Raw genomic sequence first — 41670 nt, 5'->3', positions numbered from 1 at the left:
CTTTCGCCATCTAGCGGCGCGGCTTCATTAAGCCAGAAGCTTAATTCTCCCTTCTTACATGATTACGTCATTCCCCTTATGAACCTGACTGAACTCAAGCAAAAGCCGATTACCGATCTTTTGGAAATGGCCGAACAAATGGGCATCGAGAACATGGCCCGTTCGCGCAAACAGGACGTGATTTTCTCCCTGCTGAAAAAGCATGCGAAAAGCGGCGAAGAGATCTCGGGTGACGGCGTGCTGGAGATTCTCCAGGATGGCTTCGGTTTCCTGCGTTCTGCTGATGCGTCCTACCTGGCCGGCCCTGACGATATCTACGTTTCGCCTAGCCAGATCCGCCGCTTCAACCTGCGTACCGGCGATACCATCGTTGGCAAGATCCGCCCGCCGAAGGAAGGGGAGCGCTACTTCGCCCTGTTGAAGGTCGATACCATCAACTTCGACCGGCCGGAAAACGCCAAGAACAAGATCCTGTTCGAAAACCTGACGCCGCTGTTCCCCAACAAGCGCCTGAAGATGGAGGCTGGCAACGGCTCCACCGAAGACCTGACCGGCCGTGTCATCGACCTGTGCGCCCCGATCGGCAAGGGCCAGCGTGGCCTGATCGTCGCCCCGCCCAAGGCGGGCAAGACCATCATGCTGCAGAACATCGCAGCCAACATCACCCGTAACAACCCTGAGTGCCACCTGATCGTTCTGCTGATCGACGAGCGCCCGGAAGAAGTGACCGAGATGCAGCGTACCGTACGCGGCGAAGTGGTTGCCTCTACCTTCGACGAGCCGCCAACCCGTCACGTGCAAGTGGCCGAAATGGTCATCGAGAAGGCCAAGCGCCTGGTCGAGCACAAGAAGGACGTGGTCATCCTGCTCGACTCCATCACCCGCCTGGCACGTGCCTACAACACGGTCATTCCAAGCTCGGGCAAAGTGCTGACCGGTGGTGTCGACGCCCACGCCCTGGAAAAGCCCAAGCGCTTCTTCGGTGCCGCCCGTAACATCGAGGAAGGCGGCTCGCTGACCATCATCGCCACCGCGCTGGTCGAAACCGGTTCGAAGATGGACGAGGTGATCTACGAGGAATTCAAGGGCACCGGCAACATGGAGCTGCCCCTGGACCGTCGTATCGCTGAAAAGCGTGTGTTCCCCGCCATCAACATCAACCGTTCGGGTACTCGCCGCGAAGAGCTGCTGACCGCCGACGACGAACTGCAACGCATGTGGATCCTGCGCAAGCTGTTGCACCCGATGGACGAGATCGCTGCCATCGAGTTCCTGGTCGACAAGCTCAAGCAGACCAAGACCAACGACGAGTTCTTCCTGTCGATGAAGCGCAAGTAAGCGTTTCAGGTCTGAATCGAACGGGGCCGCTTCGCAGCCCATCGCAGTCGGTCCGGTGCCCCGGACCGGCTGCGATGGGACGCGAAGCGGCCCTGATCAGTTTTGACCATTGCACGCTGAACGGCGCTACACTCTGAACCCCCGACCGATACGGCCAACACGAGGCTCATGCATGCAGTATCGCGACTTGCGCGACTTCATTCGTGGCCTGGAACAGCGCGGCGAGCTCAAGCGCATCCAGGTCCCGATCTCCCCAGTGCTGGAAATGACCGAGGTCTGCGATCGCACGCTGCGTGCCAAAGGCCCTGCGCTGTTGTTCGAAAAGCCGACCGGCTTCGACATTCCCGTATTGGGCAACCTGTTCGGTACGCCTGAACGGGTGGCCATGGGCATGGGTGCCGAGTCGGTCGATGAGCTGCGCGAGATCGGCAAGCTGCTGGCTTTTCTCAAAGAGCCTGAGCCTCCCAAAGGGCTCAAGGACGCCTGGTCCAAGCTGCCGATCTTCAAGAAAGTGGTGTCGATGGCGCCCAAGGTGGTCAAGGACGCCGTTTGCCAGGAAGTGGTGCTCGAAGGAGAGGACGTGGACCTTGGCGCATTGCCGATCCAGCATTGCTGGCCGGGCGATGTGGCACCGCTGATCACCTGGGGCCTGACCGTAACGCGCGGTCCGAACAAGGACCGCCAGAACCTGGGTATCTACCGGCAGCAGGTGATTGGTCGCAACAAAGTGATCATGCGATGGCTCAGCCACCGTGGTGGCGCCCTGGACTACCGTGAGTGGTGTGAAAAAAACCCTGGCCAGCCGTTCCCGGTGGCCGTGGCGTTGGGGGCAGACCCTGCCACTATCCTGGGTGCAGTGACCCCGGTTCCCGATACGCTTTCCGAATACGCCTTCGCGGGCCTGTTGCGGGGTAATCGCACCGAGCTGGTCAAGTGCCGCGGCAGCAATCTGCAGGTGCCGGCCACGGCCGAGATCATCCTCGAAGGGGTCATTCACCCAGGCGAGATGGCGCCTGAAGGCCCGTATGGGGACCATACCGGGTACTACAACGAAGTGGACAGTTTCCCGGTGTTCACCGTCGAGCGCATCACCCATCGGCAAAAGCCGATCTACCACAGCACCTACACCGGCCGGCCGCCGGATGAGCCGGCCATTCTCGGGGTGGCGCTGAACGAAGTGTTCGTGCCGATCCTGCAGAAGCAGTTCCCGGAAATCGTCGATTTCTACCTGCCACCGGAGGGGTGCTCCTACCGCATGGCGGTGGTGACCATGAAGAAGCAGTACCCAGGGCATGCCAAGCGCGTGATGCTGGGTGTGTGGTCGTTCCTGCGACAGTTCATGTACACCAAGTTCGTTATCGTGACCGACGACGACATCAACGCCCGCGACTGGAACGACGTGATCTGGGCCATCACCACACGCATGGACCCCAAGCGTGATACGGTGATGATCGACAACACGCCGATCGACTACCTGGATTTTGCCTCTCCGGTGTCGGGCCTGGGATCGAAAATGGGCCTGGATGCCACGCACAAGTGGCCGGGCGAAACTACACGCGAGTGGGGGCGAGTCATCGTCAAGGACGAAGCCGTCACCCGGCGTATCGATGAGCTGTGGGATCAGTTGGGAATAGATTGATGCAGGTAACGTTGCAGCCGTCCGGAGCAGTGCTGACGCTAGAGCCCGGGGAACGGATCCTGGAAGGTGCGCGTCGGCTGGGTTATGACTGCCCCAACAGCTGCCGTAATGGCAACTGCCATGTCTGCGCTGCATTGCTGGTCGAAGGCAGCGTGCGCCAGAACGGAGAAGTCCGGGACCATGGCGAATTGTTCACCTGCATCGCCGAGCCGCTCGAAGATTGCATCCTGCTGTGGGACGGCGTACTCGCCCTGGGCGAGCTGCCGGTGCGCAAGCTGACCTGCACGGTCAGTGAATGCCGTGAAGTGGGTGGCGACGTCTGGCGCGTGCGCCTGTTGGCCCCTGCGGGCAAGCCGCCGCGCTACCATGCCGGGCAGTATTTGATGATCGAACGCGAAGCGGGTAAGCCGGCCGCTTTTTCGCTGGCTTGCGCTCCCCATTCCGGACGCGAGCTTGAATTGCATGTACTGGCGCGCGAGCCCAGTGCCGTGCAGTTGATCGAGCAATTGCAGCGCGATCGCCTGGCTCGCATCGAAATGCCCTTTGGCGATACCCACCTGGCCGAACTGCCGGACGGGCCATTGGTGCTGATCGCCGCCGGTACCGGCATGGGCCAGATGCACAGCCTTGTGGAGCACTGCCGCGCTCAGGGCTTCAAGCACCCTGTTCACTTGTACTGGGGCGTACGACGCCCGGAAGACTTCTACCAGATCGAGCATTGGGATCAGTGGTTGAGTTTGCCTAACCTGTACCTGCACCAGGTGGTTAGCGACCTGTGCGGCTGGGAAGGCCGTTGCGGGATGCTGCACGAAGCGGTTTGCGAGGACATCCCCGACCTCAACAGCGTTCATGTGTACGCCAGTGGCTCGCCGAACATGATCTACGCAACGCTCGATGCACTGGTGGACGCTGGCATGGATGCGCACCGCATGCGTGCGGACGTGTTCGCCTACGCGCCTCGCGGCTGAGGAATTCCATCGCGGTGCGTGGCGCCCCTGTGGCTGCCCGCACCACCCCGTAAGCAGGTAACGCGCTGCACGGCCGGTCGTCGGCGCCTGACGTGAAAATCACTGCATGCACTTGTTCAGCCCCTTGCCCTGACTTAGCTTATACACCGCCTGGCGCGACTGCCGTGAATGACTTGCCTGAGGGTTCTGGTCAACGACGCAGTGACCAACGCATCAGGCTCGGTCACGTTACATGCTTTGTTAACAGGGAATCATAGCGGCAGCTTATGTCGGCGCTCGAACGGTCATCCTGGCAAGTCACATACCCCCCTTCGCTCGATTTTGGTCAGCAACTGACCCACGAGCAATTGCATCACTCCATGCAAGCCGCCATGTCCCGTCACCAGGGCGGGCCGGTGTGGCTGTTTGCCTATGGCTCTTTGATCTGGCGGCCCGAGTGCAGCGCGGTGGAGCGTCGACGTGCGCGGGTGCACGGTTACCACCGGGGCTTGTACCTGTGGTCGCACGAGCACCGTGGCACGCCCGAAACCCCAGGTTTGGTGTTTGGCCTGGATCGAGGCGGCTCGTGCAGCGGCTTTGCCTACAGGCTGGATGACGCGACACTCGATGCATCGCTGCGAGCCCTGTGGCAACGCGAAATGCCTTACCCGGCCTACCGCCCCCACTGGCTCAACTGCCGACTCGACGATGGCAGCAGGGTGCAGGCCCTGGGTTTCGTGTTGGAGCGGCACCTGCCTTGCTACGCGGGCAATCTGCCGGATAACGTGCTCAGCCACATACTGGCCAGCGCCAAAGGGCGTTATGGCACCACGCGCGATTACGTCGAGCAGACCCTTCATGCCCTGCGCAGCCACCATATGCCTGATCGCAACCTGGAAGCGCGCTTCAGGCGCTGTCACGATCTGCGCGAACGGTGATCACGCACGCGGCGGCACCACCACCAGCTTGCCGACCGCCTGGCGCTGGCCCAGCGTTTCGATGGCCGCACCCGCGTCGGCCAGGGCGTATGTCTGTGAAACGAGAGGCTTCAATTTGCCCTGCGCGTGCCAGGCAAACAGCTGCTTGAAGTTGGCCGCGTTATCCTCGGGTTGGCGCTGGGCAAACGCGCCCCAGAAGACGCCCAGTACCGCCGCCCCCTTGAGCAGCACAAGGTTGGCTGCCAATTGGGGAATGGTGCCGCTGGCAAAACCCACTACCAACAACCTACCGTTCCACGCCAGGCCCCTCACGGCGTGCTCGAACAGTTCGCCGCCTACCGGATCGTAAATCACATCCACACCTTTGCCATCGGTCAGGCGCTTGATGGCCTCGCGCAGGTTGTCCTGGCTGTAGTCGATCAGGTCATCGGCCCCGGCGGCACGGGCCACCGCGAGCTTTTGCGCACTGCTGGCAGCCGCGATGACCCGCGCCCCCATGGCCTTGCCGATCTCGACCGCCGCCAGGCCCACCCCGCCGGACGCGCCCAATACCAGCAAGGTCTCGCCGGTTTGCAATCGACCGCGCTGGTGCAAGGCGTGCATCGAGGTGCCGTAGGTCATGACGAATGCGGCGGCGGTAATGAAGTCCATGCCGGCTGGCACGGCCATTACGTTGGCGGCGGGCACTGCCACTTGCTCGGCAAAAGCACCCCAGCCGGTCAGTGCCATGACCCGGTCACCCACCTTGAAGCCGCCCACCTTGGCGCCGACGGCTGCGACCGTGCCCGCGGCCTCTCCACCCGGTGAGAAGGGCAAGGGCGGCTGAAACTGGTATTTACCTTCTATGATCAGGGTATCGGGAAAGTTGACCCCAGCCGCCTGCACGTTCAACAGCACTTCGTTGGGCTTGGGCGTTGGGCTGGGCACGTCTTCCAGGACCAGGTCGCGGGCCGGGCCCAGGTGCTTGCATAGCAGCGCTTTCATCGTGGCCTATTCCTTTGCGGGTAATGGCCGATAAGTGTAGGAGGGCCGCCAGTCGGGTCAACGAGCATGGCTTGTCCTGATGGGCCGGCATAAGCCCAGGCTTGGGTTTGAACGATGTGCTGGTTAAGCTGGCGCCACCTGAATAGAGGAGCGATTTCGTGAAAGCGTGGATATTGATGGTGTTGGCACTGGTGTTACCCGCCGCAGCCGTGGCCGAGGAGGGCAAGGAGGGTGCGCCCAAGGTGGCCTATATCACGCTGACGCCGCCGTTCGTGGGCAACTATGCGCTCGATGGTGGTCCGCGCTTGCGGGTGTTCAAGGCGGACGTCGCATTGCGAGTGACCGGGGATGAGGCCGCCAAGGCGGTACAGCACCATGAACCACTGATCCGCAACCAGCTCGTCGCACTGTTTACTCAACAGACCGTGGACAGCATGAGCAATGTGGAGGCCAAGGAGCATTTACGTCAGGAGGCCCTAAAGCAGGTTCAGCAGGTGATGGAGACCGAAGAGGGCAAGCCGATCGTCGAGGACCTGCTGTTCAACAACCTGATCGTCCAGTGAGCGGCTGACCTGGTTTTCGGTCAGCCACTCAAGGCTGGGGTTCAAGGGAATGCCGGAGCAGGGCAGGTGCCTCAAACCATCGCCAGGATGGCCGTCCACTGCTCGGCCGTGACCGGCATGACCGACAGGCGACTGCCTTTTTGTACCAGCGCCAGCTCGGCCAGGGCTGGTTGTTGTTTCAACCAGCCCAGCTCAAGTACGCGCGGCAGGGTCCGCACGTGGGCCACGTCTATCGCACTCCACGGGTTCTTGTCGGGCGTGGCCTTGGCATCGTGGTAAGGGCTTTGCGGGTCCAGCGCAGTGGGGTCCGGATAGGCTGCGCGGATGACCTTGGCAATGCCGGCGATGCCGGGTTGAGGGCAGCTGGAATGGTAGAAGAAGAACGTGTCCCCCTCGCTCATCGCACGCATAAAGTTGCGCGCCTGGTAATTGCGTACACCGTCCCAACGAGCTTCGCCAAGGTGAGCCAGGCCTTCAATCGACAGTTCGTCGGGCTCGGACTTCATCAGCCAATAGGCCATGTTGTTTGCTCCAGAAATGCTTTGAAATAACTCGTTCCATCAAACCGACGGCCGGTTGACGTCAACGTTTGCGTGGTGGCTCAGGTTGTCGGAGAATGCGCCCCGTTTGAGGTGCGATGCTCAGGTACTACCCAGAAGTCGCCGAGCACTGAACAGTTTGCCTGGGGGGCAATCGTCGATGAATCAACGTAAAAAGCCGGACCTGCTGTGGGTCCTGGTGTTCATCTTTGGCTTGGGTGTGGTTACCACCGGTTATGCGCAGGGGATCTGGGAGCGCAAGCTGGATAACGCCTACCAGATGCCATACGAAGCTGGTCAGGCGCAACGCTGACCCTTTCCGGCACCGCTTAGCGCGGTGCCACGTACCAGTGACGATCCGAGACCGTTCCCTGCAAAGGCACGTCCCAACTGGCCTGTGCTAGCCGCTCGACCTTCTGGCACTCATGCGCCAAGCCTAGCAGCCGTGGTTTTTTCCAGGTCTGCCGACGGGCCAGGTAAGCCAGGCTGCGATCATAGAAGCCACCGCCCATGCCCAGTCGCCCTCCCGCGTCGTCGAAGCCCACCAGGGGCAGCAAAATCAGGTCCAGTGCCCACACCGGGCGTTGACGCCTGCGGTCGGTGGCCGGCTCAGGGATTCGGAAACGGTTGGGCGTGAGCTTCTCGCCCTTCTCGAATCGCTGAAACACCATGCGGGTGCGTGGCCACGCATGCAGCACCGGCAAGTACGTGCGCTTGCCGCGACGCTGCGCCTCGCGCAGCAACAATGCAGGGTCGATTTCGCCGTCGTTGGGCAGGTACAAGGCGATATGCCTGGCCTTGCGAAAGAGTGGATGCTGTGCCAGCAGACGGTACAGGCCTGCAGCGGCCTGACGCTGCTGGGCGGGCGTGAGCGCCCGGCGCGCGTTGCGCAAGTGCCTGCGAAGTTGAGGGCGGGTGAGCGTCGCGGTGTCGGTCATGGCACGGGCGATCCGAGAAGTGCTGGCCATTGCTGTCGGCCAAAACGACTTGCCCGCCGAGTGGCGGGCAAAGGAATTCGGGCTCCCCGATAAGACCGCTATCGGTGTAGCCCTTGAACCCGAAAGTTCAAGGTGGAGATTGCAGGGGACATTAAGGCTTTCCGTCGAGCGGACATGCACACCTGCCCCAGCGTGCAACCCCCGTGGTTGTGCGTATCGGCTCAGGGACATAACCGACTGGCGCATCCACCAGGGAGTGGCGCCAGTATAACAACCTCAGTTTTTTTTGGTACCCGTCTCGTCGGACAGCGCCTGGTCGACCCGGTCCAGCAAATCGCGCACCTGCTCGCGCGTGGCCCCGCCGGCCGGAGCCGCGCTGCGGTCTTCCTGGCGATGGAGCATCTCGTGGGTAATGTTCAACGCCGCCATGACCGCGATGCGGTCGGCACCGATCACCTTGCCGCTGCTGCGAATCTCGCGCATCTTGCTGTCCAGGTAGTGAGCTGCACTGACCAGGTTGTTGCGCTCTTCGGGCGGGCAGATGATCGAGTATTCCTTGTCGAGGATCTGCACGGTGACGCTATTGCTTGAACTCATGAGTCTTGCTCCAGGGCCTTGAGACGCAAGATCATCGACTCGACCTTGCGCCTGGCGATCTCGTTCTTTTCGATGAGGTGGGCGCGCTCTTCGCGCCAGGACTTTTCCTGAGCTACTAGGAGTGCATTTTGCCGTTTAAGTTGCTCGACACGCTCGATCAGCAGCTCGAATCGGCTCATCAGGGCCTGCAGGTCGTTCTCTTGCGTGGGTTGCACTCGATTCGCTCCGTCATTGACTCATCTTGCGATGATGCCTCTCCCTGGGCCGTGACTGCCAGTGCCGATGGTCTTGGCGCGCCTGCCGGTGCTAGGATACAAGGCCTTCATTCTAGTCATTGCGCCCTCCGGCGCCTAGCAGCCCATGCCCAATACTCAATCGCCCTACGTTGCTTTCGCCATGTTGCTTTCCAGCAATGGCCACCCTGTCACACCCGCCGAACTGCACGGCCTGCTCATCGGCCGCAGCTGTGCGGGTGCCGGCTTCGATGCCGACGGCTGGCTGGCCGATGCGGCGCAGTTGCTGGAAACCGAACCGCAAGACGCTGTGCGCAATGCCCTGATCGGCCTGCAGGAAATGGTCAAGGGCGAGCTTACCAGCGACGACATGGCGATCGTGCTGCTGCTGCCGTCCGATGATGCTGCGCTGACCGATCGCGCCACCGCCCTGGGGCAGTGGTGCCAAGGCTTCATCACAGGCTTCGGCCTGAACGCCGGTGGCAAGGACCTGTCCATCGAGGCCAAGGAAGTGCTCCAGGACCTGGTGGCCATCTCCCAGGTGCAGGAAGCGCTGGAAGAATCCGAGGACGGCGAAAGCGACTACATGGAAGTGATGGAATACCTGCGCGTCGCGCCGTTGCTGCTGTTTTCCGAACTGGCCAAGCCCGCAGCGCCTGCGCCCAAGCCTTCTCTGCACTGAACGACGGGGTAGTCTGCCCATGAGCCGCATTCCCAAGGCCGAATATGCCCGCCGGCGCAAGGCGCTGATGGCGCAGATGGTTCCCAACAGCATTGCCATCCTGCCTGCCGCCGCCGTTGCCATCCGCAACCGTGATGTGGAGCACGTGTATCGCCAGGACAGCGACTTTCAATACCTCAGTGGTTTTCCCGAGCCCGAGGCGGTCATTGCGTTGATACCCGGCCGTGAGCATGGCGAATACGTGATGTTCTGCCGCGAGCGCAATCCTGAACGCGAGTTGTGGGACGGCTTGCGGGCCGGTCAGGAAGGTGCGGTGCGCGACTTCGGTGCTGACGACGCGTTTCCCATCGCCGACATTGACGAGATCCTGCCGGGCCTGATTGAAGGCCGCGAACGCGTCTACAGCGCCATGGGCAGCAATCCCGAGTTCGATCGCCGGCTGATGGACTGGATCAACGTGATCCGCTCCAAGGCCCGCCTCGGTGCGCAGCCCCCGAACGAATTCGTTGCCCTGGATCACCTGCTGCACGACATGCGCCTGTATAAATCGGCGGCGGAAGTGAAAGTGATGCGCACGGCCGCCGAGATATCTGCCAAAGCCCACGTACGGGCGATGCAGGCTTGCCGCCCGGGCCTTCATGAGTACAGCCTGGAAGCCGAACTCGATTACGCCTTCCGCCAGGGCGGGGCAAAAATGCCGGCGTACGGGTCGATCGTCGCCGCAGGGCGCAATGGTTGCATCCTGCACTACCAGCAGAACGACGCGCCGCTCAAGGAGGGCGACCTGGTCCTGATCGACGCGGGCTGCGAAATCGATTGCTATGCCAGTGACATCACCCGCACCTTCCCCGTCAGCGGGCGGTTTTCACCGGAGCAGAAGGCGATCTATGAGCTGGTTCTCAGCGCCCAGGCAGCGGCGTTTGCCGAAATCGCCCCGGGCAAGCACTGGAACCATGCCCATGAAGCCACCGTGCGGGTGATCACCGAAGGGCTGGTTGAGCTGGGTCTGCTCAAGGGCGACGTGCAGGCGTTGATCGAGAGCGAGGCGTACCGGGCGTTCTACATGCACCGTGCCGGCCATTGGCTGGGCATGGATGTGCATGACGTGGGCGATTACAAGGTGGGCGGTGAGTGGCGGGTGCTCGAGCCAGGCATGGCCTTGACTGTCGAGCCCGGCATCTACATAGCAGCCGACAATGAAAGCGTGGCCAAGAAATGGCGCGGCATCGGCATTCGGATCGAGGATGATGTGGTGGTCACCAGGCAAGGCTGTGAAATCCTGACATCGGGCGTTCCCCGCACCGTCGCCGAGATCGAGGCGTTGATGCACGACGCGCGTCAGGCCAGCCTATGACCCAGGTGAATCTCGCGATCATCGGCGGCGGGCTGGTTGGGGCCAGCTTGGCGCTGACCCTGCAGGCAGGGGCCAAGGCGCGTGGTTGGAAAATCATCCTCATTGAGCCCTTCGCCCCCGGCGACAGCTTCCAGCCTAGCTACGATGCGCGTTCTTCGGCGCTGTCGTTCGGGACCCGCCAGATCTACGATCGACTGGGCTTGTGGCCTGCCATCGAGCGGCGTGCCGAACCGATCGCCCAGATTCACGTGTCGGACCGGGGGCGCTTCGGTGCCACCCGCCTGGACGCGAGGGAAGAAGGCGTTCCGGCCTTGGGCTACGTGGTCGAGAATGCCTGGCTTGGGCAATGCCTGTGGCAGGGCCTGGACAGCGATGTGGTCAGTTGGCGCTGCCCGGCGGAAGTGACGTCGATGCAGGCTATCGAGGGCGGTTACCGCCTGCGCCTCAATGACGACACGCACATTGACTGCGACCTGGCGGTGCTGGCCGATGGTGGCCGCTCGGGCCTGCGTGAGCAACTGGGTATTCATGTCTGCCACACCCCTTACGAACAAAGCGCGTTGATCGCCAACATCACCCCCGGCGAGCCTCATCGTGGACAGGCCTTCGAACGCTTCACCGAAGCGGGTCCCATGGCTTTGCTGCCGTTACCGGAAAACCGCTGCGCGCTGGTCTGGACACGGCAGGGCATGGATGCGCAGCGCCTGGCTGACATGGATGAGCGCAGTTTCCTGCGTGAATTGCAGGGCATCTTCGGTTACCGCCTGGGCACCCTTCGGCAGGTAGGCGTACGGCATCTGTACCCGCTGTCGCTAATCGAGGCGCAGGAGCAGATCCGTCCCCACCTGGTCGTGCTCGGTAACGCTGCGCACAGCCTGCACCCCATCGCGGGGCAGGGATTCAACCTGTCACTGCGGGATGTGCAGTCCCTTGCCGAGGCGCTGCTTGCAGGGCCGCAACGGCCAGGTGACCTTGCGACCTTGCAGGCTTATGGCAAGCGCCAGCGCCTGGATCAAACGCTGACCATCGGGTTTTCCGATCAGGTGACGCGGCTGTTCGGTAGCGGCCAGCCTTTGCTCGCCGCAGGCCGTAACCTGGGTTTGCTGGGCCTTGACCTGCTGCCACCGGCCAAAAGCTGGTTCGCCCGTCAGGCCATGGGCCTGGGTACGCGTTCCGATGTACGGGGCAAGGCATGAGCAACCCACGCAAACTGGCCCGGCGTGCGCGCGTTCTGCGCTGGATGCTGAACCTGTATCCGCCTTACCTGGGCGCAGGTATCCGTGTGCAGCACATCAGCCCTGACATGCGCAGCATCCGGGTGGCGATGAAGCTTACCCGCTGGAACCGCAACTACGTGGGCACCCAGTTCGGTGGCAGCCTCTACGCCATGGTCGACCCGTTCTACATGCTCTTGCTCATTGAACGGCTGGGGCGCGACTACATCGTCTGGGACAAGGCCGCCAGCATCGATTTCATCACCCCTGGCAAGGGCCCTGTGTATGCCGAGTTCCATGTCGATGACGCGCTGCTGGACGATATCCGCCAGCAGACCGCCACCGGCAAGAAATGCCTGCCCCGTTTGCAGGTCGATATCCGCGACGGCGCTGGTGAACTGGTGGCGCGGGTCGATAAAACCCTATACGTGCGGCTCAAGCCGCAAGCGAGGCTGGCGTAAGGCATGGAAACACGCGCAGATGTTCTGATCGTAGGTGCTGGTATGGTCGGCAGCGCGCTGGCGCTCGCCTTGCGCCACAGCGGTCTGCAGGTGCTGCTGCTCGATGGCGGCCCCCTGGCAGTCAGGCCGTTCGACGCCAAGGCGCCGTTCGAGCCCAGGGTCAGTGCGTTGTCTGCGGCTAGCCAGCGTATTCTCGACCGCCTGGGCGCTTGGGAGGGCATTGCACGGCGGCGCGCGACGCCCTATTCCGATATGCAGGTTTGGGATGGCAGTGGCACTGGGCAGATTCACTTTTCCGCCACCAGCGTGCATGCGCAGGTGCTGGGCCATATCGTCGAGAACAAAGTGGTGCAGGATGCCTTGCTCGAACGCCTGCATGACAGCGACATCGGCCTGTTGCCCAATGCGCGCATGGAACAGCTACGCCATTCTGGCGATGACTGGCTGATGACGCTGCACGACGGACGGCAGCTGCGCGCGCCGCTGGTCGTGGCTGCCGACGGTGCTCATTCTGCGGTTCGCCGCCTGGCTGGGTGTGAAACGCGCGAGTGGGATTACTTGCACCACGCCATCGTCACCAGCGTGCGTTGCGCCCAAAATCACCAGGCCACCGCCTGGCAACGCTTCACCGACGATGGCCCGCTCGCCTTCCTCCCTTTGACCCGAGACGGCAAGCAGGACTGGTGCTCGATCGTGTGGTCAACCACGCCGGCCGAGGCCGAGCGGCTGATGGCGCTGGATGAGCCAGCCTTCCTCGGGGCGCTGGAGCGTGCATTCGAAGGCCGCCTCGGAACGGTGCTGCAAGCTGACCCGCGGCTGTGCGTACCCCTGCGCCAGCGGCATGCCAAGCGATACGTGGAAGCTGGCCTTGCGTTGATCGGTGATGCGGCCCACACCATTCATCCGCTGGCAGGGCAGGGGGTGAACCTGGGGTTCCTTGACGCGGCGGTACTGGCCGAAGTCCTGATGGACGCCTGCAAGCGGGGGGAAAGGCTGGCCGATGTCAAGGTGCTGAGCCGCTATGAGCGTCGACGCATGCCGCACAACCTGGCGCTGATGGCAGCCATGGAAGGGTTCGAGCGGCTGTTCCAGGCCGACAAGTTGTCGCTGCGCTGGCTGCGCAACAGTGGCTTGAAGCTGGTCGAGCAGTTGCCGGAGGCAAAAGCCGTGTTCGTGCGCCAGGCATTAGGCTTGAGTGGCGACTTGCCGGATCTTGCCAAGGCGTGAAGGCTGCCCTTGGCCCGCTGTCGAGCACGGATACGTGGCGGACCCCGGCACATTGCAACATCCAGTAACGGCAATGGGGGTGAGGGTTCAAATGGGATTCACTACCATCTGCGCCTCTCTAATCGATCGAGGAGCGCCTTCCATGTTGCCACGCAAGTCCCTACTGGCCGCCCTGGCCCTGAGCGTTGTCGGTGGTACCGTGCAGGCAGCTGACGAGGTCGTGGTCTACTCCTCGCGTATCGACGAGCTGATCAAGCCAGTGTTCGACGCCTACACGGCCGAGACCGGGGTCAAGGTCAAGTTCATCACCGACAAGGAAGCCCCCCTGATGCAGCGCATCAAGGCCGAGGGCGAGCACGGTGTGGCGGATCTTCTGCTCACCGTCGACGCAGGCAACCTGTGGCAGGCTGAGCAGATGGGCATCCTGCAGCCGATCCGATCCGAGATCATCGAGCGCAACATCCCGCCTCAATACCGTGCCTCGTCCCACGACTGGACCGGCCTGAGCCTGAGGGCGCGCACCATCATCTACTCCACCGAACGGGTCAAGCCGGCCGAGCTCAGCACCTATGAAGCCCTGGCCGACAAGCAGTGGGAAGGTCGGCTGTGCCTGCGCACGGCGAAGAAGGTGTACAACCAGTCCCTGACCGCCACCCTGATCGAAAGCCATGGTGAGGCGAAGGCCGAGCAGATCGTCAAGGGCTGGGTCAATAACCTCTCCACCGACGTGTTCTCGGATGACAACGCCGTGATCCAGGCCGTCGAGGCGGGTCAGTGCGACGTGGGTGTGGTGAACACCTACTATTACGGCCGGCTGCACAAGCAGAACCCCAACCTGCCGGTGAAGATCTTCTGGCCCAACCAGCAAGACCGTGGCGTGCACGTGAACCTCTCCGGCATCGGCCTGACCAAGCACGCGCCTCATCCTGAGGCCGCAACAAAGCTGGTCGAATGGATGACCGGTAAGCAGGCGCAGAAGTTGTTCGCCGACCTCAATCAGGAATTTCCGGCCAACCCCCAGGTCAAGCCCTCTGACGAAGTCGCCGCGTGGGGCGACTTCAAGGCCGACAGTATTGCGGTGGAAGTGGCCGGCAAGCGGCAGGCCGAAGCCATCCGGCTGATGGACCGTGCTGGCTGGAACTGAGCGGCGCTCCCTGCCCGAGAGGCCTGCCAAGGCCTCTTCGTGGGTCCTGCAGCGACCCGTCATCGAGACATAACGTGCCCTACACCCACCGTCGTCGCTGGTACCTCCCCGTCACCCTGATCGCCGGCCTCGTGCTGCTGCCCCTGAGTGTGCTGCTGTTGTCGTGGCAGTCGATCGACCTGCAGATCTGGTCACACCTGCTCGACACGCAGATGGGGCGCTTGCTGGGCAATACCGTTACCTTGGTGGTGGGGGTTGGTCTGGGTGTCACCTTGCTCGGTGTCAGCCTGGCCTGGCTCACCAGCCTGTGCGAATTTCCGGGCCGTCGCTGGCTGGATTGGGCGCTGATGTTGCCGTTCGCCATTCCGGCGTACGTCCTGGCCTTCGTCTTCGTAGGTTTGCTGGACTTCGCCGGCCCGGTGCAGAGTGCCCTGCGCGAGGCTTTCGGGCCTATGCGCCTGCCACGGGTACGCTCTACCGGCGGCGTGATCATCGTGCTGGTGCTGGTGTTCTATCCGTATGTCTACCTGCTGGCACGCACAGCGTTCCTTGCCCAGGGCAAAGGGTTGATGGAGGCCGCCCGGGTGTTGGGGCTCTCGCCCTGGCAGGCATTCTGGCGGGTGGCCCTGCCCATGGCCCGACCTGCCATCGGGACGGGCATCGCCTTGGCCCTGATGGAAACCCTCGCCGACTTCGGCGCCGTGGCGGTCTTCAACTTCGACACGTTCACGACCGCCATCTACAAGACCTGGTATGGCTTCTTCAGCCTCTCCAGCGCTGCGCAATTGGCCAGTTTGCTGTTGCTGGCCGTCATGCTGGTGCTGTACGGCGAGCGCCGTGCGCGGGGCGCCAACCACAGCGCCAGTGAACGCCCCAGAGGCCAGGCGCTGTACCGCCTGCAGGGTGGCAAGGCCGTGCTGGCCAGCGGCTGGTGCCTGTTGGTCTTCGCCTGCGCATTCGTCATCCCTTTGCTGCAACTGCTGGTGTGGTTCTGGCAGCGCGGGCGCCACGATCTGGATGAGCGCTACATCGGCCTGGTGCTTCATACCCTGTACCTGGGCGGCGTTGCAGCGCTGGTGACGGTCTGCGTGGCGCTGCTACTGGCCTTTGCCCGGCGCCAGGCGCCCATGCCGGGCATTCGCATGGGCGTAGGCCTCGCCAACCTGGGCTACGCCTTGCCCGGCTCGGTACTGGCGGTGTCGATCATGCTGGCCTTCAGTTACCTGGACAGCCAGGTCGTCGCGCCGCTGTCCAGCTGGCTGGGAGGCGCGGGCAGGCCATTGCTGCTGGGCAGCCTTGCGGCATTGCTGCTGGCCTATGTGATTCGTTTCATCGCCGTGGCCTACGGCCCGCTGGAGAGCAGCCTTGAACGGATTCGTCCCTCGTTGGCGCAGGCATCGCGCAGCCTGGGTGTGGGCGGGGTGCGGCTGTTCATCAAGGTGTACTTGCCGCTGCTGCTGCCAGGCGCACTGAGCGCGGCGTTGCTGGTGTTTGTCGATGTGCTCAAGGAAATGCCGGCTACCCTGCTGATGCGTCCTTTTGGCTGGGATACGCTGGCGGTACGGGTGTTCGAGATGACCAGCGAGGGTGAATGGGCGCGGGCGTCGCTGCCGGCATTGACGCTGGTGGTGGTCGGGCTGCTGCCGGTCATTGGCCTGATACGCCGCTCGGCGCGCAGGCCAGGCCATTCCTGCTAAGGGTGTCAGCTTGCGCCCTTGCCGCTACAATGCGCGGCACTCGCGCAGCAGGCAATCAAAACAACGCTGTTCACACAGCTGAAGGCCATGAGCCTTCCACTGCTGCCGCTTCGCCACGCCCGGAAGGAGAAACCCATGGGACAGCGCACGCTTTTGTACGACCTGCATCTGGCGCTTGGCGCCAAGACGGTCGATTTCGGTGGCTGGGACATGCCGCTGCACTATGGCTCGCAGGTCGATGAGCACCACCAGGTGCGCAGTGACTGTGGGGTCTTCGACGTTTCCCACATGACCGTCATTGATATCCGGGGCGATACGGCCACGGCTTGGTTGCAGCGGCTGCTGGCCAATGATGTCGCCCGGCTCGATCAGGTTGGCAAGGCACTCTACAGCCCGATGCTGCATGAGCAGGGCGGGGTGATCGACGACTTGATCGCCTACCGCACGGCGACCGGTTACCGCCTGGTCACCAACGCTGCCACCCGAGCCCGGGTGCTGGAGTGGCTGGACCAGCAGCGTGATGGGGTGGCCGTCGACGTTCAGGTTCGTCCGGACCTCGCCATTCTTGCCGTTCAGGGCCCGAACGCGCGCGAGAAGGTAGCTGCTTTGGTCAGTGCCTCGCGGGCCGCTCTGATACGCACGCTACGCCCCTTCGAAGGCGTGATGGACGGGGACTGGTTCATCGCGCGCACCGGCTATACCGGCGAAGATGGACTGGAGATGATCTTCCCGGGTGACCAGGCCGTGACCTTTTTCAACGACCTGGTCGGCGCCGGTATCGCGCCCAGCGGCTTGGGGGCTCGCGACACGTTGCGGCTCGAAGCCGGTATGCACCTTTACGGGCAGGATATCGACGAGCAGCACACGCCGTTATCGTGCAACCTGGGCTGGAGCATCGCCTGGGAGCCGGCAAGCCGAAACTTCATCGGCCGCGCGGCGCTGTTGGCGGAAATCGAGCGGGGCGTACAGGAAAAGCTCGTGGGTTTGGTACTGGAGGAGCGCGGTGTCCTGCGCGCCCACCAGGTGGTCCGTGTGGCGGGGATTGGCGAAGGAGAGATCACCAGTGGTAGTTTCTCACCTACGCTGAGCAAGTCCATTGCCCTGGCACGCGTGCCCATGGCCACGGGCGACCGGGCCGAAGTGGAAATTCGTGGCAAGTGGTACCCGGTGCGCGTGGTCAGGCCGACTTTCGTGCGCCACGGCAAGATCCTGATCTGATCTATCATCAAACGGCGGGCGTACCGCTGAGCCAATCGAGGAATTCAAGACATGAGCAATATCCCCGCCGAACTTCGTTTTGCCCAAAGCCATGAATGGGCCCGCCTGGAAGCCGACGGTACCGTCACGGTAGGCATCAGTGACCATGCGCAGGAAGCGCTAGGTGACGTGGTATTCGTCGAGCTGGCCGAAGTGGGCAAGGTGTTTGCCGCAGGCGACGCGGCCGGTGTCGTGGAGTCGGTCAAGGCCGCGTCCGACATCTACGCCCCGGTCGGTGGCGAAGTGATCGCGGTCAACGAGGCGTTGGCCGACAGCCCTGAACAACTGAACGAGCAGCCCTACGACGCATGGATCTTCAAGCTCAAGCCGAGCAGCCAGGCTGATCTGGATAAACTGCTGGATGCGGCTGGCTACGAGGCCCTCATTGGCGAGTAAGCCGTCCTTGCGTCACCGGCAGAAAGCACTCGCAGCTAGGGGTTGAAGACCTCCCGGCGCGAGTTAGCCGGCGTTGAGGCCGGCGCTGTACCGATCAGTCGGCTATAGCATGCTTGGCCAGAATGGCATTGGCCAGCTCCATGTCAGACGCGTGAAGCCCTGGATGTTCCGCACGCACCTGCTTGATTGCCGACTCCAGGAATGGCCCACGGATGGCGCCTTCACTGGCTACGAAGCTGCCAGCATCATCCTGCGCCGCCATCACCAACTTGTGGTCACGCGAGGTCAGGTAGGTCGAGCCGGTGGTTGCACCGGAAGAGATCACATTACGCCAGAAGGAATCGGCCATGGCCGAGCCCACAGGCAGCGCGAGCAGGGCTGCGGCAGCGATGGCAGTGTTGAGACGCATGATGAGACACCTCGAAGGTGAGGGTTGAAGATGTGCGGTTGGATGCTCGCGAACCTGCCAAGTTCCTGGGCCTGCCGCTTCTGATCAGCTGCATGCACGCAGTACTTCGTCAGCCAGGGTTTGCCCACACGCAACCTTGGCCTCGCCGCAGCGGCGCAGGTCCACAAGGCCATCTGCCTGGGCCTGGCGGCGCAATTGCGCAAGGTCCGTATGAGGGCCGATCAGGGCACGCAGGTTGTCGCTGGGTTCGAGTAATTCGAACAAGCCGGTACGCCCATGAAAACCCGTGCCGCGGCACGTTCTGCAGCTGGCTGCGTCGCGCCCCTGGCACTGGCTGCACAGCGTGCGCACAAGCCGCTGGGCCATCACCGCAATCAATGTCGCTTTGATCAAGTAATCAGCCACACCCAGTTCTTGCAGACGGATGATTGCGGCACAGGCGTCGTTGGTGTGCAGGGTAGACAGCACCAGGTGCCCGGTAAGGGCGGCCTGCACGGCCACCCGTGCGGTGTCGGGGTCCCGTATTTCGCCGATCATGATGATGTCCGGATCCTGGCGCAGCATGGCGCGCACGCCGTTGGCAAAGCCCAGGTCCAGGGCCGGCTGCACCTGAAACTGGTTGAACCCGGGTTCGAGTCGTTCGATGGGGTCCTCGATGGTGCACAGGTTGACCTGCGGGGTGGCCAATAGCTTGAGGCTGGCGTACAGCGTGCTGGTCTTGCCTGAGCCCGTAGGCCCTGTGACCAGGATGATGCCCTGGCGCCGTTGCAGCAGGCCTTGCCATTGACCCAATTGCTGCCCCTGAAGACCGAGCCGATCAAAGCTCTCGTGCAGCTGCTGCGGGTCGAACAGGCGCAATACCAGCTTTTCACCAAAGGCAGTGGGCAGGGTCGACAAACGTAGCTCCACCTCGCTCCCGTTTGGCAGGCGGCTTTGCAGTCGGCCATCCTGAGGCCTGCGTTTTTCCGCGACATCCATGCGCCCAAGGTGCTTCAGGCGGCTGATCAAGGCCACTGCGACTGCGGCGGGGAAAACATAGACGGTGTGCAACAGGCCATCGATGCGATAGCGCAAGTGGCCCTGGTCGCGGCGTGGCTCCAGATGGATGTCGCTGGCGCGCTGGTCGATCGCGTAGTGCAGCAGCCAGTCGACGATATGCACGATGTGCGCGTCATCCGCGTTGGCCTGCAAGTGGCGCTTGCCCAGCTCCAGCCACTGCTCGAGTTCGCCGAAGCGGTTCGATTGCTGGTGGTGCGCGCCCTTGACCGACTGCGCCAGGCGCTGGAAGGGTTCACCGGCCTGACGCATCTGCAAAGGGCTTGCGAGCACTCGCCGCACGGTTCGTCCAAGGCTCAGGGCCAGATCGGCCTGCCAACGGCACTGATAGGGCTGTGCGCTGGCCACGGTGACGCTCGCCGCGTCAGCTGCCACGATGAGAATGCCGTGGCTCTGCGCAAAGGCTGGTGACACCAGCTCAGCCACTTGCTGCAGGTCGATTTGCAGCGGATCGATACGCAGATAGGGCAGGCCCGTCTTGGCAGCCAGCCATTGGCAAAGCCGATCCAGGTCCAGTACTTGCCCCGGATGGAGGCGGTCGGCAAGGTTGCAGGCGGCCACCTGCTCCAGCGGATGATCGCCAGGATGATCGACGGCATGCTCAAGTACACGCACGCTATCGCTGGCGTGCAGGCGCTGGTCGATGAGTAAGGCTTCGAGCACCCGGTGCAGATCGAGTGCCAGGGTATCGGGGTTATGCATAAAGGCGTCCGTGCCTGATCAAGAAGACCCGATCAAGGCTAGTTCAGCCCCCGCCATAGCCGAATCGAAAGGATGTCAGGGTTTTGCCTGAGGGCTATTCATGCTCACCTCAAAGCGCTGGCCGATGCGCCGCTAGGCGTGCACTACCGACAGCTCCACACGGTGTTGCGGGGCCAAGTGCACGTCAGCCACACACACCATGTTGCGCAATTTCTGAGCGATCACTTCGGCGCGGTGCCAGCTCAAGCCGCCAATGCCGATATCGATGGCCAACCAGTCATCCTGTTGAGTGACCTGGACGCTATGCGGTGTGAGCATTTGCAAGGCGAACTGATTGAGCACCCGGCACAAGCTGTCGGGCTCGGCTTCGGCCTGCAAGCGGTACAGCACACTGGTGTGAGCATTGCTGTTGGCCCATACATCGGCACGCGGCAGTGAGTTCATGCGTCATCCTCTTTGAGTGCAGAAAGTTTTGCATGCCCGAGCCGGTATTATTTCGCTAAGATTCGACTAAATCAGTCTGTTCTTGCATAACTATGATCGATGCAGGTCGATCTGGAGAATTGTTCATGCACGGCGCATTGGATGTCTACGACCGTCGTATCCTCGAGTTGCTACAAGAAGACGCTTCGCTGTCCAGCGCTCAGATCGCCGAACGCATTGGCTTGTCACAATCGCCATGCTGGCGACGGATTCAACGGCTCAAAGAGGAGGGGGTGATTCGCGGGCAGGTCACCTTGCTGGACCGCAAGAAAATCGGGCTGAACACCCAGATATTCGCCGAAGTGAAATTGAATGCCCATGGCCGCTCGAACTTCACCGAGTTCACAGAGGCGATCCGCGGGTTTTCAGAGGTGCTCGAGTGCTACGTGCTGATGGGCTCGGTGGACTTCCTGCTGCGTATCGTCACCCCGGATATCGAGGCGTACGAACGGTTCTTCTTCGAAAAGCTCTCGAACGTTCCCGGTATTCAGGAGGTGAACTCGATCGTGGCCCTTTCGGAGATCAAGTCCACCACCAGCCTGCCGCTGTCGGGCTGAGGGCATCACGCTTTGAGCAGATGCTTCCAGCCACGGCTCTGATCGACGGCACGCGCCTGCTCGATGCGGGCTTCGAGCACCTCATCGCTGATCGGGTGCTCAGCCAGCTCGTGCAGTTTTTTCATGTCGCCGTACAGGCGGTCCATTTGTGGTGCATCCAGCACATGGCGGGCATGGTGCAGCCAGGCCATCACTTGCTCGATGCGCGGCAGTTGCTCTGCCAGGTCTTCGGGGCGCTGGGTGTATAGCGACAACTTCAGAGCGCGGCCTTCCTCGGCAATCAGGTGTGCCAGCCAGCTTGCCAGAAGCGCCTTGCCCTGGCGCTCGCCACGGCCCTTGCGTTCGGCAGTCCAGGCACGCGACAGCAGCCAGCGCGAGGTTTCCAGGGAGAACTGGCCCCAGCGAGGATCATCCAGCTCTTCTGCGAACTGCTCGGGCGCAGCGCGGCGGATGTCTTCGTCATCGTTGCCGGCTTGCACCAGTGGACGCCAGTCTTCGAGCAGGGCATCCAGGCGCGTGCGCAGGTCACGGGTGGCAGTGCGGGGGGCGGCCTGGCCCAGGCTGGCAGTGATGGCGCGCAGCTCGATGAGGTTCTGCACCCAGTCCTGCAGCGACCGCCAGTGGCCGCTGTGGCGGTACTGCTCCGCCAGGCGCTGGCTGTTGCCCAGCAGTTGCCAGGCCAGCGCAGCGTAGGCATCGTCCAAGGCCATGTCCGCTTCGAGGTCGGCGACGCTCAGGTCCAGTTCGAAACGCTCGGGCTCCAGCAGGCGGTAGCCGCGCTCAGCCTTGCTGATATCGCAGGGCATCAGCGCAACGCTTGCGGCCAACTCGGCAGCCAGCTCCAGTAGCGCCGCAGGCTCACCTTCACGCAGCTCCAGTTCCAACTCGCAAATCGCTTCCTTGCGCTTGCCGGCAATCACGAAGCCCTGGTCCAGCGCAGCCTCGATCACCACCTTGGCCTTGCCACGGCCCCAGGCGATTTCGGCATATTCGCGAGTGAAGTCGGTGGTGAACAACGGCTTGATGGTCTTCTTGTCCAGATCGGCCAGTTGCGCGGGCCAGCAGCTGTCATCCAGCTTCTTGAGGTCCAGCTTGACCTTGTCCAGTTGCCATTCGTGCTCGTTGCGCTCGGACAGGCCAGCCACGCTGGTGCCGCGACACTTGAGGGTCTGGATGACGGTATCACCGTCACGGCGCAGGCGCAGGGCAACGCGTGCCTCGGCCAGCGCGCGCTCAGGCGTGTCGAAATACTGGTTCAGCAGTTCGCGGGTCTGCCAGCCAGACTTGTTGCGCTTTTTCAGCAGCGGGTGCTCGCGCAAGGCGGCGAGGGTCTCGGGGCTGGCGCGCAGCTTGAGTTCGGTTTCTTTGGGCATTACAGGCTCGAAAGGGGGCGTGGTCGATGCAGAGTCTACAGCAGTAGGCCTTCAACGGTTTATTCCAGACGGCGGATGGTCCTATGATGGGCCATGCTTCCGAGGAGTACACGCATGCCGTTGCCGACGCTGAAAGACCAATTTGCCGCCTTGATCGCCGCGCCTTCGGTCAGTTGCACCCAGGCCTCGCTCGACCAGTCCAATCGTCAGGTCATCGACCTTCTGGCTACCTGGCTGGGTGATCTGGGTTTTTCCTGCGACATTCAGCAGGTGACTCCCGGCAAGTTCAACCTGCTGGCCAGCCGCGGCAGCGGCCCTGGCGGCCTGGTGCTGGCCGGCCACAGCGATACCGTGCCCTACGACGAGCAGCTCTGGAGCAGCGACCCCTTGAAGCTGACCGAAGTCGAGGGTCGCTGGGTGGGGCTCGGCAGTTGCGACATGAAGGGTTTTTTCGCACTGGTGATCGAGGCCGTCATTCCCTTGCTGCAGCACGACTTCAAGCAGCCGCTGCTGATTCTGGCCACCTGCGACGAGGAAAGCTCCATGTCTGGCGCCCGTGCCCTGGCCGATGCTGGCCAGCCGCTGGGCCGCGCGGCGATCATCGGCGAGCCGACCGGGCTGCGGCCGATCCGCATGCACAAAGGCATCCTCATGGATCGGATCGACATCCTCGGGCGCAGTGGTCATTCCTCGGACCCAAGCCTGGGCCGCAGCGCCATGGATGCCATGCATGCGGTAATGGGCGAACTGATGGGCCTGCGCCAGCAATGGCAGAAGGTCTACAACAATCCGCAATTCACGGTGCCTGCGCCGACCATGAACTTCGGTTGCATTCACGGTGGCGACAACCCCAACCGGATCTGCGGCCAGTGCGCGCTTGAGTTCGACCTGCGCCCATTGCCGGGCATGGACGTGGACCAGCTGCGCGCCGCCATCCGTGAAAAACTGGTTCCGGTGGCCGAGCGCCATGACGTGCGTATCGACTATGCGCCGCTGTTCCCCGAAGTGCCGCCGTTCGAACAGGCGGCCGACAGTGAACTCGTCCAGGTGGCAGAGCGGCTCACCGGCCACCGCGCCGAAGCGGTGGCATTCGGCACCGAAGCACCTTATCTTCAGCAGCTTGGCTGCCAGACCATCGTGCTCGGCCCTGGTGACATCGCCTGCGCACACCAGCCTGGCGAATACCTGGATATGTCACGTATCGAGCCGACCGTGCGTCTATTGCGTGACCTGATCGGGCACTATTGCCTGCATTAAACGTCCACCCCTTTCATTCGTTTCTGCCTAGAGGAGACCGCGCGTGACCGCAAGCCTGTTCCGACGATGATCCTGAACGCCCCTGTAACGCCGTTCTCCGTCCACTTATCCACAGGCCCTGTCATGCACGATTACGTCAACTGGCTACGCCACGCTTCTCCTTACATCAACGCCCACCGCGACTGCACCTTTGTGGTGATGCTCCCCGGCGATGGGGTTGAACACCCCAACTTCGGCAATATCGTCCACGACCTGGTGCTGCTGCACAGCCTTGGGGTGCGTCTGGTCCTGGTGCACGGCTCTCGCCCTCAGATCGAGACCCGCCTGGCTGAACGTGGCCTGGCAGCGCACTACCACCACGGCTTGCGTATCACCGATGCCGCTACCCTGGATTGCGTGATCGACGCGGTAGGTGCGCTGCGCCTGGCTATCGAGGCGCGGTTGTCGATGGACATTGCCGCCTCGCCCATGCAGGGCTCGCGCCTGCGGGTGGCCTCCGGCAACCTGGTGACCGCGCGGCCGATCGGCGTGCTCGAAGGTGTGGATTATCATCACACCGGCGAAGTGCGTCGGGTAGACCGCAAGGGCATCAGCCGCCTGCTCGACGAGCGTTCCATCGTGTTGCTCTCGCCGCTGGGCTATTCGCCAACCGGCGAGATCTTCAACCTTGCCTGCGAAGACGTGGCCACCCGTGCGGCCATCGAACTGGGCGCTGAGAAGTTGGTGCTGTTCGGCGCAGAACCTGGCCTGTTGGATGAACATGGCCGCCTGGTGCGCGAACTGCGCCCCCAACAGGTTGCGCCGCACTTGCAGCGCCTGGGCAGCGACTATCAGGCTGAGCTGCTCGATGCCGCTGCCCAGGCGTGCAAGGGCGGCGTGGCACGCAGCCATATCGTCAGCTATGCCGAGGACGGCGCGCTGCTGACCGAACTGTTCACCCGGGGCGGGGGCGGTACGCTGGTGTCCCAGGAGCAGTTCGAGATCGTACGAGAGGCCACCATCGAAGACGTCGGCGGCCTGCTCGACCTGATCAGCCCGCTGGAAGAACAAGGCATCCTGGTGCGTCGTTCACGTGAAGTGCTGGAGCGGGAAATCGAGCAGTTCAGCGTGGTGGAGCGCGAAGGCATGATCATCGCGTGCGCAGCGTTGTACCCGATTGCAGAGTCCGATGCGGGTGAGCTGGCATGCCTGGCGGTGAATCCGGAATACCGCCACGGCGGGCGCGGGGATGAGCTGCTGGCGCGTATCGAAAGCCGGGCACGGGAGATGGGGTTGAGTACCCTGTTCGTGCTCACTACACGCACGGCGCATTGGTTCCGCGAACGCGGTTTCTCGCCCAGTGGCGTCGAGCGGCTGCCGGCGGCACGGGCTTCGCTGTACAACTTCCAGCGCAATTCGAAGATCTTCGAAAAGCCGCTGGGCTGAGGCGCTCTGCGCCTGCGTGCCTTAAATGAAAACGCCGCCTTGATGGGCGGCGCTCTGGTTTACACGGTGTGCAGGTACCAGTTGTACTCGAGGTCGGAGATCGAATGTTCGAACTCCTCCAGCTCGCTTTCCTTGCACGCGACGAAGATGTCGATGTACTTCGGATCGATGTACTTGTTCAGGATTTCGCTGTCATCCAACTCGCGCAGCGCATCACGCAGGTTGTTCGGCAGGCTCTGTTCCAGCTGCTCGTACGAGTTGCCTTCGATAGGCTCCCCAGGCTCGACCTTGTTGGTCAGGCCATGGTGAACGCCTGCCAGCACGGCCGCCATCATCAGGTACGGGTTGGCATCGGCGCCAGCCACGCGGTGCTCAAGGCGCACAGCATCGGGCGAGCCGGTCGGTACGCGCAGCGCCACGGTGCGGTTGTCCAGGCCCCAGCTTGGCGCATTGGGCACGTAGAACTGCGCGCCAAAGCGGCGATAGGAGTTGACGTTCGGGCACAGGAACGCCATGGACGCAGGCAGGGTCTCGAGCACACCGCCGACAGCGTGACGTAGCGCGGCGTTCTGCTCGGGATCCTCGCTGGTGAAGATGTTGTTGCCATCTTTGTCCAGCACGGAAATGTGTACATGCAGACCATTGCCTGCCTGCCCTGGGTAGGGCTTGGCCATGAAGGTAGTGTCCATTTCATGGTCGTAGGCGATGTTCTTGATCAGGCGCTTGAGCAGCACGGCGTAGTCGCACGCCTTGAGCGGGTCCGGCACATGGTGCAGGTTGACTTCGAACTGAGCCGGGGCGCTTTCCTTGACGATGGCATCGGCAGGAATACCCTGTTCCTTGGCCCCTTCGAGGATGTCCTGCAGGCAGTCGGCATACTCGTCCAGGTCATCGATCAGGTAGACCTGGGTCGATTGCGGACGCTTGCCGGAAATGGGCGAGCGCGGCGGCTGCGGACGGCCGTTCACGTTCTCCTGGTCGATCAGGTAGAACTCCAGCTCGAACGCGGCGCAGATGGTCAGGCCCATGTCGTCGAACTTGCTTACCACCTGGCGCAGCACTTCACGCGGGTCGGCGAAGAAAGGTTCGCCTTCGAGCTCGTGCATGGTCATCAGCAGCTGGGCAGTGGGGCGCTTTTGCCACGGCTCGTTGGAGAGGGTGTCAGGGATCGGATAGCAGATGCGGTCTGCATCGCCGATGTCCAGGCCCAGCCCGGTGCTTTCGACGGTGGAGCCATTGATATCCAGTGCAAACAGAGAGGCCGGCAGGTTGATGCCTTTCTCGTAAACCTTGTGGAGGCTGGTGCGCTCTATGCGCTTGCCGCGCACCACACCATTCATATCTGCAATCAGAAGGTCAACGTAGAGAACCTCAGGATGTTCCTTAAGGAACGCGTTCGCTTCGTTAAGCTGAACGGCACGCGGGGGTACCGACATGATGCAACACCTTTGTTGTTAAAAATATCAATCAAGGGGGGCTTGCAGGACCAGTCAATCGAAAAGCCATACTGATGTCAAGCCAACCCCATGATGCCCTGAAATGGCACATCTACGGCAGATTTGCTGCATATCGGGGCACGGCATTATCCGCTATTTTTCTGGAAAAGCGCTATCGCGAGCACTGCGTCGTTTATTTTTTACGCAGGTGTTGTGTAAAAAAATGAACGGCGCTAAGCTCCGATTCAACCCAAAACAGAATAATACGAGGGTCTCATGGTCCGCCTGCCGCGACCTGGAAGCGCTGCCAATGCAGTGCAGTCAGGCTGTTCAGTCATGTTTGCCAGGCCTGCCAACCGCGTGGGGGCAGTGCTCGCAATAATTGACGTCTGGCATGCCCGGCCCCGCCTTCATGGCACCCCATCTCTACGCTTCGCTTCTTTCTGCCGTTACAAATCGCCTCGGACACACGTGGTTTCAGTGTATCCACCGTCCGCCTGCGCGGGGGTTTTGCTTTAGCCATCCACTGCATCCAGAATCAAGGCGCGGACCACCTTACCTCCTGAGGTATTTATGAGTAACAACCTCGACCAGCTCACCGATTGGTTGAAAGAGCACAAAATCACCGAAGTCGAATGCCTGATCAGCGACTTGACCGGCATCACGCGCGGCAAGATTTCGCCTACCAACAAGTTCATCGCCGAGAAAGGCATGCGCCTGCCCGAGAGCGTGTTGCTGCAGACAGTGACCGGCGACTATGTCGACGACGACATCTATTACGAGCTGCTGGACCCTGCAGACATCGACATGATCTGCCGGCCTGACGAGAACGCCGTGTTCCTGGTGCCATGGGCCATCGAGCCGACCGCGCAGGTCATCCACGATACCTACGACAAGAAGGGCAACCCCGTAGAGCTGTCGCCGCGCAATGTGCTCAAGAAGGTGCTCAAGCTCTACGCTGACAAGGGCTGGCAGCCCATCGTTGCGCCCGAGATGGAGTTCTACCTGACCAAGCGCAGCGAAGACCCTGACTTCCCGCTGCAACCGCCGGTGGGCCGTTCGGGGCGGCCCGAAACCGGGCGCCAGTCCTTCTCCATCGAAGCTGCGAACGAATTCGACCCGCTGTTCGAGGATGTCTATGACTGGTGCGAATTGCAGCAGTTGGACCTCGACACGCTGATCCACGAAGACGGCACGGCGCAGATGGAAATCAACTTCCGTCACGGCGATGCCCTGCACCTGGCCGACCAGATCCTGGTGTTCAAGCGCACCATGCGCGAAGCGGCGCTCAAGCACAACGTGGCAGCCACCTTCATGGCCAAGCCCATGACCGGCGAGCCTGGCAGCGCGATGCACCTGCACCAGAGCGTGGTCGACGTAACCACCGGCAAGAACATCTTCAGCAATGAAGACGGCAGCATGAGCACGCTGTTTCTGAACCACATCGGCGGCCTGCAGAAATTCATTCCCGAAGCGCTGCCGCTGTTCGCGCCGAACGTGAACTCGTTCCGCCGCTTCCTTCCGGATACCTCGGCACCGGTGAACGTGGAGTGGGGCGAGGAAAATCGTACGGTAGGCCTGCGCGTGCCTGACGCCGGCCCGCAAAGCCGGCGCGTCGAAAACCGCCTGCCGGGTGCGGATGCCAACCCGTACCTGGCCATCGCCGCGAGCCTGCTGTGTGGCTACATCGGCATGGTCGAAGGTATCGAGGCCAGCGCCCCGGTCCAAGGGCGGGGTTACGAGCGCCGCAACCTGCGCCTGCCGCTGACCATCGAGGACGCCCTGGAGCGCATGGAAAACAGCCGCGCCCTGGAGCAGTACCTGGGCAAGAAATTCATCGCCGGCTACGTGGCCACCAAGCGTGCCGAGCACGAGAACTTCAAGCGCGTCATCAGTTCCTGGGAGCGTGAATTCCTGCTGTTCGCAGTTTGATCAACCTCGGCCCCGCAGGCGCGCGGCCGTCCGTCAACGGAGAAGCACATGAGCCTGAACAACCCGCAAACCCGTGAATGGCAAGCCCTCAGTGGCGAGCATCACCTCGCGCCTTTCAGCGACTACAAGCAGCTCAAGGACAAGGGGCCGCGCATTATCACCAAGGCGCAGGGCGTGCATTTGTGGGACAGCGAGGGGCACAAGATTCTCGACGGCATGGCTGGCCTGTGGTGCGTGGCCGTGGGGTATGGGCGTGAGGAGCTGGTTCAGGCGGCAGAGCGGCAGATGCGTGAGCTGCCCTACTACAACCTGTTCTTCCAGACCGCCCATCCTCCGGCGCTGGAGTTGGCCAAGGCGATCACCCAAGTGGCGCCCGAGGGCATGAGCCATGTGTTCTTCACCAGTTCAGGCTCCGAAGGCAACGACACGGTGCTGCGCATGGTTCGCCATTACTGGGCACTCAAGGGCAAACCGAGCAAGCAGACCCTGATCGGCCGGGTCAACGGTTATCACGGCTCCACCGTGGCCGGCGCCAGCCTGGGCGGCATGAGTGGCATGCACGAGCAAGGCGGCCTGCCTATCCCCGGCGTGGTGCACATCCCCCAGCCGTACTGGTATGGCGAGGGCGGTGACATGACACCGGAGGCGTTCGGGGTCTGGGCTGCGGAGCAACTGGAAAAGAAAATTCTCGAAGTCGGCGAGGACAACGTCGCAGCGTTCATCGCCGAGCCCATCCAGGGCGCAGGTGGCGTGATCATCCCGCCAGACACCTACTGGCCGAAGATCAAGGAAATTCTGGCCCGTTACGACATCCTCTTTGTGGCCGACGAAGTCATTTGCGGCTTCGGGCGAACAGGGCAGTGGTTCGGCTCGGATTTCTACGACCTCAAGCCCGACCTGATGACCATCGCCAAAGGCCTTACCTCCGGTTACATCCCCATGGGCGGTGTGATCGTGCGTGACAAGGTAGCCAAGGTGCTCAGCGAAGGTGGAGATTTCAATCACGGCTTCACCTATTCGGGGCATCCTGTGGCTGCCGCAGTGGGCCTGGAAAACCTGCGCATCCTGCGCGACGAACAAATCGTCGAGAAAGCGCGCACCGAAGCGGCACCGTATTTGCAAAAGCGTCTGCGTGAGTTGCAGGACCACCCGCTGGTGGGCGAGGTGCGCGGTGTTGGCCTGCTCGGCGCGATCGAGCTGGTCAAGGACAAGGCGACCCGCAGCCGTTTCGAAGGCAAGGGCGCTGGCATGATCTGCCGTAATTTCTGCTTCGACAATGGTCTGATCATGCGGGCTGTTGGCGACACGATGATCATCGCGCCACCTCTGGTCATCAGCCCGGCCGAGATCGACGAACTAGTGGAAAAGGCACGCAAATGCCTGGACCTGACGCTCGAAGCGATTCGCTGACAGCTAGCGATGTGACATTAAGTCGTTACAAGGTTCAGGTTTCCTTGAAACCGGGCCTTGTAACTTGCCAGACTAGCGGCTGCTTCAGTCGCCCACGCGCGTGTACTGCGGGACCCGGCTTCTGAACGGATAGCTAATCGAACACTCTGGAGCATGACGCATGAAGAATATGGGCAAGACGTTGTTGGCTGCCGCGCTGATGGGCGCAGTGGTCGGGGCTGTACAGGCTGAAGACAAGGTACTGAACGTCTACAACTGGTCGGACTACATCGCTCCGGACACCATCGCCAAGTTCGAGAAAGAGTCGGGCATCAAGGTCAAGTACGACGTGTTCGACAGCAATGAAACCCTGGAGGCCAAGTTGCTGGCCGGCAAGTCCGGCTATGACATCGTGGTGCCTTCCAACAACTTCCTGGCCAAGCAGATCAAGGCTGGCGTCTACCAGGAACTCGATCGCACCAAGCTGCCCAACTGGAAGAACCTCGACGAGGACCTGCTCAAGGCCGTGGGCGATGCCAGTGACCCGGGTAACAAATACGCCTTCCCCTACATGTGGGGCTCGATCGGCATCGGCTACAACCCAGAGAAGGTCAAGGCCGCGCTGGGCGTGGACAAGATCGACTCCTGGGACGTGGTCTTCAAGCCAGAGAACATTGCCAAGCTCAAGAGCTGTGGCGTGAGCTTCCTCGATGCCCCAACCGAAATGCTGCCAGCTGCCCTGCATTACCTGGGCCTGCCGACCAACAGCACCAAGAAGGAAGACCTCAAGGCTGCCGAGGACCTGTTCCTCAAGATCCGTCCTTCGATCACCTACTTCCATTCCTCCAAGTACATTGGCGACCTGGCCAACGGCAACATCTGCCTGGCAGTCGGCTACTCGGGTGACCTGGAACAGTCCAAGACCCGCGCCCACGAGGCGGGGGACAAGGTCAAGCTGGACTACGTGATTCCGAAAGAAGGCGCCGGCACCTTCTATGACATGGTTGCCATGCCCAAGGATGCCGAGCACAAGGAAGCGGCCTACAAGTTCATGGACTTCCTGATGCAGCCGCAAGTCATGGCCGAAATCACCAATGCCGTGCGCTTCCCCAACGGCAACAAGGCCGCGACCGCCTTCGTGGACAAGGACATCACCAGCGACCCAAGCATCTATCCGTCCGCTGAAGTGAAAAAGCAGCTGTACGCCATTGCCGCCCCTGAGGCAGCAGTGCAACGGGTGATTACCCGCAGCTGGACCAAGATCAAATCGGGCAAATAAGCCTGATGTAGCATTTTCGGACCGGGTATTCCCGGTCCGAAACCAGTGAAAGGCAATTGAACATTGCGGCATCGAAGCTGCGAAGGTAAGTTGCGCGCCGGTTTTGCGTGTGCGGCAGCATTGTCGCTACCCAGACACTGATTGTGAGGACCACCCACTTGTCCAATTCTGTATTACGCAAGGCCATGATGGCTGCAGCGAGCCTGACGCTGGCATGCAGCGTCCAAGCGGCGCCTACGGTGCATTTCTACAACTGGTCCGACTATATCGGCCCTTACACCCTCGCAGGCTTCGAGAAAGCCACGGGCATCAAGCCGGTGCAGGATGTCTTCGATTCCAACGAGACCCTGGAAGGTAAGCTGCTGGCCGGCAGGACCGGCTATGACGTGGTCGTGCCTTCCAACCATTTCCTGGGCAAGCAGATCAAGGCGGGCGCTTTCCAGAAGCTCGACAAGACACTGCTGCCCAATTACGCGAACCTTGATCCTGCGCTGATGAAGCGTCTGGAGAAGAACGATCCGGGTAACCTGTATGCCGTGCCTTACCTGTGGGGCACCAATGGCATCGGGTACAACGTCGACAAGGTCAAGGAGGCACTTGGCGTCGATACCATCGATTCCTGGGCGGTGCTGTTCGAACCCGAGAACATGAAGAAGCTGTCCAAGTGCGGTGTGGCCTTCCTCGACTCGGCGGACGAAATGCTTCCGGCCGTCCTCAACTACATGGGCCTGGATCCCAACAGCACCAACCCCAAGGATTACGCCAAGGCCGAGCAGAAGCTGCTGGCGGTGCGCCCCTACGTGACCTACTTCCATTCGTCCAAGTACATCACCGACCTTGCCAACGGCAACATCTGTGTCGCGGCGGGTTTCTCGGGTGATGTGTTCCAGGCCAAGGCCCGCGCCGAAGAGGCGAAGAAGGGCGTGAACCTGGCTTATGCCATTCCCAAAGAAGGCGGCAACCTCTGGTTCGACGTGCTGGCGATCCCCAAGGACGCCAAGAACGTGGAGCAGGCGCATGCCTTGATCAACTATTTGCTGAAACCTGAGGTTATTGCCCAGGTCAGTGATTACGTCGGTTATGCCAACCCTAACTCGAAGGCTGGCGACCTGATGGACCAGGCCGTGAGGACTGACGCTGCGGTCTATCCACCGCAGGATGTGCTGGACAAGATGTTCGTGAACTCAGAGCTGCCGCCCAAGGTGCAGCGCCTGATGACCCGCAGCTGGACCAAGGTCAAGTCGGGCAAGTAATCCACCTCACCCGCGCGACCTGCCTGGCAGGCCGCGCGGGCACAAAAATCTTGTTGGGAGTTTCACTCATGGCAGTTGCCTCCGGCGCCTATAAGAAAGCCCTCGAGGGTGGCCAGCAACCCAAGCAGGTGCTGGTCAAGATCGACCGGGTCACGAAAAAATTCGACGAAACGGTAGCGGTGGACGATGTGTCCCTGGAAATCCGCAAGGGCGAAATCTTCGCCTTGCTCGGCGGTTCCGGCTCCGGTAAGTCGACCTTGCTGCGCATGCTGGCAGGCTTCGAACGCCCCACCGAAGGGCGCATCTTCCTGGACGGTGTGGACATCACCGACATGCCGCCCTACGAGCGGCCGATCAACATGATGTTCCAGTCCTACGCCCTGTTCCCGCACATGACCGTGGCGCAGAACATCGCCTTCGGCCTGCAGCAGGACCGCTTGCCCAAGGCCGAGGTCGACGCCCGCGTGGCCGAGATGCTCAAGCTGGTGCACATGACCCAGTACGCCAAGCGCAAACCGCATCAGCTCTCCGGTGGCCAGCGCCAGCGCGTGGCCTTGGCTCGCTCCCTGGCCAAGCGCCCCAAGCTGTTGCTGCTGGACGAGCCGATGGGCGCCCTGGACAAGAAGCTGCGTTCGCAGATGCAACTGGAGCTGGTGGAAATCATCGAGCGTGTCGGTGTGACCTGCGTGATGGTGACCCACGACCAGGAAGAGGCCATGACCATGGCCCAGCGCATCGCCATCATGCACCTGGGATGGATCGCTCAGATCGGCTCGCCGGTGGATATCTACGAAACCCCGACCAGCCGCCTGGTCTGCGAATTCATCGGCAACGTCAACCTGTTCGATGCCGAGGTGATCGACGATGCCGAAGGTCATGCCCTGATCGCCTCGCCTGAACTTGAGCGCAAGATCTACGTCGGGCATGGTGTTTCCACCTCCGTGGAAGACAAGCACATCACCTATGCGCTGCGCCCGGAAAAGATGCTGGTCACCACTGTCCAGCCTGACTTCGAGTACAACTGGTCGCGCGGCAAGATCCATGACATCGCCTACCTGGGCGGTCATTCGGTGTTCTACGTGAAGCTACCCAGTGGCAAGGTGGTGCAGTCGTTCGTCGCCAACGCCGAGCGCCAAGGCGCGCGCCCTACGTGGGACGATGAAGTCTACGTATGGTGGGAAGACGACAGCGGCGTGGTACTGCGGTCATGAAGCTGCGCAAGCTCAAGCGAGCGTTCCGGCGCATCACCCCTGAGGGGCGGCACCTGGTGATCGGTGTTCCTTTCGTGTGGCTGTTCCTGTTCTTCATGCTGCCGTTCTTCATCGTCCTGAAGATCAGCTTCGCCGAAGCTGACGTGGCGATCCCGCCTTATACCGAGATCTACAGCTACGTCGAGGACAAGATCCAGTTGGTGCTCAACCTGGCCAACTACGGTTTGCTGACCGAGGACGACCTGTATATCTCGGCCTACCTGGGTTCGCTTAAGATGGCGTTCATCAGCACGCTGCTTTGCCTGCTGATCGGCTACCCGATGGCCTACGCCATCGCCAATGCCAAGAAGGAAACCCAGACCGTCCTGCTGCTGCTGATCATGATGCCGACCTGGACCGCGATCCTGATCCGCGTGTATGCCTGGATGGGCATTCTCAGCAACAACGGTTTGCTCAACGGCTTTCTGATGTGGACCGGGCTGATCGACCAGCCGCTGCAGATCCTGAACACCAACCTGGCGGTGTATATCGGCGTGGTCTATTCCTACCTGCCGTTCATGATCCTGCCCTTGTTCGCCAACCTGGTGAAGCATGACCCAAGCCTGCTCGAAGCGGCATCCGACCTGGGCTCGAGCACCTTCAACAGTTTCTGGAAAATCACCGTGCCGCTGTCGAAAAACGGCATCATCGCCGGTTGTATGCTGGTATTCATCCCCGTGGTGGGCGAGTTCGTGATCCCCGAGCTGCTCGGCGGTCCGGAAACCCTGATGATCGGCAAGGTGTTGTGGCAGGAGTTCTTCAACAACCGTGACTGGCCGGTGGCCTCCGCGCTGGCGGTGGTGATGCTGGCGATCCTGATCGTGCCGATTCTGCTGTTCAACCGCAGCCAGGCCAAGGAAATGGAGGGCAGGGCATGAAGCGCTTCGGTTTTTCCAAGCTAATGCTGGTGTTCGGCTTGCTGTTCATTTACTTGCCGATGGTGATTCTGGTCATCTACTCGTTCAACGCCTCTAAGTTGGTGACGGTGTGGGGCGGGTGGTCGGTGAAATGGTACGTCGGCCTGCTGGACAACACCCAGCTGATCGGCTCGGTGATGCGCTCGCTGGAAATTGCCTGCTACACGGCGGTGGCAGCGGTTGCGTTGGGCACCATGGCCGCTTTCGTGCTGACCCGGGTCACCCGCTTCCGCGGGCGCACCTTGTTCGGCGGCCTGGTCACTGCGCCGCTGGTGATGCCTGAAGTCATCACCGGTCTGTCGCTGTTGCTGCTGTTCGTGGCCATGGCGCAATTGATCGGTTGGCCGCAGGAGCGTGGCGTGGTCACCATCTGGATCGCCCACACCACCTTCTGTGCAGCCTATGTGGCGGTTGTCGTGTCGGCGCGGTTGCGTGAACTGGACCTGTCGATCGAGGAAGCGGCCATGGACCTGGGAGCCAAGCCGTGGAAGGTGTTCTTCCTGATCACCATCCCCATGATTGCGCCATCGCTGGCGGCCGGCGGCATGATGTCGTTCGCGCTGTCGCTCGATGACCTGGTGCTGGCAAGCTTCGTGTCCGGGCCAGGCTCGACCACGTTGCCCATGGAAGTGTTCTCGGCGGTGCGCCTGGGCGTGAAGCCCGAGATCAACGCCGTGGCCAGCCTGATTCTGCTGTCCGTTTCGTTGGTTACGTTCTTCGTCTGGTACTTCAGCCGCCGTGCCGAGGAGCGCCGCCGCAAGGCCATACAGCAAGCCATCGAAGAGGGTGCGGCGGCCAACGCCTCGCAGCCACAGGTACGGCGCCCGGCGCCGGTGGCGCCGATCTGATTGAGGCGTAGCTGCTCGCTTGCAGACGATCAGCTACGCCCGCGCCAGCGCCCGTGATCTTGAGAGACTGCGGTACTGACAGAATTGCTAGGGCTCGCTATACCTGACCTAACAAAGCCGCCCAGGGGCCTGAAGTGGGCAGGGCCTCTAGTACTCCAATAAGAATTATGGAACCCCGGCTTACCTGGCGAATCGCATGCATGAATCTTTTGCGCGCAAGAAAGGAGCCTCCATGACGTTGTCGCGTGTGCTGCTGGTCACCGGCTTGGGGGTGCTGGGCTTGCTCACCGGCTGCAGCAAGAGTGAGCCCGCAGAAACCCTGCCTCGGGTGGGGGTGCAGACTGTCCAATCTGCTGATTTCTCTGCCAGGGTGACCCTGACCGGTGATATCCAGGCGCGTGTGCAAACCGACCTTTCTTTCCGTGTAGGCGGCAAGATCATCGCGCGCGCGGTGGATGTGGGCGATCACGTCAAGGCCAAGCAGGTGCTGGCGCGGCTTGACCCCAAGGACCTGCAGAACAACGTCGCCTCGGCCAAGGCCGAGGTGTTCGCCGCCCAGGCGCGTGTAACCCAGACCCAAGCCGCCTTCGTCCGCCAGCAGAAACTGCTCCCCAAGGGCTATACCAGCCAAAGCGAATACGATGCTGCCCAGGCCTCGCTGCGCAGTAATCAGAGCGCCCTGAAGGCCGCACAGGCTCAGCTGGCGAACGCCAACGAGCAGTTGAGCTATACCGCGCTGGTATCAGAGGCCGATGGTGTGATCACCGAGCGCCAGGCCGAGGTAGGCCAAGTGGTGCAAGCGACCATGCCGATCTTCAGCCTGGCCCGGGATGGCGAGCGTGATGCGGTGTTCAACGTCTATGAGTCCCTGTTGGCAGGCACCCCGAGCGATGCCAGCGTGGTGGTCAGCCTGCTGGACGATCCCAAGGTACAAGCCCATGGGGCGGTGAGGGAAATCACGCCCACCGTCTCGGCCCAGAGCGGTACGGTACAGGTCAAGGTCGGTCTGCAGGACGTTCCGCCTGCCATGCAGCTGGGCGCGCCCGTCACCGTGACCACGCAGGGGCGGGGCAAGCCGAGTGTCGAGCTGCCTTGGTCGGCACTGACCAAAGGCCTGAAGAAACCCGCCGTATGGATCGTGGGTGAGGGCGACAAGGTGCAGTTGCGGGAAGTCGAAGTGAGCCGCTACCTGACCGGCACCGTGGTCATCGGCAAGGGCCTCGACGGTGGCGAAGTCGTCGTGGTAACCGGCGGGCAGCTGCTGCACCCCGGCATGAAAGTTGAAAAAGTCCCCGCCAAAGCGCCGGAGAGCCCGCTATGAAGCCTTGGCTGACACTGATGTGTGCCGGTGTGTTGCTTGTCGGGTGCGGCAAGCAAGAGCAGCCGCCAGAGCCGGTTCGCCCCGTGCTGTCGGTAGTGGTGCAACCTCAGTCGCAGGCCCGCCTGGGCCGCTTTGCAGGCGTAATCGAAGCGCGTTACGAAAGTACCCTGGGCTTTCGCGTAGGCGGTCGCATCGCACGCCGTTGGCTGGACGTCGGTGCCCAGGTCAAAGCGGGCGATACGCTGGCCACGCTGGATCCGACCGACCAGCAAAACCAGCTGCGTGCAGCTGAAGGCGACTTGGCCAGGGTGCAGGCGCAGTGGATCAACGCGCAGTCCGACGCCCGCCGGCAACAACAGTTGTACGACCGCGGCGTGGGTGCTCAGGCGCAGCTGGACATCGCCCAGACCAACCTGAAAACAGCCGGCGCCACGTTGGAGCAGGCCAGGTCCTCGGTCAGTCAGGCCCGTGATCAGCTCGGCTACACCACACTTCGCAGCGATCATGCGGCGGTGATCACCGCTTGGCAGGCCGAGGCGGGGCAAACCGTCACCGCTGGGCAGGCGGTGGTCAAGCTGGCCAGGCCAGACGTGAAGGAAGCCGTGATCGACCTGCCCATTGGCATTGCCGAGCAGTTGGCCCCGGACCTGACCTTTACCGTTGCCTCGCAGCTCAACCCTGCCGTCAACACCACCGCCACCTTGCGCGAGCTCGAGCCCAAGGCCGATGCTACCACCCGCACCCGGCGTGCGCGGCTGACCTTGGCCAGCACCCCTGAAACGTTCCATCTGGGGACTGCCGTCAGCGTCACCCTCAGCTCGCAGGTTTCTCCGCGCAGCGAACTGCCGGCCAGCGCTCTGCTCGAGCGCGATGGCAAGACCCAGGTGTGGGTCGTCGAACCTCAACAGAAAACTGTCGCTTTGCGCGACGTGACCCTGATCGACCGAAACGAAGACCGCATCGTCGTCTCATCAGGCGTACAGCCTGGGGAGCGGGTGGTGATCGCCGGCGTCAATAGCCTCAAGCCTGGCCAGCAGGTCACCTTCGACGAGGATGCGCAATGAAAGGAAGCTTCAACCTGTCCGAATGGGCGCTCAAGCATCAGTCGTTCGTGTGGTACCTGATGTTCGTCGGCCTGCTCATGGGCATCTTTTCGTACTTCAACCTCGGTCGCGAAGAAGACCCGTCCTTCACCATCAAGACCATGGTGATCCAGACCCGCTGGCCTGGCGCTACCCAGGAGGAGACGCTGCTGCAGGTCACCGACCGGATCGAGAAGAAGCTCGAGGAGCTCGATTCGCTCGACTACACCAAAAGCTATACCCGGCCGGGTGAATCAACGGTGTTCGTCTACCTGCGCGACACCACCAAGGCAGACGACATACCGCAGATCTGGTACCAGGTACGCAAGAAGATCCAGGACATTCGCGGCGATTTCCCCGAGGGCTTGCAGGGCCCTGGCTTCAACGATGAATTCGGCGACGTATTCGGTTCCATCTACGCGTTCACCGCCGACGGGCTGAGCCTGCGTCAGTTGCGTGATTATGTGGAGCGGGCGCGGGCCGAGGTCCGTGAAGTGCCCAATATCGGCAAGATCGAAATGGTCGGTATCCAGGACGAAGTGCTCTACCTGAACTTCTCCACCCGCAAGCTCGCCGCCTTGGGTATCGATCAGCGTCAGGTGATGCAGGCTTTGCAGACGCAGAACAGCGTGACGCCAGCGGGCGTGATCGAGGCCGGGCCGGAGCGTATCTCCGTACGGACCAGCGGGCAGTTCGCCTCGGAAAAGGACCTTGAGAACGTCAACCTGCGCATCAACAACCGCTTCTACCGCCTGGCAGACGTTGCTCAGGTCGAGCGCGGCTACGCCGATCCGCCTGCGCCAATGTTCCGCTACAACGGCAAGACGGCCCTGGGCCTTGCCATCGGCATGCAGAAGGGCGGCAACATCCAGGAGTTTGGCAAGGCCCTGAAGCAGACCATGCAGCGCATTACCAACGAGCTTCCGGTAGGCGTCGATGTGCACACGGTGTCCAACCAGGCCACAGTGGTGGAGAAGGCCGTCGGTGGCTTCACCAGCGCGCTGTTCGAGGCGGTGATCATCGTACTGGCCGTCAGCTTCGTCAGCCTTGGCGTACGTGCAGGCCTGGTGGTGGCGTGCTCGATCCCGTTGGTGCTGGCCATGGTGTTCGTGTTCATGGAGTACAGCGGCATCACCATGCAGCGCATCTCGCTGGGTGCGTTGATCATTGCACTGGGGCTGCTGGTCGATGACGCCATGATCACGGTGGAGGTCATGGTCACACGCCTTGAGATGGGCGAGAGCAAGCAGGACGCCGCGACGTTCGCCTACACCTCCACAGCCTTTCCCATGCTCACCGGTACGCTGGTGACCGTGGCCGGTTTCGTGCCGATCGGCCTGAATGCCAGTTCGGCCGGCGAATACACCTTTACGCTGTTCGCAGTCATTGCCGTGGCGCTGTTGGTGTCGTGGGTGGTCGCCGTGTTCTTCGCCCCCGTGCTGGGTGTGCACATTCTCAACGCCCGGAAGGTGAAGTCCCATGATGACAAGCCGGGCAGGGTGGCCCGGGCGTTCGAACAGGGTTTGTTGTGGAGCATGCGCCACCGCTGGTTGACCATCATCGGCACCGTGGTGCTGTTCGCCCTGGCCGTGTTCTGCATGCGCTTCGTGCAGAACCAGTTCTTCCCTGCATCGGACCGTCCGGAAATCCTGGTCGATCTGAACCTGCCACAGAATGCGTCGATCCAGGAAACCCGCAAGGTGGTCGATCAGCTGGAGGCAACGCTCAAGGACGATGAGAGCATCGACCACTGGAGCACCTACATCGGCCAGGGTGCGGTGCGCTTCTACCTGCCACTGGACCAGCAGTTGCAGAACCCCTACTACGCGCAGTTGGTCATCGTGAGCAAAGGCCTGGAGGAGCGCGGTGAACTCATCGCCCGCCTGCAGAAGCGCCTGCGCGAGGATTTTGTGGGTATCGGCTCGAACGTCCAGTCGCTGGAAATGGGGCCTCCGGTGGGGCGGCCGATCCAGTACCGGGTCAGCGGCAAGGACATCGACCAGGTGCGCAAGCATGCCATCGAGCTGGCGACGCTGCTGGACAAGAACCCCAACATCGGCGAAATGATCTACGACTGGAACGAGCCGGGCAAAGTGCTGCGCATCGATATCGCCCAGGACAAGGCCCGTCAGTTGGGGTTGTCGTCGGAAGACGTGGCCAATGTGATGAACAGCATCGTCACCGGTGTACCCGTCACCCAAGTCAACGACGATATCTATCTGATCGATGTGGTGGCCCGCGCCGTGGACAGCGAGCGGGGCTCCCCCGATACGCTGCAAAACCTGCAGATCCTAACGCCCAATGGCACCTCGATCCCGCTGCTGGCGTTTGCCACCGTGCGCTACGAACAGGAGCAGCCCCTGGTCTGGCGCCGCGATCGCAAGCCGACGATCACACTCAAGGCCTCGGTCAACGGCGATATCCAACCCACGGACCTGGTGGCCCAGCTCAAGCCGGATATCGACAAATTCGCTAGCCAGTTGCCGACCGGCTATGAGATTGCAACCGGCGGTACGGTGGAGGAGAGCGGCAAGGCCCAGGGGCCCATCGCCAAGGTGATCCCGCTGATGCTGTTCCTCATGGCCACGTTCCTGATGATCCAATTGCACAGTGTGAAGAAGCTGTTCCTGGTGATCAGCGTGGCGCCACTGGGGCTCATCGGCGTGGTGTTGGCGCTGGTGCCGACCGGCACGCCAATGGGCTTCGTGGCGATTCTGGGTATTTTGGCGCTGGCCGGCATCATCATTCGCAACTCGGTGATTCTGGTGACCCAGATCGATGAGTTCGAAGCCCAGGGATACTCGCCTTGGGACGCCGTGGTCGAGGCGACCAACCATCGTCGCCGGCCGATTCTGCTGACTGCTGCCGCCGCCAGCCTGGGCATGATCCCGATTGCCCGCGAGGTGTTCTGGGGCCCGATGGCCTACGCCATGATCGGCGGCATCATCGTGGCGACCTTGCTCACGCTGCTGTTCTTGCCGGCGCTGTATGTAGCGTCCTACAAGATTCGGGAGCCTCGTCAGGAAGGTTGAGGCGCGATACGCGTCGCTTGCCAGCTGGGCCGCAAAGCGGCCCCGATATTACGCGCTACGAAGCTGAAACCCTGGGGCTGCTGCGCAGCCCATCGCGGCGCAAGGCCGCTCCCACCCGGGGGTGAGCTGGACCCTAGATGCGGTGAAAGGCAGTTGCTCCCGCAATCGCACTACTTCAGCCATCCCACGCTCACGGTAGGAGCGGCCTAGTGCCGCGATGGGCTGCGCAGCAGCCCCAGAGATGCTGGCCCTTAGATGCGGTGAAAGACAGTTGCTCCTACCTTGACCGTGTGATGACTGAATTACCGTGCCTGGGGGCCATGCCAAAGCAACTGCCTTGCACCGCCCCTGGAAGGCTAGCCGATCCCCCATGTGTGCGGCCTCGCCGGTCTGGCGACCCGGAAAGGTCGCTCCTTGTATCTACAATGGGGACCTGCACCCGCAGCTGTAGGCTTTGGCAGGTCGCTGCCGTGAGCCACGATCCCGAGGCCAGCGACTCTCCGTGTCATAGCCCGCTTTCA

At 62.0% G+C, this 41670-nt stretch carries 38 protein-coding genes and 1 other RNA gene; 28 read left to right on the top strand and 11 right to left on the bottom strand.

Annotated features, from left to right (window positions below):
• The first annotated feature begins 78 nt into the window (after window positions 1-78).
• The 4 genes from rho (at window position 79) to ACK59L_RS14855 (ending at window position 4862) form a co-directional block, all read left to right on the top strand.
• On the top strand, window positions 79-1338 hold the full coding sequence (gene rho, locus ACK59L_RS14870) for a transcription termination factor Rho (RefSeq protein WP_023532437.1): 1260 nt from the start codon (window positions 79-81) through the stop codon (window positions 1336-1338).
• Between the two features lie 172 nt (window positions 1339-1510).
• The gene (gene ubiD, locus ACK59L_RS14865) at window positions 1511-2977 is read left to right on the top strand and encodes a 4-hydroxy-3-polyprenylbenzoate decarboxylase (RefSeq protein ID WP_023532812.1); all 1467 of its coding nucleotides are present in this window, start codon (window positions 1511-1513) and stop codon (window positions 2975-2977) included.
• Window positions 2977-3945, top strand: a complete 969-nt coding sequence (locus tag ACK59L_RS14860; protein WP_058638194.1) for a CDP-6-deoxy-delta-3,4-glucoseen reductase — start codon at window positions 2977-2979, stop codon at window positions 3943-3945. The genes ubiD and ACK59L_RS14860 overlap by 1 nt, the downstream gene beginning before the upstream one ends.
• 266 nt (window positions 3946-4211) lie before the next feature.
• A complete protein-coding gene (locus ACK59L_RS14855; protein ID WP_058602821.1) occupies window positions 4212-4862 on the top strand; it encodes a gamma-glutamylcyclotransferase in 651 nt (216 codons plus the stop codon).
• Here the strand turns inward: ACK59L_RS14855 and ACK59L_RS14850 are convergent, their stop codons facing one another.
• A complete protein-coding gene (locus ACK59L_RS14850) occupies window positions 4863-5846 on the bottom strand; it encodes an NADPH:quinone oxidoreductase family protein (protein WP_409274452.1) in 984 nt (327 codons plus the stop codon). It abuts the gene before it with no gap.
• A 158-nt stretch (window positions 5847-6004) separates the two neighbouring features.
• On the opposite strand from ACK59L_RS14850, the gene ACK59L_RS14845 reads away from it, so the two are divergent.
• Window positions 6005-6409 (top strand): flagellar basal body-associated protein FliL, encoded by a 405-nt coding sequence (locus ACK59L_RS14845; RefSeq protein ID WP_058638192.1) that lies wholly within the window; start codon window positions 6005-6007, stop codon window positions 6407-6409.
• Between the two features lie 71 nt (window positions 6410-6480).
• On the opposite strand, the gene ACK59L_RS14840 is transcribed toward ACK59L_RS14845, so the two are convergent.
• A complete protein-coding gene (locus ACK59L_RS14840; RefSeq protein WP_196134710.1) occupies window positions 6481-6930 on the bottom strand; it encodes an EVE domain-containing protein in 450 nt (149 codons plus the stop codon).
• Window positions 6931-7108: 178 nt separating this feature from the next.
• Here ACK59L_RS14840 and ACK59L_RS14835 point away from each other — a divergent pair, with 178 nt between their 5' ends.
• A complete protein-coding gene (locus ACK59L_RS14835) occupies window positions 7109-7261 on the top strand; it encodes a hypothetical protein (RefSeq protein ID WP_023532702.1) in 153 nt (50 codons plus the stop codon).
• Window positions 7262-7277: 16 nt separating this feature from the next.
• Here the strand turns inward: ACK59L_RS14835 and ACK59L_RS14830 are convergent, their stop codons facing one another.
• The 4 genes from ACK59L_RS14830 to ACK59L_RS14815 form a co-directional block, all read right to left on the bottom strand.
• A complete protein-coding gene (locus ACK59L_RS14830) occupies window positions 7278-7886 on the bottom strand; it encodes a 5-formyltetrahydrofolate cyclo-ligase (protein ID WP_058602825.1) in 609 nt (202 codons plus the stop codon).
• A 79-nt stretch (window positions 7887-7965) separates the two neighbouring features.
• A non-coding RNA gene (gene ssrS, locus ACK59L_RS14825) (6S RNA) lies at window positions 7966-8145 on the bottom strand.
• A gap of 17 nt (window positions 8146-8162) precedes the next feature.
• Window positions 8163-8483 carry a cell division protein ZapA gene (locus ACK59L_RS14820; protein ID WP_023532287.1) on the bottom strand — a complete coding sequence of 107 codons (321 nt, stop codon included), beginning with the start codon at window positions 8481-8483 and terminating at the stop codon, window positions 8163-8165.
• Window positions 8480-8662: a TIGR02449 family protein gene (locus ACK59L_RS14815; RefSeq protein WP_033693939.1), complete on the bottom strand. Its 183-nt coding sequence runs from the start codon at window positions 8660-8662 to the stop codon at window positions 8480-8482. Before ACK59L_RS14815 ends, ACK59L_RS14820 begins: the two co-directional genes overlap by 4 nt.
• Window positions 8663-8843: 181 nt before the next feature.
• On the opposite strand from ACK59L_RS14815, the gene ACK59L_RS14810 reads away from it, so the two are divergent.
• The 9 genes from ACK59L_RS14810 to gcvH all read left to right on the top strand — a co-directional run bounded on the left by ACK59L_RS14810 (window position 8844) and on the right by gcvH (window position 18148).
• Entirely contained in the window at window positions 8844-9398 is a 555-nt protein-coding gene (locus ACK59L_RS14810; RefSeq protein WP_027913422.1) for a YecA family protein, read from the top strand.
• Window positions 9399-9417: 19 nt separating this feature from the next.
• Window positions 9418-10752, top strand: a complete 1335-nt coding sequence (gene pepP / locus ACK59L_RS14805; protein WP_058602826.1) for a Xaa-Pro aminopeptidase — start codon at window positions 9418-9420, stop codon at window positions 10750-10752.
• Entirely contained in the window at window positions 10749-11948 is a 1200-nt protein-coding gene (gene ubiH / locus ACK59L_RS14800) for a 2-octaprenyl-6-methoxyphenyl hydroxylase (protein ID WP_409274448.1), read from the top strand. Before pepP ends, ubiH begins: the two co-directional genes overlap by 4 nt.
• Entirely contained in the window at window positions 11945-12427 is a 483-nt protein-coding gene (locus ACK59L_RS14795; RefSeq protein ID WP_027913425.1) for a DUF4442 domain-containing protein, read from the top strand. Before ubiH ends, ACK59L_RS14795 begins: the two co-directional genes overlap by 4 nt.
• Window positions 12428-12430: 3 nt before the next feature.
• Window positions 12431-13654 (top strand): 2-octaprenyl-3-methyl-6-methoxy-1,4-benzoquinol hydroxylase, encoded by a 1224-nt coding sequence (locus tag ACK59L_RS14790; RefSeq protein ID WP_409274445.1) that lies wholly within the window; start codon window positions 12431-12433, stop codon window positions 13652-13654.
• A 142-nt stretch (window positions 13655-13796) separates the two neighbouring features.
• Window positions 13797-14798, top strand: a complete 1002-nt coding sequence (locus ACK59L_RS14785; RefSeq protein ID WP_196134712.1) for an extracellular solute-binding protein — start codon at window positions 13797-13799, stop codon at window positions 14796-14798.
• 74 nt (window positions 14799-14872) lie between these two features.
• The gene (locus tag ACK59L_RS14780) at window positions 14873-16495 is read left to right on the top strand and encodes an ABC transporter permease (protein WP_409274443.1); all 1623 of its coding nucleotides are present in this window, start codon (window positions 14873-14875) and stop codon (window positions 16493-16495) included.
• A gap of 135 nt (window positions 16496-16630) precedes the next feature.
• Window positions 16631-17713: a glycine cleavage system aminomethyltransferase GcvT gene (gcvT, locus tag ACK59L_RS14775; protein ID WP_409274441.1), complete on the top strand. Its 1083-nt coding sequence runs from the start codon at window positions 16631-16633 to the stop codon at window positions 17711-17713.
• 51 nt (window positions 17714-17764) lie between these two features.
• A complete protein-coding gene (gene gcvH / locus ACK59L_RS14770; RefSeq protein ID WP_409274439.1) occupies window positions 17765-18148 on the top strand; it encodes a glycine cleavage system protein GcvH in 384 nt (127 codons plus the stop codon).
• Between the two features lie 94 nt (window positions 18149-18242).
• On the opposite strand, the gene ACK59L_RS14765 is transcribed toward gcvH, so the two are convergent.
• The 3 genes from ACK59L_RS14765 to ACK59L_RS14755 all read right to left on the bottom strand — a co-directional run bounded on the left by ACK59L_RS14765 (window position 18243) and on the right by ACK59L_RS14755 (window position 20759).
• Entirely contained in the window at window positions 18243-18557 is a 315-nt protein-coding gene (locus tag ACK59L_RS14765; protein WP_058638182.1) for a DUF2388 domain-containing protein, read from the bottom strand.
• Window positions 18558-18641: 84 nt separating this feature from the next.
• The gene (locus tag ACK59L_RS14760) at window positions 18642-20315 is read right to left on the bottom strand and encodes a GspE/PulE family protein (RefSeq protein ID WP_409274437.1); all 1674 of its coding nucleotides are present in this window, start codon (window positions 20313-20315) and stop codon (window positions 18642-18644) included.
• A 132-nt stretch (window positions 20316-20447) separates the two neighbouring features.
• Window positions 20448-20759 carry a hypothetical protein gene (locus ACK59L_RS14755; protein WP_409274436.1) on the bottom strand — a complete coding sequence of 104 codons (312 nt, stop codon included), beginning with the start codon at window positions 20757-20759 and terminating at the stop codon, window positions 20448-20450.
• A 125-nt stretch (window positions 20760-20884) separates the two neighbouring features.
• Here ACK59L_RS14755 and ACK59L_RS14750 point away from each other — a divergent pair, with 125 nt between their 5' ends.
• Complete coding sequence (locus ACK59L_RS14750) at window positions 20885-21355, top strand: Lrp/AsnC family transcriptional regulator (RefSeq protein WP_058602836.1); 471 nt, start codon at window positions 20885-20887, stop codon at window positions 21353-21355.
• 5 nt (window positions 21356-21360) lie between these two features.
• Here the strand turns inward: ACK59L_RS14750 and ACK59L_RS14745 are convergent, their stop codons facing one another.
• Window positions 21361-22728 carry a CYTH domain-containing protein gene (locus tag ACK59L_RS14745; RefSeq protein ID WP_409274433.1) on the bottom strand — a complete coding sequence of 456 codons (1368 nt, stop codon included), beginning with the start codon at window positions 22726-22728 and terminating at the stop codon, window positions 21361-21363.
• Window positions 22729-22842: 114 nt separating this feature from the next.
• Between ACK59L_RS14745 and argE the strand changes: the two genes are divergently transcribed.
• Both argE and argA read left to right on the top strand, forming a co-directional pair.
• Window positions 22843-23985 carry an acetylornithine deacetylase gene (argE, locus tag ACK59L_RS14740; protein ID WP_058602838.1) on the top strand — a complete coding sequence of 381 codons (1143 nt, stop codon included), beginning with the start codon at window positions 22843-22845 and terminating at the stop codon, window positions 23983-23985.
• A 123-nt stretch (window positions 23986-24108) separates the two neighbouring features.
• Window positions 24109-25410, top strand: coding sequence for an amino-acid N-acetyltransferase (argA, locus tag ACK59L_RS14735; protein ID WP_144963957.1), 1302 nt, complete (start codon window positions 24109-24111; stop codon window positions 25408-25410).
• Window positions 25411-25469: 59 nt separating this feature from the next.
• Here argA and ACK59L_RS14730 read toward each other — a convergent pair whose 3' ends face one another.
• A complete protein-coding gene (locus ACK59L_RS14730; RefSeq protein WP_023532636.1) occupies window positions 25470-26846 on the bottom strand; it encodes a glutamine synthetase family protein in 1377 nt (458 codons plus the stop codon).
• 573 nt (window positions 26847-27419) lie between these two features.
• On the opposite strand from ACK59L_RS14730, the gene ACK59L_RS14725 reads away from it, so the two are divergent.
• The 10 genes from ACK59L_RS14725 (at window position 27420) to ACK59L_RS14680 (ending at window position 41149) form a co-directional block, all read left to right on the top strand.
• Entirely contained in the window at window positions 27420-28778 is a 1359-nt protein-coding gene (locus ACK59L_RS14725; protein WP_058602841.1) for a glutamine synthetase family protein, read from the top strand.
• 48 nt (window positions 28779-28826) lie between these two features.
• Window positions 28827-30188 (top strand): aspartate aminotransferase family protein, encoded by a 1362-nt coding sequence (locus ACK59L_RS14720; protein ID WP_058602842.1) that lies wholly within the window; start codon window positions 28827-28829, stop codon window positions 30186-30188.
• 160 nt (window positions 30189-30348) lie between these two features.
• On the top strand, window positions 30349-31446 hold the full coding sequence (locus tag ACK59L_RS14715; protein ID WP_058602843.1) for a polyamine ABC transporter substrate-binding protein: 1098 nt from the start codon (window positions 30349-30351) through the stop codon (window positions 31444-31446).
• A 158-nt stretch (window positions 31447-31604) separates the two neighbouring features.
• Window positions 31605-32699 carry a polyamine ABC transporter substrate-binding protein gene (locus ACK59L_RS14710; protein WP_409274429.1) on the top strand — a complete coding sequence of 365 codons (1095 nt, stop codon included), beginning with the start codon at window positions 31605-31607 and terminating at the stop codon, window positions 32697-32699.
• Window positions 32700-32767: 68 nt separating this feature from the next.
• On the top strand, window positions 32768-33910 hold the full coding sequence (gene potA, locus ACK59L_RS14705) for a polyamine ABC transporter ATP-binding protein (RefSeq protein ID WP_058602845.1): 1143 nt from the start codon (window positions 32768-32770) through the stop codon (window positions 33908-33910).
• Window positions 33907-34827 carry an ABC transporter permease subunit gene (locus ACK59L_RS14700; RefSeq protein ID WP_058638175.1) on the top strand — a complete coding sequence of 307 codons (921 nt, stop codon included), beginning with the start codon at window positions 33907-33909 and terminating at the stop codon, window positions 34825-34827. The genes potA and ACK59L_RS14700 overlap by 4 nt, the downstream gene beginning before the upstream one ends.
• Window positions 34824-35714, top strand: a complete 891-nt coding sequence (locus ACK59L_RS14695) for an ABC transporter permease subunit (protein WP_023532426.1) — start codon at window positions 34824-34826, stop codon at window positions 35712-35714. The genes ACK59L_RS14700 and ACK59L_RS14695 overlap by 4 nt, the downstream gene beginning before the upstream one ends.
• Window positions 35715-35946: 232 nt before the next feature.
• Window positions 35947-37035 (top strand): efflux RND transporter periplasmic adaptor subunit, encoded by a 1089-nt coding sequence (locus ACK59L_RS14690; RefSeq protein WP_409274426.1) that lies wholly within the window; start codon window positions 35947-35949, stop codon window positions 37033-37035.
• Window positions 37032-38099, top strand: a complete 1068-nt coding sequence (locus ACK59L_RS14685; RefSeq protein WP_409274424.1) for an efflux RND transporter periplasmic adaptor subunit — start codon at window positions 37032-37034, stop codon at window positions 38097-38099. Before ACK59L_RS14690 ends, ACK59L_RS14685 begins: the two co-directional genes overlap by 4 nt.
• Window positions 38096-41149: an efflux RND transporter permease subunit gene (locus ACK59L_RS14680; RefSeq protein ID WP_100852462.1), complete on the top strand. Its 3054-nt coding sequence runs from the start codon at window positions 38096-38098 to the stop codon at window positions 41147-41149. Before ACK59L_RS14685 ends, ACK59L_RS14680 begins: the two co-directional genes overlap by 4 nt.
• The last annotated feature ends 521 nt before the right edge of the window (window positions 41150-41670 follow it).

This window comes from Pseudomonas sp. KCJK9111 (assembly GCF_046231935.1).
Classification (GTDB): Bacteria; Pseudomonadota; Gammaproteobacteria; order Pseudomonadales; family Pseudomonadaceae; genus Aquipseudomonas; species Aquipseudomonas parafulva_B.
Note: the sequence above shows the minus strand (reverse complement) of the source record. Positions and strands in the feature narration are given on the sequence as shown.

Bases quoted from the DNA above. Each gene is read 5' to 3' on its own strand.
- ACK59L_RS14690 (WP_409274426.1), top strand. From the start codon at position 35,947: ATGACGTTGTCGCGTGTGCTGCTGGTCACCGGCTTGGGGGTGCTGGGC.
- ACK59L_RS14790 (WP_409274445.1), top strand. From the start codon at position 12,431: ATGGAAACACGCGCAGATGTTCTGATCGTAGGTGCTGGTATGGTCGGC.
- ACK59L_RS14745 (WP_409274433.1), bottom strand. From the start codon at position 22,728: ATGCCCAAAGAAACCGAACTCAAGCTGCGCGCCAGCCCCGAGACCCTC.
- ACK59L_RS14715 (WP_058602843.1), top strand. From the start codon at position 30,349: ATGAAGAATATGGGCAAGACGTTGTTGGCTGCCGCGCTGATGGGCGCA.
- potA (WP_058602845.1), top strand. From the start codon at position 32,768: ATGGCAGTTGCCTCCGGCGCCTATAAGAAAGCCCTCGAGGGTGGCCAG.
- ACK59L_RS14820 (WP_023532287.1), bottom strand. From the start codon at position 8,483: ATGAGTTCAAGCAATAGCGTCACCGTGCAGATCCTCGACAAGGAATAC.
- ACK59L_RS14785 (WP_196134712.1), top strand. From the start codon at position 13,797: ATGTTGCCACGCAAGTCCCTACTGGCCGCCCTGGCCCTGAGCGTTGTC.
- ACK59L_RS14815 (WP_033693939.1), bottom strand. From the start codon at position 8,662: ATGAGCCGATTCGAGCTGCTGATCGAGCGTGTCGAGCAACTTAAACGG.
- rho (WP_023532437.1), top strand. From the start codon at position 79: ATGAACCTGACTGAACTCAAGCAAAAGCCGATTACCGATCTTTTGGAA.
- ACK59L_RS14700 (WP_058638175.1), top strand. From the start codon at position 33,907: ATGAAGCTGCGCAAGCTCAAGCGAGCGTTCCGGCGCATCACCCCTGAG.
- ACK59L_RS14860 (WP_058638194.1), top strand. From the start codon at position 2,977: ATGCAGGTAACGTTGCAGCCGTCCGGAGCAGTGCTGACGCTAGAGCCC.
- ACK59L_RS14850 (WP_409274452.1), bottom strand. From the start codon at position 5,846: ATGAAAGCGCTGCTATGCAAGCACCTGGGCCCGGCCCGCGACCTGGTC.
- gcvT (WP_409274441.1), top strand. From the start codon at position 16,631: ATGGGACAGCGCACGCTTTTGTACGACCTGCATCTGGCGCTTGGCGCC.
- ACK59L_RS14695 (WP_023532426.1), top strand. From the start codon at position 34,824: ATGAAGCGCTTCGGTTTTTCCAAGCTAATGCTGGTGTTCGGCTTGCTG.
- argA (WP_144963957.1), top strand. From the start codon at position 24,109: ATGCACGATTACGTCAACTGGCTACGCCACGCTTCTCCTTACATCAAC.
- ACK59L_RS14750 (WP_058602836.1), top strand. From the start codon at position 20,885: ATGCACGGCGCATTGGATGTCTACGACCGTCGTATCCTCGAGTTGCTA.
- ACK59L_RS14810 (WP_027913422.1), top strand. From the start codon at position 8,844: ATGCCCAATACTCAATCGCCCTACGTTGCTTTCGCCATGTTGCTTTCC.
- pepP (WP_058602826.1), top strand. From the start codon at position 9,418: ATGAGCCGCATTCCCAAGGCCGAATATGCCCGCCGGCGCAAGGCGCTG.
- ACK59L_RS14830 (WP_058602825.1), bottom strand. From the start codon at position 7,886: ATGACCGACACCGCGACGCTCACCCGCCCTCAACTTCGCAGGCACTTG.
- gcvH (WP_409274439.1), top strand. From the start codon at position 17,765: ATGAGCAATATCCCCGCCGAACTTCGTTTTGCCCAAAGCCATGAATGG.
- ubiH (WP_409274448.1), top strand. From the start codon at position 10,749: ATGACCCAGGTGAATCTCGCGATCATCGGCGGCGGGCTGGTTGGGGCC.
- ACK59L_RS14685 (WP_409274424.1), top strand. From the start codon at position 37,032: ATGAAGCCTTGGCTGACACTGATGTGTGCCGGTGTGTTGCTTGTCGGG.
- ACK59L_RS14795 (WP_027913425.1), top strand. From the start codon at position 11,945: ATGAGCAACCCACGCAAACTGGCCCGGCGTGCGCGCGTTCTGCGCTGG.
- ACK59L_RS14730 (WP_023532636.1), bottom strand. From the start codon at position 26,846: ATGTCGGTACCCCCGCGTGCCGTTCAGCTTAACGAAGCGAACGCGTTC.
- argE (WP_058602838.1), top strand. From the start codon at position 22,843: ATGCCGTTGCCGACGCTGAAAGACCAATTTGCCGCCTTGATCGCCGCG.
- ACK59L_RS14840 (WP_196134710.1), bottom strand. From the start codon at position 6,930: ATGGCCTATTGGCTGATGAAGTCCGAGCCCGACGAACTGTCGATTGAA.
- ACK59L_RS14765 (WP_058638182.1), bottom strand. From the start codon at position 18,557: ATGCGTCTCAACACTGCCATCGCTGCCGCAGCCCTGCTCGCGCTGCCT.
- ubiD (WP_023532812.1), top strand. From the start codon at position 1,511: ATGCAGTATCGCGACTTGCGCGACTTCATTCGTGGCCTGGAACAGCGC.
- ACK59L_RS14835 (WP_023532702.1), top strand. From the start codon at position 7,109: ATGAATCAACGTAAAAAGCCGGACCTGCTGTGGGTCCTGGTGTTCATC.
- ACK59L_RS14755 (WP_409274436.1), bottom strand. From the start codon at position 20,759: ATGAACTCACTGCCGCGTGCCGATGTATGGGCCAACAGCAATGCTCAC.
- ACK59L_RS14680 (WP_100852462.1), top strand. From the start codon at position 38,096: ATGAAAGGAAGCTTCAACCTGTCCGAATGGGCGCTCAAGCATCAGTCG.
- ACK59L_RS14855 (WP_058602821.1), top strand. From the start codon at position 4,212: ATGTCGGCGCTCGAACGGTCATCCTGGCAAGTCACATACCCCCCTTCG.
- ACK59L_RS14760 (WP_409274437.1), bottom strand. From the start codon at position 20,315: ATGCATAACCCCGATACCCTGGCACTCGATCTGCACCGGGTGCTCGAA.
- ACK59L_RS14725 (WP_058602841.1), top strand. From the start codon at position 27,420: ATGAGTAACAACCTCGACCAGCTCACCGATTGGTTGAAAGAGCACAAA.
- ACK59L_RS14720 (WP_058602842.1), top strand. From the start codon at position 28,827: ATGAGCCTGAACAACCCGCAAACCCGTGAATGGCAAGCCCTCAGTGGC.